Below are 57,671 nucleotides of genomic sequence, written 5' to 3'. Positions count from 1 at the left end.
TTGCTTATTGCTATAAGCTACCCAGCATCCATCCCACTGCCAATCCAAACGCTGCGGTTCCAGTCATCACGAGCATAGCAGCATTGAAACTATTTAAATATTTCCTTAACCTTCTCCCGGCTTTGTTGAGAGTCACTATTAAATTGCAATACCAAACTAGACGGATCATCGATTGCCAACCGATGATCATCCACAGCAAGATTATCAAAATTACTGTTAAAGCCGGAACTACAATTCCACGAGTGCTTGCTACATAAAGCAATAAAAAAGCGAAAAATAAAATATTTATCAAATACAGAATTATCGTTATACGTGAAACATTAGGTAAAGGTAAAATACATAAAGTAAAAGCTAAAATAGAACTTGAAATAACTAAAGTGAGTACCAATATCCAAGTCTTCTTGCAAAGACTATAAATAATAGAAGCTAAGGGAAAAAGAGCAAAATAAATGACTATAGGTACAGAAGCAGAAGAGACTTTTATCAACCAGCCGCTAAATATATTAATGCTTAAAAAAGCAATGAGCCAACCCCAATCTTTTAATAGCGTGTTTTGGAAAAGTTTGTGAGAGTTTTCACTGAAATTCATGTTTCCTCTCGCCCTTTTAAAAGGTAAAGTAGCTGTTTTCCTTGATTTGAATCCAATTTATTATCAGCCATTTCATCATAAGTATTGATAAACATATTACACATACCAATTCTAAGTCATTTGTGAAATAGGTATTTTTAATGAACTACCAAGGACACAAAGTAAAGAGTAACAGAGAATTTCACAAATCATTCAAAAATACTAAGTATAGCCATCCTATTTGATTTGTAAGAATATACTTACATTTGGTCTTGAGATGAAAAGTAAAATTTATTCAGCCTTGGCGATTAGAAATCGCGGCTATACAAACAAAACCTGCCTTCGCAGGTTATTTGAGAAAGTCCACGTAAGTGGTGAGTCCAGCGCTGCGGAGAGAAGTTGCCAGGAGGGTTTCCCTCCGCAGGCGACTGCGTTGGCGCAGCCTCTCCGGAGGAGACACCCGAAGGGACTTTGCTTGTGTAGTAGCGAATTTTATTCGCTTCATTTCTAAATTTTTCACTAAGTAGATAAGTAAAATAAACAGAACTACATCAAAAAATGTAAAAACTCCTGCAACCCTTGCCAATGACTAATGACTAATGACAGGCTGAATGAGTTAACTTTATTTGTGCCGACCTACTTATAGTCTTTTTGCTTATTATTTATGCATAAAAACCTTGTCAAGCAGATTATATTAGATTTCACAAAAAACAAAACATAAAAAAATCTGTTATTTAAAACAGATTTAATCAGTGTTTTTTATAGTTTTGGGATTTTACCATTTTGCCTTTAATTAAGATGAGGTAAAAATACCCAAATCCAACCATTCAATTATTTTTTGTTGGGTGGTTACTATAGCAAGCCCTAAATAATTGGTGAAAATAATATACGTTTTGTGGGCTATTGTCCATATTCCAAGGCGGATTAACGAAAACTTCACAAATTAAATAAGATTGCTCTATAGTTCAACCCAACATCCGCTGACTGCTGAAGGCAAGGTCATGTTTTTAGGTTTGGCGATCTATTCCTTGCACTTCCTCATCAGATAATTTCACATCGACAGCATGCACTGTGTCTTCAATGCTAGAAATCTTGCTAGCACCAGGAATAGGCAAGATACAAGGCGACTTAGAACGCAACCACGCCAAGACAATAGAATAAACGGATACGCCTTTTTCCTTTGCTAATTTGGCTATTGCTGGAAAATCTTGCAAGCCTTGATGGCGACGACTACCACCGAAGGGACTCCAAGGCAGAAACGTCAAACCGTTATTTTCACAATACTCCAGTACGCCATCGAACTCTGGCTGGCGATACCAAGGGTTGTACTGATTTTGCACCGAGACAATATCAACCACATCTCGCGCCCGCTTGATTTGTTCCACGGAAAAGTTGGAAACTCCTACAAAACGAATCAAACCCTCCTCGACTGCTTCTTTGGCTGGTGCGAGGGATTCTTCAATGGTGTAGTCAGGATCGGGGGCGTGATATTGCCAGACATCAATCGGTTTTTCGCCGCCCAAAGCCTCAAAGCTGATGCGGATGGTTTCGCGTAAATGCTGCGGGTTCCCATTGCGCGTCCAGTTCCCATTGGGACGCATCAAGCCGCCCTTTGTCGCAACAACAACATGACTGACATCGCCATTGTAAGTTTGCAAAGCTTTGTGAATCAGTCGCTCGCTGTGGTGCTTGTCGGATTCATCCTTACAGTAGGAGTCGGCGGTGTCAATGAATGTGATACCCAAATCCAAAGCACGATAGATGACATCAATTGACTGCGACTCTGGGGGGCGATCGCTTAAAGACATGGGCATAGCCCCTAAACCAATCGCACTTACACAGACACCTGTATTCCCTAGCTGTTTTGTTTCCATGTTTCTAGCTCAAGTTTCCAGCGTTATTAATTTGGATGATAACTAAACGTATGCGGGTATTTACCTTCTTTGAGCGAACGCCCAAGGGGCGGCTCCTAAAGGAGCATCGCCGTAAGGCGGGCGCTCCCGCGCCATCGCACCGTACTAACCCTGTACTTGAGGACTTGTCATTACCCACATTTTTTCACAAAAGGCAATCACCCTAAAAATTAGATTTTAAAACCCTAATTCTTCCGTTGCCATTCTCAATAAAAGCCAACAGACGCGAATTGAGGACTCAAGCTAAAATGCTTATTTCATAAGGATGTGAGGAGATGTGGGTAACGCTTAACACTCGTTGCAATTCTTACAACTTTGTCCCGAGTTTATCGCGAATTTGTCTCGATTAGTGAATTTTGTCCCGAGTTTGTCTCGATTCGTTGGTTATCTTAAAACTGGATGTAAAGAATTTTTACCAATTCTGAAACTGCTATACTGCCATGTTACAAACATATTTGAGCAAAAAGAATATGCTTTTGAGAAACATCCTTCAGCGAATTTTTACTGCTTGTCAACTATCCATTATAATCGCTGTATTTTGTTCGTTAGTGGCAGGGTTTACACTCTTAATATACGGCGCGCTCATGACTTTCACTACGGTCAGTCATGCTCTAACGGCAGGTCAAGTTTCTAGCAAGGAAGAAAAGATAATGGTTTTATCGTTTATCGAAATCATCGATATGTTTCTTCTTGCGACAGTTCTCTACATCACAGGATTGGGACTCTATGAACTGTTTATTGACAATCGCATCAAGGTGCCAGCCTGGCTAGAGATTCGTAGCATCGATGACCTCAAAGCTAAACTTGCCAGCGTCGTAGTAGTGATATTGGGCGTTGTGTTCCTTGGACAGGCAGTGAAGTGGGAAGGAGGAACAGACATCTTGGCTTTTGGAGTTGCTGTTGGCTTGGTGATTGCAACGTTAACCTATTTTCTGGGCGAACAACATAAAAATGACAAAAAAAAGTATTTTGCTGCTAATAACAGAAGAGGAGCAGAACTCGATTACTCACCCAAAGCCATGTCATTGATGAAACAAGACAAAGAGAGTAAGGAGACTATGCTAAGGTAATTGACTCCTATTAACAGTACTTGGAGATTCTAAGGGGAGATAAAATTTAATAATGAGATGACTGAATTCCTCTTTACAACAGAGTTCAGTCATTTTTTATTTGCGTCTCTACTAGAGCTGGCGTTGGGACCAGTATTCGGATCTATGGATGAAAAAGCATAAATGAGAAATGACAAAATCTCTCTCCCTTATCCGCTTATACCCTTATTACATCCTCTGTTTGCTCATTATTTGTACTAATTAAGACTAAATGATGATCCTCCAGAATGCCAAGATAGGTAGCAGAAGCGTATATAAACTCTTATGCCAGAACTACGCCAATCGATTGCTCAACACTACCACGAACGTACTAAGTACGACCCGCAACTCCTCGCCTCCAAGAATAAGGAGTTAGATTGGTCTAAGCAGCCTGTGCCTTTTAAAGAGTACAAAATTGGCTCTGCTTATGACCTCAAACCATACATCCAAGAAGAGTCAGAAGCATTTGCCAATAACCCAGAAGCTCTATGGTGGCAAAGGTTGTCGCGGCTGCTGTTTTGCAGCTATGGACTGACAGCAAAAATGCCTTCCATGGGAAGTGCAGTATATCTTAGAGCTGCACCGAGTGCGGGTGGTTTGTACCCTGCGGAGATGTATGTAGTTTCCCGTGGCACGCCGTTACTACCACCAGGGCTGTACAACTACCAGTGTCGAACTCATTCCCTAATGCACTATTGGGAAAGTGATGTTTGGCAGAAGCTGCAAGAAGCTTGTTTCTGGCATCCTGCTTTGGAAAGTACCCAGCTAGCAATTATCATCACTGCCGTTTTCTATCGTTCTGCATGGCGATATGAAGATAGAGCTTACCGACGAGTTTTTTTGGATGCGGGACACCTGTTGGGTAACATTGAGTTAGCTAGCGCTGTGAGTAACTATCGCCCTCACCTGATTGGTGGCTTTGTTGATGAGGCGGTGAACGAACTCCTGTACATTGATGTACAACAAGAAGGTGCGATCGCAGTTCTTCCCCTAGCAGACTTGCTGGATATTAAGCAAAACTTACCCACAGGACGAACAACCTTACCCTCTGCTAAGGAAACTAACTATCCTCAAATTCCCGATGGTGAACTACTCACGTATTTTCATCACTGCACCGAGATTCAATCAGGGACAACAGGTAAGCTCAATTTGCCTGAGGTGAAACAAGAAAAATCTTTAGAAGATAAATATAATTTTCCTTTCTGTGAAAAAATCCCTACTGCTACCCAGCCCATAGACTGGGCAGAAAAACTAGAAGGATTAGAAGTGACCATTCTCAAGCGGCGTTCTACCCGTGCCTACAGTGGTGATGATTTAACCTTTGATGAACTAAAAGCTTTACTCGATTTTACTTATCAACCTCAAAATTACGTTGACCAAGGTTTTGATAATTCAACCGATTACTTTGACCTAAATTTAATAGAAACATTTATTGCTGTTTCCGGGGTAACAGGTCTTGAGGCAGGCTGTTACTATTACGCACCCAAAGCACAAGAATTGCGACAAATTCGTTTTAAAAACTTCCGTAGAGAGTTACACTTCCTCTGTTTAGGACAAGAGTTAGGACGAGATGCAGCAGCAGTCGTTTTCCATACCGCAGATTTAAAATCAGCCGTAGCTCAGTACGGCGATCGCGTTTACCGTTATCTACACATGGATGCCGGTCATTTGGGACAAAAGCTAAATCTAGCTGCGATTCGCCTGAACTTAGGTGTTAGTGGTATCGGCGGCTTCTTTGATGACCAAGTCAATGAAGTTCTCGGGATTCCTGCAGATGAAGCAGCGTTATATATTACTACCCTGGGAAGACTAAGATAAAATGAACCGCAGAGGCATAGATAACACAGAGTCTCTTTGTGCTCTCTGTGTCTTTGTGATTCACTTGAGTTTTTGAACTGGTGTTTCAATTATCAAGCTTGGGCGTGCAATATAGCAGTTTTTGTTGACGCGGTATATCTCGACGCGATCGCCGTAAGGCGGGCGCTTTGCGCCATCGCCCCTTGGGCGGCTCCTAAAGGAGCATCGCCTAGGTTGGGGCGCAGCCCATCGCTTCTCTTCTCTACGAGAGGCTGCGCTAACGAGACGCTACTTTGAACCTTAAGCGGCGAAGAACGCTAATTTTCAGTTTCATTGAGATGTGCTTGTAACCAATTGAGCAAATCACTCATTGCTGTAAAATCTAGTAACGCTTCGCCAAGTGCTTCTAAATCTTCCTGTGAAAGAGCCTGTACTTGCTTTTTCACCTCTTGAGATAGCTCTCCTACTCGTCTTTGTAGTTGCCGTACAATGATAGTCTGTCCCCCTTCTTGTTTTCCACGCTCGTAGCCAATGCGCTCACCTGTGGTAATGTAACCCATAGTACGCTCCTGCTCAAACTCCTTAAAATCTTGCCAAAACAATCCGATCGCCGAAGGCTTAAGCTCCGCTTATCGCCTCGTTAAGCGGCGAAGAGCGCTAATTTTCAGCTTCATTAGGATGTGCTTGTAACCAATTGAGCAAGTCACCCATTGCTGTAAAATCTAGTAACGCTTCGCCAAGTGCTTCTAAATCTTCCTGTGAAAGAGCCTGTACTTGCTTTTTCACCTCTTGAGATAGCTCTCCTACTCGTCTTTGTAGTAGTCGTAGAATGATAATCTGTCCCCCTTCTTGTTTCCCACGCTCGTAGCCTATGCGCTCACCTGTGGTAATGTAACCCATAGTACGCTCCTGCTCAAACTCCTTAAAATCTTGCCAAAACTCTGCTTCTAATGCTTTTGGTAAAATCATAACCCAATCCACGAAGCGGTAAAGGTTACGAATATCTTTTTCTGGAAAACCTAATTCGTACAATCGGCGAATTAAGCTAAATTTCCAAGTTTTGCGTTCTCCTGGTTTTTTACTCGTCTGCTGTGTTTTCAAATGTGCCATCACAACCGTTGCAAAAGGATTATTGCTCTTCTCTAATTGAGTCCAACGGTTTTGATAATCGAGAAGTTTGATGGTTCCAAATTTAAAATGCAGACTCGTATCAGGATAATTATAACTGTATTGATTTGGTCGCCATTCCGGGTCTGTATCACACAAAATTGCTAAACTAATGGCTGGTTTGGCAAATCTGTCAAAAATTCGTAGGTTGTAGGAAAACATTCTTTGAGCAAAGTTATCTTCCGGTTTCGCCTGAATCTCGACATGGATTAACAGCCAAATTTCCTGTCCTTGAATTTGCCAAACTTTGACTAATTTATCTGCGTATCTTCTTCCTTGTTCAGCATTGCGGGCTATTTGTTGAAATTCCTTATCAAGAAATTCATGGGGACGTTCCCAATTAATTAATGCAGCTGTTTGAGGAAAGAAGAATTGCATTGCTTGGGGAAAGTAGGCTTCTAAGATTTCTTTCCACGGTGAATCATTATCGACCCTTTCGCGTTCGGAGGTCATGAATGAGGTTGGTAATATGGTATTGGTGTTTCAATTATCAAGCTTGGGCGTGCAATACCGCTCTTTTACGAATTTCTATAGGTGCAGCCACAGGAAACCTAACCTAGTTTGCTTATACCTGATATTATCAGCATCGTGACATATTTTTAGAGTGCGATCTTCGTAGCTTAACAAAGTTATCACCCATACCCAAATTGCTAAAATACAGACAACTGCCAATCATCTGCGATCGCCATGACTCGTCAAGAAATCGAACATCAACTTGTCAACCTATCGCTGGCTGACAAAGCAGAGATTATTCAAAGTCTAACCAAAAACCTTAGCACTGGTGGAAGGGGAATTACCAAAACTCCTGGTGTGTGTGGTGGGGAAGCTTGTATTGCGGGAACCCGAATTGCTATTTGGCTTTTAGTTGAAGCACGACAACTTGGTATTCATGAAGCTCAACTATTGCAGGACTATCCTTACATCACCGCAGCAGATCTCGTCAATGCTTGGGCTTATGCTGATGCTTATCCAGAAGAAATTGCCGCCGCAATTCGTGCTAATAATGAAGTTGTAGCCTAGCCAATGGCACGTCTGTATAACGAGCGATCGCATCTCAGGAATCCCTACAAGGTCAGTTGATTCGGGTTGTACGTCCAGCAATTTAGGCTTCCAAAAATTAGACTGCCTTTACTAAACTCCGTGTCTTCTGCGTTCTCTATGGTATACGTTAAGCGCATGCTACGCGAACGATTTTTCGTTACCTGTGCGTAAGTCCTGTTCAAGTCTGAATTTCAAGTCTGAATTCTGAATTGGTGTTCTAGGATTCATCAGAATCTTCATCTAAGTATGCTAAGTCTTTGCCCTCAAGGATTGTTCCTGCAAAGTTTGCCCCTTCACGCTTAGTCCATCTAAGGTCCGCCTCTCTAAGGTCCGCCCGACTAAGGACCGCCTCACTAAGGTCCGCCCGACTAAGGTCCGCCCCACTAAGGTCCGCCCCTCTAAGGACCGCCCCTCTAAGGACCGCCCGACTAAGGTCCGCCTCACTAAGGTCCGCCCGACTAAGGTTCGCCCCACTAAGGTTCGCCCGACTAAGGTACGCCCCACTAAGGTACGCCCGACTAAGGTCCGCCCCACTAAGGTCCGCCTCTCTAAGGTCCGCCTCGTAAAAATCTTTGCGGATGAGAATGCAGTTTTGCAAATTTAAAAAACTCAACCGTCTTAAGCAAAATACTTGATCATTATAATTAACTCTCTGCCCATACAGTCGCGAAATCCAAACACCAAAATCTTTAAAATATTCTGTCTTTTCTTCTCCTGGAGTTTTTATGATTGAATCATGCCATTTAATCTGAGAAATTTCTTTTGTGACTCTGGCGCAAGCATTCAAAACAGCTAACAACGCTTCTTCGGCATTACGTGCTTGTCGGGTTTCTTCTTTAAAATCCTTTAACTTTAATTCTTCCATGGGCATACCATCACGCAGCATAAAACTAATGAGATGGCATAGTATCTTCTGCCATTTGCCAACTTCACCTTTATCCTTCAACTGCATTTCACCCAGAACAAACTTAAAAATGTACTCATCCATAGCAGTTGAACCGCAAAGTTTAGCCCACGCTTTTAGAGCCTCTTTTTCATCCCATCCTTTATCAGAGTCATTTTTGCGGTCTTCCAAATTTTCGTAAATTGTTTTGACTCCCCGCACAATGCGTCTTGCAGTCAAATATTCACCAAAACTCTTGTGAGTAAATTCAAAAGTATTTTCATCATCTTTAACTTCACCTTTACGGAAATAAAAGGCAGTCAAAAGACGAGTTACCCCTTTTTCTGCAACTTGCTTATATACTTCAAAGAGTTGTTTTAGATGCCGATTGTTAGCGCATTTTTCTTCAATCTTTTTAACTGTTGTTGTTCTTCCATCCCCATGCCAGCAAGCTATAGCGATTTCTTCAAGAATGCGGGCAAAATCTTCCAGTTTTTCAATATCATGTTCCTCAACAGCCGCGTGTTGTGTGTTCTTCTCCCAGCCTCGTTGATAAACTCCTTCTAATAACTGCCCATAGATATAACTTAAATTGCTGCTTTGCTCAGATTCCAATTTACCTTCCACAAAAACAGATGCCACTAGGTAGCTTTGCAAAGGTTGGGAAGTAATTTCTGTAAAATCTTCTAACTCTAAGTCTGATGGTAATTTATCAAAATTTTTACCTATAGCTTTACCATATTTCTGCCACCAAAGGTTCCGCTGGTCTTGTTTTAACAACCCTTGCTTATCAATGTAATTCTTTCTGTGGTTTTCTGTGACAAAATAAGGCAGAATATGTAGAATTTGATGGCTTTGACGCAACACACTGCTATGAGCCTGCTGCACTACCAATTCACGACCACTGACTAAGACTTGCAAGTTGCAATTGTCAGAGTCATTAAACTTCTCTACTTGTCTCTGCACAACACTAACAAATTCTTGGGCAATGTCTTTGTCAATTTTGCCCCGCATTGATAACTCATCTAATCCATCAAAAATCATCAATAAGCGTGATACAGAATTATCTCGTTTTAAGGGATTTTGAGGTAAAGGAATACGATGTGTAGATTCAATAAAATTGCTGAGTCCTTCTACCAAATCAGCCTTTAAATTAAAAAGATGTAAAGGAATAAATAAGACTTGAATATTGTGTTTTCTCTTTTCTTTTACTAGCTCAGATGCAAACCATTTAGTAAAAGAAGATTTACCACTTCCTGGTCCTCCACTAATAACACGGATAGCATCATTAGGATCAGCCTTATTTAACCAAGCTGCCAATTCACTTTCTAGCTCAACAACGATTTGCTCATATCGTTTATCTTTTGTTATCTGGCGCTCAACCTCATCATCATTTTGCTCCTTAATCTCACGTTCATAGTATGCACGTAAGGGAACATAAACATCTCTCAGGGTAAAAACTTCATCAAAAATTCGTTGATTGACTTGGTTTTGCAGCCATGCTGAATACAACCGCCATGCTTGTTCCTTTTTTCCTTCTCGTTCAGCAGCTTGACTAAAAGGACTATTGAGTTTTTCTTGTAAATTAATATATTTATTACTATTATTATTCCACTCTTGATGTAAGGCATAAACAAACTGAGTGGGAAGCCTATCACTGATGACTTTTACCTGTGCTTTATTAAGACCAAAACTTTCTAACCATTCGGCAAAAGGAGTTTTGACTGCTTCAATAAAATAAGTTTCTTTATCTGGAGCAACAGGAGTTTCTTTTGATTTAATAATAAGCGATTCTATAGGAGCGTCAAAAAAGCCAGGATAAATAGTCAGTTCTTTACCTATTAGAAATATAGTTAAGCAATATTCAGAAAGCGCCACAATGATATTGTCGGTTACTTGCGTATCTATCTGTCGATAGTCTTTCACCAAGCTCTCTATTGCTTGCTTGAGAGAATGGAGAATTAGCAACCAAGCAAGTTCTTCTGGTTTATGTTTTAGCCCCAGTGATGCTCCAATGTCTACAAGATTTTCTGGTACGTTGCTTAAATTAACAGTCGCAAGATTTGCTATTGTTTTGGCTAATGCTGTCCAAAGTTCTCGCTGCTTAATCTCAGGTTTCCTTTTTAATTTATCGGGCTGAGTGACGCGAATTCCTGGTGTGCTGCTCATAGCCGTTGTATTATTTACGCTGGTAGAAATACTTGTTTTATTTATGAAAACAACGTTTCACATCGCTTTTCCTAAGGCTAACATAAGTCCGCGCAGGCAGACTTGGTTTGTATAGCCCTAGACTTCCAGTCTGAACGCGAGTGCGTGCGCCTTACAGCAATTTTCGGGTAAATAGACCACATTGTAGAGACGCGCCATGGCGCGTCTCTACAGGGATTGAAATGAGTGCAGATGTGGTTCATTGATTTGAAAACCGCTGTAAAAGGCGATGTGTTATACAGCAGAATTCAGAACTCAGAACTCAGAACTCAGAAGTAAAAAGGGCTTTCTGTCTGGCTTTTAGACGACAGCGTTGTACTTCATTTACTTGCAAGGTGCTGTATGTCCGGTAAATTGCTTATCATAAAACTTTTGTGTAGTAAGGACTTAAGTCCTTACTACAAACTTTCACACAATTATTCAACCGGACATGATATTAATTGCAATGCGATCGCTCTCAAAACAACACTTCGACCTCTGAACTCGGAACTTCGACCTCTGAACTCGGAACTTCGACCTCTGAACTCGGAACTCCGACCTCTGAACTCGGAACTCCGACCTCTGAACTCGGAACTTCGACCTCTGAACTCGGAACTTCGACCTCTGAAACTCCAAAATTAAAGCTTTGAACTCGGAATGCCGAGTTCCACACTCAAACATCCAAGCTCAAAGCTCAAAATTTCAATTTTTAACGTAGAATTACCGAGAAATTTTCTACACTTCCGACTTTTGAGGCTGCGCTTTGCGAGATTTACGGGCAAACCTGCGTCCCATTTCATCCACTACTGCATCTAAACCTGTCCCTTTTCCGCTTGCTTTTGCGTAGTTGTAAACTATCAACCCCGCCGCATAGGCTTGACTACCAGCTGCCATAACAGTATCATCCACTAGTTCTTGCAGTTGAGTCAACGACAGCAAAACCGGGTACAACGCTTCAAATAATTCCACATCCCGGCGCATATCATACAAATCAAACGACCGAGGTAGAAAGTCTGGATTCTGCGTCCCCACTTCTAACGCCCTAGTCACAAACGCCCGACTCTTGTCGCCTAACTTAGGTAAGGATTTACGCTCCTCAATTGTCAACCCTACCAAAAACGGTAACTTTTCACGAATGGTAGCAATAGCCTGCATGACGGCTTGGCGATCGCTTTGGGAAAAACTAGCACTGATCCGATTGTCTGCCATTTGTCATACTCCTTTGGGATATCTAGATACAGTGTTCCCAAAAAGAGAAAGGCGATCGCGCTTTAGGGCGCTGGGCTTTGCCCAATCGCCACTCCTTATATGTAGGGTGCGTGATAGCGCACCTACCAAGGTTTTATATTTATTTTATATTTAATTTTGAATGAACGGTGCGAACACGAGTGCGTGCCCGTAAGCGCAGCGTGTCCGTAAGGACTCAGGGCTTAAAAATACAACGTCCAAGTTTAAAACTCCATCCAAATAGGGTGGAGTCCCCTACACCCCTATACCCCTATTCCCCTGCACCCCTAGTTACAGTAGCGCTTCGCCTCGCCGATAAAGTTCACGAGCAAAATCTGTCCACATTCCTTGTCCCCAATATCGGAAACAACTTGTTTGCAATAACAAGTTGTACAGCAATGCTTCTTGATACTCAGAACTCTGTGTCACTGTAGGGTCTTGCTGCACTAAAGTGTCATACTTTTCGTGAAACAACACGCTGAGTTTCTTCATCGGATCTAATACATTTTCGTACCCTTGAACCCAACTTAAATTATTTGTCCAAGAAGCACCATCCATGTGGAATTGATGGTCTGTTTCTTTTAATTCTCCTATTGCCTTTTCTACTGCTTCTGATGTGGCATTTTCTGGATCTACTCGCTGCCAAATTTTGTGTTGCTGTACAGCTTGACAGGTCGGATAATCGTCAGGATGAGCACCTGCACTTTCAATCATTTCCAAATACTCAGTACCGTTGAGTGCAACTGTTCCTGAATGATTACCCCCTGAGTCGCGGATTTCATGATACACCCTCAACAAATCGCGGGGATATTCATTCATCATTACACCACCATTTTCCCCATCAGCAATTTGGGTGACTAAAGAGGGGACAGTTACATTTCCAAGCTGCTGCTTACCCCTTCCTTTTGCCTCAAAATAAGGCTGCATCTGAGCCACTAATTTTGTATCAGAACCTTGGGTTTTAATTAATGCTGTGATGCTGATAGTTTCACCCTGAGAATTGCGAGCAACCAAACGATTTGGGATATATTTATCGTCATGATGTAGTCCAGAACCATCCAGACGTTCTACCGAATGTTCTTGCACCATCAGCCAACGATAGCCGCATTCTTTCAAAGCTTTAATATATTCAAACAGCGTATCTGGGTGATTGGGCAAGTGCATTTCTGGAGGAGAAAAGCCCTTGACTCGCTTGAGGGCATCATAGCCAAAAATGGCTGCAAAATAATGTTGCCATGCTTGAATATGGAGTTTAATATCAGGAATTGGTGTGGAAGGAATAACTGCATGACTCCACATTGTTCCCAACCATTCAACGTAGGGCTGATATTGGGGATCACAGGTGATGCGTTTAAGATTGTTCAGGATATCCTCTCGTCCCATCTGTTGCAATCCCCACAACAAATTGCCCGAATAGTCAAGCATAATCCGAGGATTGCAACCTTCGCTCACAAGTTGGGGAATGAAATCTCCCATGCGGCTATAGCACCAGGCAAATGGTTCTGCGTTATGGTTATCTCCTTGATGGGGATGTTCAAACATATACTGAAGGTTGCTAATAAGTTCCCCATGAGCACCCGCAGGAATGGTGGGTTGATGCATATGGAGGGCGCAAGCAAACCCAGCTGTGATATCTTCTAAGGGTCGATTTGTGCTGTTGAGAAATACGGGGTTATCCTGTTGAACAACTGAACGAATTTCTGCTTCCCAACCGCAAATATTTGGCAATCCTGACTTTAATTCTTCCAAGACAGGTAGGTTGGCAGATGGTGCTGTTGCAGTCATAATAATTATTTTAATCCTTAAAACTTATTGCAAGAAAAAACCTGCAAGCAGAAGGGGCAATAGCAGAAGAACAGACGCAATAAAAACGAGAGTTCCCGGATCAATTTTAATTTGTGGATCGCGCATTCTACGCCCTTTCCGAAAGCAGGTACTATAAACGATTCATAGCGAGTTGATTAACAAACTTGCTCAAGGTCACTCTACCTCAATGTGCCTCTTGTCACCAATCCACAACCCCATCTATATTTCGTACCATAGATTTAAATTAATTGCTATACAGCTAATGATAGATAAAAAAGGTGTTAGTACAGCGAGCAATTACCCATACACCCCTACACCTACTTTCACCTGGTAACTTTATTTATGATCACCTATTTTGCTGTCACAAAAATAAGGGTATAAAAATTCTAGAGGAAGGCTAAGTTCTTCACGAAGGTTATCTCAGGTCATCCCCATAATTTTGTCAGCAGATCAACATATATATTCTATTTTCAAGCGAATTTTTATTTTCAATTAAGACCTAATGTCATTAGGATACAAACCTTTATTGAAGAGCAATTATAATTTAGATTCATTCAAATAAAATCATCACTAGAGAGATTTATCAGGAGATAAATTGTGACTCAAGATTATTCAGCAAAATGGTGGGCAGCATTTATATGTATTGCTTTTATCGAAGCAGTGTTGCTCATTCTGTTAATTTCCCGACAACCTAGTCCACTCCTTTTTGTAGCAATCATTGCTCTTGCATTCCTCCTGTTTCTCATTCCTCAGCTTGATGATGTTATTTCATTGACTTTTGACAGAGGAAAACTCGAAAGCAAGATAAATACAATTGGCAAGAAACTCGCTACAACTAAGTCAAGAACTGACAAGCTATTTTTGTTATCAATGTCAAAATCAATGTATGAGAACCTAAAGAAACTTGCTGCGGGTAGTTTTGGTTCTTATCAAATGAATGATGTTCTGGAAAGAGAACTTTATTACCTCAAGGATATAGGGTATATAGAGGTCGGTAGAATTCGTGACATTCCATATGAAGGGAGTAATCTTTCAGAATACGTGAAAGTAACGGATTCTGGTAAGCAATTTATCGAACTTCGTAAAAGCGCAGAAGAGGAAAGCAAAGGTTAATGTTACAGCAGAATTCAGAACTCAGAACTCAGAACTCAGAAGTAAAAAGGGCTTTCTGTCTGGCTTTTAGACGACAGCGTTGTACTTCATTTACTTGCAAGGTGCTGTAACTTGCTCGAATTAATCCAGGGTAATCTACACTTTTATATCAGCAACTTTCCAGGGGAACGCTTCGGTGGGAGTGGGAGTCAGAAATGCGTTACCTTAGAATATGTAGTGCTAGATATCACAAGTGTATAAAAGTAAAATCACTTACCTATTATTTACACTCACCTTGGTGATTATCCTTAGTTGGAGTTCCATCTCAAAGTTACCAGATGTACTCACTTGCCAGCAATCAAACGTTTTTCGAGCAACAGGTGAAAGATATTACACACATCCTCAGAAAGTCGTAGTTGAGCCTTGGCGGGGTGAGCATCATGTTTACGCAATTTTCATGATTCCCGGTGGACATCTCAATGATAAGCTGTACACAGTCACAATAGAAGGCGTTGGTACTTTCTGCGGAGAACTTGCTTTTGCTGGCACTACCGTTGCTTATGGCGTTTCCGCTAAACCAGGACATTACCTAATGAAGGCATTATTCAAGACTCGGGCTGCTGTTTGGCTCATTGCTCAAGGAAAGGGAGATGAGTTAAAGCAGCCACGTCACTGGAGAGTGGGTTATGCAAAGATAGCAGAATAAAGTTAAGGGATGAAAAATTAATCGTACTTAATGACTCCACACTTCATGATCTTTGTGAAATACGTTTGGCTTCTTCACAAGTTCTTGACCTTTTACATCTAACTTTTCAATTAAAATTCCCAAGGTAACAGTTATTTTCCTTAAGGATTTATGATTCGTAGTTTTCGACGATACCATCGCCAGATTGGTATTGTTTTATGTCTGCCCTTATTTCTCACCGTGCTTAGTGGCATGGGCTATACCATTGCAGATGAATTGTTGCACCAAGACAAGTTAGGCGAATTTTTCCTCCGACTCCACACCCTAGAAATCTTGCATCTAGGAGAAATTTATCCCCTTTTAAATGGTTTGGGATCAATAGGACTATTAATTACTGGTCTAAGTATGACAAGTTTATTTCGCAAACGCGGTGATACAAAAACGTTGGATGGGAGCTGAAAGGGATCATTTCACGCTCATTAGTAACGAATTTAGCAACAGATGATTTAACGAATGAGTCATCTATGGGACAGTCAGATAAATCATACATCAGCTACAACATCTGTTGCTAATTTTTGCGTGAGGTAAGTCCCTATGATAAACCCATCACTGCACGATAATGTGCTTCTATTTGAGCAACAGACTCAGACTTGCGCTTTGTATGCCACTGACTGTGGTTAAATAATTGTTGCCGCAACTCATCCACGTTGATATTGGTCACTTTACCATCAGCAACAATTTGCTTGCCATTTACCCATACACTTTCTACAACATTGGTGGGACGACCGAGAACTAATAAACCGATGGGGTCTGTACGTGGTAGCAGTGATAAGCTGGTGAGATCATACATAACTAAATCAGCTTTTTTGCCAACGTTGAGAGAACCGAGTTCTTCAGCCATGTTCAGTCCCTTTGCACCTCCCAAAGATGCCATTTCTACCGCTTGACGAGGTGTAATCCAGTGCTGATAATCTAAATCTGTGACGTTATGCAGCATAGAACCAATTTTGATGGCTTCTAGTAAGTCTTGCGAATCATTGCTCGATGCGCCATCACAACCAAAAGTGACGTTGACTCCAGCTTGACGATATTTTAAAATCGGGGCAATGCCACTGCCCAAACGCAAGTTACTTAAGGGATTATGGACAACTGTGGATTTGGTTTCAGCAAGGATGGCAATGTCGGTGTCGCTTAAGTGGACGCAATGGGCAAGGGTAGTGCGATCGCTCAAATAACCAATATGCTTCAGATGTTCAACCGCGCTACAACCGTATTTTTCTTGCGCTAATTTTTCTTGCGCTTTGGTTTCCAGTAAGTGGGAGTGACGGCAAAGATTGTACTTATTGCTTAACTCACTACACCCCTCAAACAAAGCATCAGAACACAACTGTATTCCCGTGGGCGCAACTAAAATACTCATACCCTCATCCGGGCGATGAAACTGTCTGGCTGCTTCTTCGATCAGATCCAGTGTAGCTTGTGTTGAGCGAAAATAAGGCTCGTGATTTTGCTCGGTTTCTCCTGATGGAATACCAGCGGTGAGGGATTCATCTTGAATGAGGGGAGAGACAAAGGCGCGAATGCCAACTTCTTTGTAGGCGCGAACAGCAGTAGCAATTGTTTCTAACTCTTGCCCTGGAATTAGCACCAGATGATCCACTACACTTGTACCACCGGAAAGCAGGGTTTCTACTGCCGTTCCCAAAGCACTCAGGTAAACTTTTTCTGTATCAAGAGGAACAAAGTCGTAGAGTTCCGCCAGCCATAATTCTAAAGGAAAAGGTGGAATAGCCCCCCGTTGCCACATTTCCGAGGAGTGGGTGTGGGCGTTGAAAAATCCTGGCAAAAGGAGTTTATTTTCACCGTTAATTGCCGTACCGATCACCTCCAAACTGGGTGCAATAGCGGCGATCGCGCCGTCTACAATCTGCACATCCACGGTTGCATAATCATCAACAGTCGCAATCAAAACATTTCGGATAGTAAAGTTCACGATTTAAACCTTGATTAAGTAATGAAACGTTTAGGAGATTTTCAAGCTACAAAATAAAGAATGGTGTTGGGTATTGGAATGTATGAATATGCCTCTTCGGAATTTAGGAATTGCACCAAACGCATGGGCAGTCAACCATACGTTTGCAGATATCACTCGTCCTCCCCAGACCCCACAACCCGTTATCTTATCAACAGAAACCAAAACCCTGCGCCTCGATTTGGCAAAAGCTGCCATTCTCGTCATTGATATGCAAAACGACTTTTGCCATCCCGATGGCTGGTTGGCACATATCGGTGTGGATGTGACGCCAGCGCGTAAACCCATAGAACCTTTACAAAACTTATTACCTGCACTTCGCCAGAAGCGCGTCCCCGTCATCTGGGTGAATTGGGGAAACCGTCCCGACTTACTCAATATTAGTGCTAGTGTGCTTCACGTCTACAACCCCACAGGTGAAGGCGTGGGATTGGGCGATCCACTGCCCAGTAACGGTGCTAAAGTACTTATGGCGGGTAGTTGGGCTGCGGCGGTGGTAGATGAACTCCAACAATTACCCCAAGATATTCGCGTGGATAAATACCGCATGAGTGGGTTCTGGGATACCCCCTTAGATAGTATCCTGCGGAACCTAGGAAGGACGACACTATTTTTTGCAGGTGTCAATGCTGACCAATGTGTAATGGCTTCCTTGCAAGATGCCAACTTCTTAGGATATGACTGCTTGTTAGTCAAAGACTGTACCGCCACAACTTCTCCTGACTATTGTTGGCTGGCTACACTCTACAACGTCAAGCAGTGCTTTGGTTTTGTCACTGACTCGCAAGCGATTGTAACAGCGATTAATGGCTCTTCGAGCGAAGTTATGAGTCATGAGTAAAAACTTATAACTTTCTTGTCTCGAAAAATTTCATAATTCTTAATGATTGCAACCTAAAGTTAAACTAACGGCTTCATACAAGTTGATAGGCATTTATGAGAGTTCGTCAAATTATATGTGGCTACATCTAAATAGTGCATAAGTTCTCATAAGTTCTAACTATTAAACCCTGAACAATCAAGGAGGATAAATAAATGCAGGCTAGTCGTTGTGTCATTCCCGTTATCAAATCTCCCAAAGATTATCAAGCATATCGCATTAGTCCCCATGACACAAATCGCTTGGCGATTATCTTCGATACGGCAAGTGCTAATACTTCTTTGACGTGTTGCGTAGAAATTTTTGATGTTGGTGGCAAAACACCGCCTAATCGTCATCAGTGGGCGGTAGAAATGTTTTTTGTCCTTAAAGGAGAAGGAATAGCAATTTGTGACGGGAAAAGTGTCCCAATTAAAGCAGGAGATAGTTTGTTAGTTCCTCCCACTGGCACTCATTTGATTAAAAATAGTGGTTCTAGTCGGTTATATACGCTGACTTTTATGGTTCCTAATGAAGATTTTTCGGAATTAATTCGTAGTGGTATACCAGTGGAGTTGGATGAGGAAGATATGGCGGTGTTGGGGAGAGTGGATAGGTTAATGCCGTATTGAAAAGATTAAAAACCACAGATGGACACAGATGGACACAGATGTTTTTCTTATCTTTGTGTATCTGGGTGTATCTGTGTTTTTATTTATTGTATAATCCGCTTAACTTCAACTTTAGGATTACCAAAATTCATAAGTAAACAAAGTTTGAGTCGAGTAGCTTTTAAGTAGCTTAGACACTGGGCAAAGTGGATTGACTCTAAAGTCTTCACTGCTTTAAGTTCTACCAGTACACAATCCTCTACTAGCAAATCGGCAAAATATTCTCCAACTATAACGCCATCATATAGTACTTCTATCCTGTACTGCTGCTTTACCCGTAAACCAGCTTTTCGCAACTCATAAGCAAATGCATTTTCATACACCTTTTCCAAAAATCCAGCACCCAAAACATTACTCACCTTATACGCACATCCAAGAATCTTCTGCGTAAGTCTATCAATATCATCTGTGTCCATCTGTGTCCATCTGTGGTTTAATTAATTCCTCCATCATAACCATGCTAAAAATCCATATACACATCCAAGAATTTTCTGCGTAAGTCTATCAATATCATCTGTGTCCATCTGTGGTTCAATTCTTAATTCCTCCATCTTAAGTCATGCTCAAAGTCCATCCCAAACAAACCGCATCGATGCTGACTCGTGATGGCGTGCGCTTGGATGCAGACATCTACCACCCTGATGGTGTTGGAGAATTTCCTGTATTATTAATGCGACAACCCTATGGTAGAGCGATCGCATCTACTGTCGTCTACGCCCATCCTAGCTGGTACGCTGCCCACGGCTACATCGTGGTTATTCAAGATGTCCGGGGACGCGGTACATCACAAGGAAAATTCAAACTCTTTGCCCACGAAATTGAAGATGGTGAAGATACGGTAAAATGGGCTGCAAATTTACCTGGTAGTACTGGCGCAGTAGGGATGTATGGCTTTTCCTACCAGGGAATGACTCAACTATATGCTGCTGCTGCTAAACCAAGCGCCCTAAAAACAATTTGCCCTGCTATGATTGCCTATGATTTATATGCAGATTGGGCTTATGAAGGAGGCGCATTTTGCTTACAAAGCAATCTTGCTTGGGCAATTCAATTAGCTACAGAAACCGCCCGTTTAAAAAAAGATAAAAAGGCTTATCAAGCGCTGTTTGCCGCTTCGCGCAATTTGCCTTTACATGACCCAATTCCCACTCATCCAGAAATCTTGAAGAATTTTGCCCCAGACTCTTTTTATCACGAGTGGTTGGCGCATTCTCAACCCGATGAATATTGGGAAAAACTTTCTCCCAAAACATACCTCAAAAATGTTGATTTGCCCATGTTCCATATTGGAGGATGGTTTGATACGTACCTGCGTGGCACTTTAAATTTATATAAAGATATGGCAGCAAGAAGTGCATACCGACAACAACTGTTAGTCGGACCTTGGGCGCATTTGCCTTGGAATCGCAAAGTCGGTGCGGTTGACTTTGGTGTCAACGCGGGAAGCCCTGTAGACAGGATGCAATTATGCTGGTTTGACCAATTCCTCAAAGGTATGGATACAGGATTACTGAATGAGTTGCCAGTTTGGTTATTTGAGATGGGGAGTAATTTTTGGCAAGCTTTTCCTAATTTATCTATATCAAACCAGCGATCATATTTTTTGTCAACCACTGGACTCGCCAGCATCAGGGAAGGCGAAGGCATTCTCACCACAACTTGTCCTGATTGCACTGATGACGTATTGGTTCACGACCCTTGGCGACCAGTTCCATCATTGGGTGGTCATGCTGCGATTCCTGCTGGTTGTTTTGAGAGAACGCATATTGATTGCCGTTCAGATGTCTTGACTTATACCACTGAACCGCTAGAGACAGACCTGTATTTGGCAGGTGATATTGTCGTTGAAGTCTGGTGTAAGTCTGACAAAGCCAGTTATGATTTGTGTGCAGTTCTGTCAGATGTGTATCCTGATGGGAGAGCGTACAATTTGGCTCAAGGTTATCTTCGTTGCCAAGACGGAACTCATTCCCTCAAAAGAACAATTCAATTACAGGCGACTTGTGCAAGAATTGCCAAAGGTAATGCCTTGCGACTAAGTTTGAGTGCGGCGTGTTTCCCAGCTTATGCGATGAATCCTGGCAATAGTTCAGAGTTGAGTATGGATGCTGAGATTATCACTTTGACGGTGAGTTGCACAGGTGAGAGTCAATCGCAAATCTTATTACCAGTGGTTGAACCATCTTGATTGATACTCATACCTCACACTGTAAGTAAAAGGCAAAAGGCAAAAGGTCAAAGGATTTACTTTTCCTTTTTCCTTTTTCCTTTTCCTTTCTCTACACCTGATGCTTATTTAATATTAGCTTTAGCATCCCTCACTGCAGCAACAAAAAATAATCCTGTCAGTGGAATGCTGAGTCCCAGGATAATTGCAGTTGTTTGAGTACCCAAATCCGGTTGTCCAGAACTGAGTTCAAAAATGGAACCTACCGCCGCTATTGCTGTAATACAAGAACAAGCCAGAAATAAACCACTTTTTGGAGTAACTGTATTCACTACTGTGATCACCCTATGCTACTGGTTTGACAGCCTGATGTGAAAAGCCGTGCTTAGATAGCTCTTGTGCCAAAGCCAAAGAGTTATCTACGCGATCTACAAATACCACACCATTGAGGTGATCCATCTCGTGCTGAATGCAGCGTCCGAGCAAATCTCCAGCCTTTAAAGTCCGGGGACGCCCATACTCGTCTTTGTAAGAGATTTCTACAACTTGCGGGCGCTTCACATCCAAGTAAACCCCTGGAATACTCAAACATCCTTCTTGCGCCACGCAGATCTCACGGCTCACCTGTTTTACAGTGGGGTTAATCAACACCAGTGGTGGGTTAGCTGGGTTATCTGGTTCGCAGTCAATGACAATGAGTTGTTTGTGAATTCCCACTTGGGGTGCAGCCAAACCAATGCCATCCTTGCTGTACATAGTTTGCAGCATTTCACGTACCACTTGGCGAATTTCTTCGTCTACTTTAGGCACGCGTTTAGCCCCTTGACGGAGGACGCGATCGCCCAAGTAATGAAGTTCCAATGGCGGATTTTGTAACTTTTTCTTCTCAACAGCGATTTCTATAGGCATGATCCTGTAACTCACTTATATGGGCTAGGTCTTATATCGTGTCAGTTCTTTAATCTTAACAATTCCAGCGCCCTAGCTGGACTAGGTAAAACCGACTACTTAGAGGTCATGGTATCCTCAAGTGCTCTGGCTATTTACCACCCGCCGCGAGTATAAAAGGTACTGTTATTTCCTACAAAAACATCGGGGTGTAAAGTGGTAAAGTTGTTCACTAAACTTGACTATCTGCTCAAAGAAACTTTCTTGGGTTTGCAACGCGGCGGATGGATGAACTGGGCGGCTGTGAGTACTGTCGCTGTCTTACTATTCTTATTTGGCATGAGTTTGCAAACTTCCTGGCAATTAGAAAAACTGCTCAACCAATTTGGTAGTCAGTTGGAAGTCTCAGTTTATCTCCAACCAGATGCGAGGGCGGAAGTGATTTCGCCACTTGTGGCAAAAATGCCAGAGGTAGAAGATCTCAAAACAATTACCAAAGAGCAAGCTTGGACAAAGTTAGTTCAGGAACTGGGAATTTCTGATATTGAGGAAGCCACCCAGCAACTAGGTCATAATCCTTTGGTAGATGAATTGAAAGTGAAAGCGCGAAACTCTTCTGCTGTACCAACCTTAGCAACGCAACTTGCAAAGTTAGAGGGAGTTGATAGCGTGCAGTATGTGGATGAAGCTGTCAAACGCATCGCCCAATTACATCAAGCTTTGAACTGGATATCACTAACCATTACCATCATCCTCTCCTTAACCGCAGTTGCTGTTACCTCAACCACCATTCGCCTGATTGTCATAGCGCGTCGTCGGGAAATTGAAGTCATGCAACTGCTGGGGGCAACTTCAGCGTGGATTTATCTACCGTTTATTTTACAAGGAATGACCTTTGGCTTTCTTGGGGGTGCTACTGCCTGGAGTTTCATCAGCTGCATTCAACAGTTCCTCAGCCAGTGGTTAGCCAATCAACCCGAATTTATTCGATTCCTTAACAACGGCTTGCAACTCACTGCGTCACAATCTTTACTCTTACCCCTGATTCTCCTGAGTTTTGGTGCAGCAATAGGACTATTTGGGAGTCTTTTTGCGGTGCAGCGATTTGCCAAAAGCTAGAACTTGTGAATTATAAATTATGAATGATAAAAAATTTCCTCTTCATAATTTATAATTCTTATTAATTTAAGAAATCATAAATATGCGCTCACAATGGGAAGCTTTGCTGAAAAATCTCGGTGAATGGCAAGGTTCATTTACCCGTTTGTCGCCTCAAGGTGAAATTCAAGAAGATATTCCCAGCATAGTTTCCTTAGACGGGTTGAACAACAACCAGACAATTCGCCAGACAATCTGCTTAGGCCCAAATGAAAAGGTTTTAGAATACTCTTCCTTAGGACGAAGTGTGCTGTTTTTTGAAAATGGGGCGTTTTCTCAAGGTTCCATCCAGCTAGGACCATTTTCCGAATTTGGGGCAGAATTTGGTTTAATTTACGAAAATCACCGCTTACGCCTCATTCAGTTATTTGACAAAAACCTCCAGCTAGACAAGCTTACTCTGATTCGAGAGCATCTGGCTGGAACTCAACCACGACAACGCCCAACCTTAAAAGTAGATGACCTTTTGGGAGAATGGCAGGGTGAAGCAGTGACAATATATCCAGACTTGCGTCCTCCCCAAAGTTATCCCACCAAAATGCAATTGCAACTTGATAACGCTGGGCGATTAATGCAAAGCTTAACCTTTGGGGAACGCACAATTACCTCAACAGCGACTGTCAAAGACTCCATCATCCACTTCAACCAAGATCCGCAAAAACAGGTGCAAGTATTACTTCTAAGCGATGGTGCTTCTGCAACTTCCCCACTCAAGCTGCAATTACGTCAACCACTTTTTCTTGAGGTAGGTTGGCTGATAGAACCCAATCTGCGTCAGCGGATGATTCGCAGCTACAGCGAAAAAGGCGAATGGGTTAGTTTGACGTTGGTCACAGAACGCCGGGTGGCTTGTGTTAACTAAATTTGTGATAATTTGGACGATGGGCTAATAAATTGGCTAAATTCCCCGTCTTTAAAAGACTCTTCCCAATTGGTGGGTAAGCGATAGGGATTAGGATTGTCTTTTGTGGGTACATACATGAAGATGTACTCGCACTTTACACCATCAAGTTTGGTTTCCTGTGTAATGCCCCAGTCGCCGATGTATGCGCCTGTAAGAGTTGCACCTCTAAAATCAGTTCTGTCTAATTGCGCCCTTGTCAGGTTGGTTCTGGAAAGATCAGCATCTTGCAAGTTAGATTCATTGAGTTTAGCGGCAATCAAGCTAGCATCTTTGATATTGGCTCCCTGCAAATTGATACCTTGCAAGTTCCAGCCATCAAAATTTTTGTTTTGTAAGTCTTTGGTAACTAACAATTGTCGTATGTTTTCATCCTCAAGATAGGTTGTCCTAACGTCAGCAAGATTCAGCTTCTGCACTTGAAACCAGCAGGTACGTGTCAGGATGGATTTGATGAAATTGCTATTCTTCAGTCTTGCCTGGGTAAAGTCAGTATCTGTCAAATCGCACCCTTGAAAACTGGTTCCGCGTCTTGTCACTAAGCCAAGAGCAACATTGCGAACCCAGCTTTGCTTTTCGTCTTCCAGTAAGGCAAGGCAAGCAACGTTAGCAGACAAAACTATTGTTGATACTGTAACTGTCACTGCCAGTGTTCCTGCTACGACACCACCAATCTTTGCCGCTGCAACGACCACCGCCCCAGCAACAGCCCCTGCCGCTGCCACGGTTACTGCGACTGCCAATAACCCAGCGACAGCCCCTGCGACGACTGCTGCCCCGGCTATGACCACGACCCCTGTTGCAGCCACGACCACTGATACAGCCCCTGTAACTATCACTGCCACGAGTGCTGCCAATTCCATTATCCCTGTCTCAGTAGCTGTCCTAACCCATGCCACTGCCACTATCCCAGCCCATGCCACTGCCGCAACCCCAGCCCATGTCACTGCCACTGCCAAAAATCCAGAGGCTGCTGTCACTCCTCGGCACAGAGTGATCAGAAAAAAGACTAACAAGACTATTAAGCTGATTGTGCCAACATAGATATTTTCACGGTTCCCATTCACTAGAATAAATCCCACCAGAGAACCACTGACACCAGATAGCAATCCTGATACTGCCGACAGCAGTAATGCAAATATAACTAAGGCAAAAGCCCAACGGCGTTGTAGTCCCGCTTTGGCATGGCTAAAGTTTGCTCTTCTAAGGATGGCATCTGTAAAGTCAGCACCCCGGATATCGCAATAGGAGAAGTCTGCACCTGTTAAGTCTTGCCCTTTGAAGGATTTGCCTCTGAGCCTAGCACGGCAGTAGTTTTGAGTCACGTTTAATGACAACAGAATAGGGACACTTTTAACTACAGGTTGTAGAATACCAGTTTTTCACTGGTTTAGATATCACTCAGGTGTCTCAATTTTGTGGTTAATATGCAAAAATTCCCTCCAACTATGACTTATGCTGTCCTTTTTCATGAGTGATTTGTTGTTACAAAGGACTCATCATAGTTGACTAAAGTAGGGAACAGGGACGTTGCAAAGCTTTGTTAAGCAATTCTTGATACTCTTTATCCCTCACCCGATAAGCACCAAATCTTTCCAAATGAGGATTCATCATTTGAGCGTCAAACAGCACAAATTGCCTCTCCCGTAGCCTTTGCACCAATTTCACCATCGCCACCTTTGAACCCTCGGGGATGCGGTAAAACATCGACTCCCCAATAAAAGCACCCCCAATCACAATTCCTAAAATTCCCCCAGCGAGTTCATCCCCTTGCCAAGTTTCAAAACTATACGCCCAACCAGCTTGGTAAAGTTCCCAGTAAATCTCTTTTAACTCTGGTGAAATCCAAGTTAGTTCTCGGTTAGCACACCCAGCCACGACAGCTTTGAAATCGCGGTTAATCGCAATAGTAAAACGCTCTTGATTGAGGACACGCTGCAGGGACTTGGGGTAGCGAAATCGTTCATCCAAGGGAATGAAAGTGCGATCGCGACTTGCATACCACCCCAAGGCATGATTCTCATCAGCCATGAGAAAATAGCCTTGAGCATAGCCTTGAATAATAGTGGCGATATCATATTGCATAAAAATAGGTGAAAAATACGGCTTGTAGTGGACGCTTGAGCACCTACTACAAACCCAATTTTCTAGCACGCTAATGTTTGTAATATGAAGATAAGATAAAGAACAATGACAGAACAAATTCCACCCATCACCCTGCCACCACCTCAAAACCCCATGCTTGAGGGAGAATGGTTGCGAAGAAGCTTGCATCAGTGGCTTGATGAAGAATTTATCCCGGAAGCAATCAATCAGACAATTGCCCAAAGAGCAGCACAGATTTTTGTGCGTCAACGGATGGAAGGAGAAAACGACTTAGGTTCTCTGGTCATTGCTATTGTCACAGAGATGCAGTCGTTTGATTTTTCCAAAAGTTTCTACGGAGAGTTTGCTATTGCCAACGCTGTCAGCGATTTACTCCTAGATAGTCTGGGAATTGATAGATGTTGCGGGCAGTAATTTTGTTAGTTGTTAGTTGTTAGTTGTCAACAAGAACCACTAACTACTAACGACTAACCACGCGCCTACCAACTAGATTTAACCACTCCGGGCAAAAGACCTTCGTGTGCCCATTCCCGCAGGACATTGCGAGACAGACCAAAGTCTCGATAAACTCCTCTGGAACGACCTGTTACCCAGCAGCGGTTGCGGCGGCGGCTGGGAGCGCTATTGCGGGGTAGCTGTTGAATTTCGCGGTGAATTTCCAGCTTATCAAGAGGAGATTCTGCTTGTTTGAATTCTTCTAGCAATGCTTCGCGCTTTTCAGCGTACTTTTCCACCATTTTGGCGCGTTTTTTCTCGCGCTCAATCATGCTCTTTTTTGCCATAATGTCAGTAATTTCTTTAAAGACAGCATTTACCATTCTATATAATGGCACATCTTTTGACATAAACTCAGTTTGCAATTAGCGCTCAGAGCGTTCGCCGTCAGGCGTGCCGCAGGCTAGACAGCGCTAACTACAAACCCTGCATTTCCTTGGCAGACCACTAAGGGGTTTCCTTAACTTTTGCCTTCACAGTGACCTGTGGCACGTTAAAAGCAGAAGGACAGAGTTCAGCCAGTTGACATGCTTCACACGCGGGCGATCGCGCTTTACAAATCGCCCGACCATGATAAATCAGCCGAATTGACCAATTTTCCCAGTCTGGTTGAGGCAATAGGAGCATCAAATCTCGTTCAATGCGGATGGGGTCTGTGTGTTCAGTTAAGCCCAAGCGCTGGCTTAAACGCTTCACATGAGTATCAACAGTTACCCCAGCATTGATTCCATAAGCATGAGCGAGGACGACATTTGCCGTTTTGCGCGCCACACCAGGAAGCTGCAACAGCTGTTCCATCCGCTTTGGCACATGACCGCCAAACTCATTGACAATCATCCGACAGGCTGCTTGAATATTCTTCGCCTTATTGCGGTAAAACCCGGTGGAACGAACCAAGTTTTCTAACTCTGTCAAATCAGCATTTGCCAGACTGGCTGCATCCGGAAACTTACTAAACAAGGCTGGTGTTACTTGATTCACTCGTTCATCCGTACACTGAGCCGAGAGAATGGTAGCTACCAGCAACTGCACTGGGGTTGAGTAGTTTAAAGAGCAAGTTGCATCTGGATAAAGACGGTTTAGGCGAACTAGGATTTCTAGCGCCCGTTGCTTCACAGATGACCGTTTGCGGCTACTAATCACTGGAATAATTTTTGCACCCACTCCAATTGGGTAGTTTCTTTGAGTATGAGAAAAATCCCTAGCCCTAAAAGTATCACCAAACCAGTTTGCATGACACCTTCTTGAACGCGATTAGGCAAGGGTTTACCGCGTAAACCTTCAATTAGCAGAAAAGCTAGTTGTCCCCCATCTAAAGCTGGTAAAGGCAAAATATTGATCACAGCCAAGTTAATGCTGATCAAAGCAGCAAAGAAGAACAAACTGCCTGTATCATTCTGGGCAATGTTGGCACCTATTTCCACAATTCTCACTGGACCAGCAACTTGGTTAGCTGTCTCGCCGAAGTTCGTGATTAATTGCCCAAAACCTTGGAATGTCATTGAGACAATCCGCTGGAATTCTTTAGCGCCAGTCTTGAAAGCTTCCACGGGGTTGCTCACGGGACGACGCTCAACTTTGACGTTGAGACCAAGTCCGATGCCGATACTACCCTCACCGTTTGAGTTTGCTTGAGGAACTACGGTCAAAGACAGCTTTTGGTCATTACGCGCAATTTCTAGTTGAATTGGCTTATCTGGATTAGTTTTAATTATTTCCCTTAAAGCCTCTAACTCTTGCTGCGATGCCCCAAATTGTCTTTGATTAGCTGCTAGGATGACATCTCCTTTCTGAATTCCTGCTTTGGCTGCGACAGAACTTACATTTGGTGCTAGCTGTTGGATCAAAACTCCTGGTTGGGGTTGGCTTGCTTGTGGTATGCCAACAAAACCAACCTGCGTGACTAAAAGGAAGTAGGCAAATATTAAATTCGCTATCACTCCCGCACTAATGACAATCGCCCGATCTAAAATGGGGCGGTTACGCAAAAGATTCGGGTCATTGGCTGGAATATTGGTATCTGGGTCATCGTCAGGAAAACCGACAAAACCACCGAGAGGAAAAGCTCGGATAGCGTATTCAGTCTGCGCTCCTTGATATTTCCAGATAACCGGACCAAAGCCTAGAGAAAAACGATTGACGTAAATCCCCTGGGATCTTGCCGCAATAAAATGTCCAAACTCGTGTACCAGGATCAGAACAGCCAAGACTGCGATCGCTGCTAAAGGCGCAAAAACTGACATAGAAAGAATCAGTGAACTTATTCAGCTATACTTTTTCATTTTAAAATGTGTCCCAGTCTACCACTGGTCTGGTGTGCTGATTTTCTAGCTTTTTCGGTAATTCTTAAGGGGGAGTTATAAATTGTTAGCCGAAGCGTGGTTCTTTGTCACAACGCTCCAAATGTACAGACGCGACGCCAGTCGCCTGACGCCGCTCCCCAAGGGCGGAGGGAACCTCCGCACGGGGGTGGCTCCGGAGGGAGACCCTCCAAAGGGCGCTGGCTCGCCATGGCGCGTCTCTACAGCTAATCAGCCTACATCACAGCACTTCACGTCCTATGTAAGGTTGCAGCGCTTCTGGTATGCGTACTGTCCCATCCTCTTGTTGATAATTTTCCAAAATTGCTGCCATTGTACGTCCCGCAGCTAACCCAGAACCATTAAGGGTATGCACGAACTGCGTTCCCTTCTTTCCGCTTTCTTTAAAGCGAATTTGACCCCGGCGCGCTTGGTAATCCATAAAATTGGAACAGCTGGAAATTTCCCGGTATTTGCCAGAAGACGGAAGCCAAACTTCTAAGTCATAGGTTTTGGCAGAATGAAATCCTATATCCCCAGTACATAACGCTACGACTCGGTAAGGCAGGTGCAACGCCTGTAAAATTGCTTCTGCATTGCCTACCAATTTTTCCAGTTCCTCACTAGAAGTGCTGGGATGGACAAATTTCACCAGTTCAACTTTGTTGAATTGATGCAGTCGAATCAGTCCCCGCATATCGCGCCCATAACTCCCAGCTTCCCGACGAAAACAGGGAGTATAAGCACAATGGTAGATCGGCAACTCTTCGGAATTGAGAGTTTCACCACGGTAAAGGTTGGTTACGGGAACTTCCGCCGTAGGCGCAAGCCATAAATCATCAGCCGCGCATTTAAAACTTTCTTCAGCAAATTTGGGCAGCTGACCCGTAGCTGTCATAGACTCGGTATTAATCAAAAATGGGGGAATGACTTCTACATACCCTGCTGCTATCTGGCGATCGAGCATAAATGCGATTAATGCTCTTTCCAGTCTTGCACCAGCGCCGATAAGGGTCACAAAGCGACTTTGTGCGACTTTCACAGCTCGCTCAACATTGAGAATACCCAACTTTTCGCCAATTTCCCAGTGGGGAAGAATGTTTGGGTTTTGAGGAATGTACTCATCACCCCAACGACGCACTTCTACGTTATCTTCCTCACTCTTACCAACAGGTGTAGAGTCGCTTGGCAAGTTGGGGAGTGTGAGTAAAAATTCTTCGATTTTGGCTGAGAGGTCTTTCTCCTGAGGTTCGAGTGTTCCAATCTCAGCTTTCACAGAACTGCCTTCATCGCGTAATGCTTGAATTTCTGGTCCTTTGGGGTTGCAACCAGTTTTTATCTTTTCAGGAATTAATTTAGCAATTTCGTTACTGCGTGCTTGGAGTTGATTTCGCTTCGCTTCCAATTCGCGTTGTTGTTTATCCAACTCTAAAAGCGGCTGAATGTCGTAGTTTCCACCACGAGTATTCAGCCGTTCCTGAACCAATTTTGGGTTTTCGCGTATTAGTCTAATATCCAGCACAGATTTGTTCCAGTCTCTAGCCTAATATTTTCTTTACAGTTAACACATCAGAATATGGTACTTCCGACTGGTGACAAGTGCAAAAGCCAAGTTCCTGGAAAATTTAGTCACCTTCAGGATAAAGTGAAGTTTTCACAAACTATATATAAGGGTTTGAACAAGCATATAAAGAGCTACAATGCTGTCTCAATTCATCAATTTGCTGGATCTAAATCCGTTTCTATAAAGTTTTCATGATAAATTCATGGCTTACCCTAGCCTTCTGCAAGCTGCCCTCCGGAGGTCATTTTCTCATCATTCATCTGTCTTAGTGACACGGACTGCCTGTTGAGTTGTTTCTGACTGTTCAAGGAAACCATTATTGCTCATTTGATTTAGGTTGTACTGACTCCTCTGTAAAAATTCTTGCTCTTCGTTTTTAGAATTTGAAGGTGATGGTAGCCAATAGCCAAGCACACCTGTTAAGCCACCCCAATAAATTGCCTGGTTTTGCTCTTTCTTATCAGCGACAAGCTGGAAAGTACACAACCCAAGTACGATAGTACTAAAAAAAACTTGTACGCCAAATGTCCATGCTTGTTGATGTTTCATAATACTAAGACCCTGAAAAAAACTTAAATTGAGTTTCTTTACAAGCTTTGACATCATCCAATAGCTGGATATTTGTCTAAGCTAGCCTATATTAAGATTCAGCTTAAGGGTGTCCATTTTCGTAAATTTACAGTGGAAATTTTTGATGAATTCTTCATAAACCTCTTGTACTGAAGAGAAAAGCACAGAATGACTTATTCGTCATGAAAGCAGCCATTACGAACGGCGAATTCTTAATTAAGAATTCCGCTAAGACTGTGGTTTAGAGATGCGATTGAGTAGCCAAATTGACGCAACAAGTCCGGCAAAATGTGCTGTAACTGTGTTAGTGTTTGCCTGCACAACGAAAATATCCAAGGATTGGATAATCCTACTAGGGTCAAGTTGAGTGTAAACTCCAGTACCTACTTGCGGTAGAGTTAATGACTTTGTGAGCAAAGTCCCGACAATCGCTTGCGCTCCTAACAAGGTCAACAGTATTCCCACCAAATGCACCAAAACCGCAAAGCGTAGGACTTGAACAGTTTCGGCTTTGCGCGGGCGGTTGTTAGCATTTGAGGACTCCAATTGATTACCAAGTCTGGTGCAACGAAAAGCTAAATAAATGCCCACTGCCAAGGCAATGAGTCCAGCAACTGCAAAAAAAGCACCGAAGCCAGTTCCTGGATTATTACTAGTGTTGCCAGCTCTCTGACTAAAGACTGCGAACAGCAAAATCACCCCAGAAACAACACCTAGCACTAACTGAATCCAGAAGCTAATCCAACCTGTCAGGCGAAATGCTTGGGCGATTGCCCGGAGTGTAGAGGAATCTGACATACTGATCACCAATGTGCTAGGGGTTTGATAAATTTACTATCACACTTAGCAAACAAGATAGGAGTATTTCTAGTAGAGAAATTCTGTACTAAACTCTTTTTTGAGAGTGGACACTCTTGAGTGAGCTTGAAATAAAACATGATTTTTTGCCTAATCTTTAAGCAAAAACCCTAAGGATAATTACTGCCCAACAAAGTTTTGATTAAGTTTTACATAAATACCGCATTTTCCATTTAAAATTGCTTAGACGGTATTTTATGCTTAAGCAGTCCTCACGCCCTTGGCATTACTTGACACTACTGCGGCATAGCCGTTGTCAGATCGCTCCTCAACACTATGTCAGAAGCTTGGGTAGGGGTACAAGTTTTTGTATCCCTATGGTTGGTGCATCCGTTCCACGGTTAGTAAGCGTGGAATGTGTCTCATGTCATTTTTGACCTTTGGTGATCCAGCCTAAGCAGCGCTATATACTTATCTCAAAAAGTAGTATTCTATACTGTTTACGGAGATTGTAAGCTCAACCCTTAGGCATTTTTTAGTCATTCACTAACCATGAAACTTGAGGATATATATCACTTCTTTGAAAATCCTCCGCCAACTTATCTTTGTCAGGAGCTCGCTGTTTGTTATATCTTGTATGTCTTATTACAAGGCGAATCCTATGGAACGGAGTTGATCCAACGACTGGAAACAGAATATCCAACCTATCGGCTTTCAGATACCGTACTTTACAGTGCGATTAAATTCCTTGAAGATCAGAAGGCAATCACTGGGTATTGGAAGAAACTGGAAGGACGCGGACGTCCCAGGCGCATGTACCAAGTGTCTCCAGAATGGCAATCTCAAGCACACGATCTGGCTCGTTTGTGGCAACAGTACATAAGCGGGAGGATAAATTAGCGAATAATTGATAATGAACAAGTCACCTCCTGTAAACCACTCTTAATTTAGTTTATGGACACTGCTACTTTGCCATCGACTTTGCTGCTCACTTTTTTATTATCGGTGGGGCTATTTTTCTTTATTCGTGCCTCTACCAAAGACCGCACAGAAACAGCACAACTGATTTGCGAGCAAGACGAAGCTACTTTAATGCCTCAATTGAAGGAGTATTTCCAAACACGGTCTTACCGAGTAGCAGCGGTAGACCCGAAACAAAACCAAGTAACTTTTGAAGGCTTTGTTAGACCTAGCTGGTTTTTAGCTGTGTTTTTAACACTCTTAGCTGCTGCTGGTATTCTTTGTTTATCACTGGTTTTGTCACTACTTTTTCCTAGCCTGAATACGGTTTTGCCTGGGATGCTTCTGCTCTCGCCTTTGAGTGGTGTTTTTTATTGGACAAAAGCTGGAAAACTCGAGAAGGTGTCGTTGAAGGTGGAAGCAACTCAAAGCAACCAGCACTCTCCAAGTAAAATCACTGTAACCGCCCATCGAGATGAACTCATTGAGCTACGAAGGGCGTTGGGATTAAAAAGTTGTGAATAGCTGTTATTTTTTGCTCATACAGCCAGTTTCAGCTAGCCTACTCCTAGTCTTACAATAGACCTCTAGAGCTTTAGTTCTCATTTAGTTCACGGTATTTCTGTTAGTAAGTAAAGACTGCGGAGCTTTCAAGTTTCCGCAATTTTTTCTAACTATACTTTAAATTTTTCAACCTATCTTTGAAAAGCTATTTATAGACAATAAGGTGAAGAAGAATTCAGTATTCAGTATTGAAAATGCAATTAGTGGAGGCTAACGCCAAGGGCGACGCTAGACGTTTGCGTAGCGTGCGCTTGCGCTTACAAACCCGCCACGCTCTTAAAGACCACCAAAATCTTTGATTTGGTGGGAGCGGTGAGTACCCTCAAGTCATCCGCCACATGGCTAACACCACGCTCCGCGTAAGCGCTTCGTTGTGTTACCTTCCCTAGTTCATTGTCAATCGTAATTTTAATTGTTTTTCCCGTAATCCACCGCCTCTTTGTCAAAGCGTATTGCTTAGCTGGAAACAGAAGAAGCCCCACATCTGACCTGAAAGGCAGTGTGGGATGAATTCTGGGCAATGATGAATTGACCAACGAGCGATAGTGAACGCAGTTTACTCAGCAATGTTGGTCGTTCGCGTTAGGGTGCCGTAGGCATTGAGGAATTGTCTATCTCCGGGATTTTTAACGAGTCAACATAATAATAGAGTCTTCCCGCAGAGTAGAGAGTGCCCTACGCATTTAACATTTACTTTATAGACAGCCTCTCATTTTCTAATTTTTTTTTCAAGCGCTAAAGAAATGGAATAGAGAGAGGAGGTAAAACGACTCCTGCTCTACTGCTCTTCTCCACAAGTTGTAGAAAAAAGCTATATCGCTAGAAAGAGCGTGCCGAACCCTTGCTTAGAACGAGATCGCTCTATCCCCACTCTCTTATACGTTCTTACACTCCTTACACTCACAATCAACTCATATAAACACAAGGTTTGATTGGAGTTGATAGTCTGAGTCAAAACTGCTAGCTTAACACTGACCAATAAACTGCATCCTTAAAAGAAAATGAAACTTTCAAAAAAACTAGCAATTTTGTCAGTTAATGGTTGTCATAAGTCAAACTCAAACTTTATGATAACCATTGTTAGTTCAATGACTAGCAACAGCTAGTTGCTCCTGAGCTGGAGAAGTTTCAAGCACTCTCAGGCTAGGGAATAAGAAGTGGTTCTCTTCAACGTATTGAGCACCAAATAGACCCTTTTCTGCCCAGAAATAACGGTCTGTTGTGTGTTCATTTCGCTTTACAAGTAGCAACGCGGGTGGCAAGATCCCTTCAGCTTGAATGAATTTTCTAGCTGCTGTCACAGGTTTATCTTCGCCGCTTTCGATGCTAAATTGAGGTACGTGCTCTAAAATTCGCCGTCCTTCTTGGCGACGACGGCTCTTCCTCTTGCGTCTCCTTGCCAACCTTCTGTCCTCCTCTTACAAGCAACCGATTGTAGTGATAGCTACAAAATCCGTCGTCATTATAAAAGTTCTAGTTCAAAAATTCAAGAGTTGTTAACCTTTTGATACAAGAGCAATAATTTATTTTTTCGTAGAAAAAATAAAAGCAGCAAACAATATAATTCCTGGGAACGAACCGTTAGTTGCAGGATTCAGTTAAGCTTTGTTAAATGGAAAAAGCTAACTCCTGTTCCTTTTCGTCCCTCTAGTCTGTTACCTTAAGCAAGGGCTCTTGAAATGTTCATGTTTGCCAGTTCTGAGTTTGTTGCTCTATGCCGAGAGCAATTGGCACTATTAGCCCAAGGGCTGGAAGCATCTTTGAGCGTTGTCTATTTAACGCAAGAATTGATAGAGGCTTCGACAAATGAAGCGAAGTTTATTCCTGTGCTGGTTTACCCAGAAACGGCAGTGGAACAGCAAGGAGCCAATGCTTTGGTATTGTCCATATCAATACCTATTTCAAGCTCTAACTGGGATTTACCTAGCTCAACCTCCGCTACCTTGGAGAGAACACAGCATTCTCGTCACGGGGATGTACTTGAGCTGAAAGACAACCGCTCTAATCGGAGGTTATTGAAAGCAGCAGAGGAATTTCCAGCCCCATCACAAGAACCTGTGACAGGAGATGCAGCACCACCCGATTCAACAGAGGAATCTTTACTCAGAGGTGACCAAATTGTTTTACCTCTTGTCCATGAAGATGTGATGATGGGGTTGCTAGTCACAGTCAAGGAAGACCGAGCATGGAATGAACAAGAAAGGAGTGAAATAGAACGGATCGCCCAAACGTTATCGCTTGCTTGTGTTTTGGATCAGCGTCGAGCATGGTTGCACCAGCAGTTGCAGCAACAACAAATTCTGCAAGAGAAGCAGCAAGATTTACTGGATAATTTATTGCACCAGCTTCGCAATCCATTAACAGCATTGCGAACCTTTGGCAAGCTGTTACTGAAGCGACTGCGACCAGGAGATGCTAACCGGGAGGTAGCGGCTAGTATTGTACGGGAAAGCGATCGCCTCAAAGAATTGTTGCAACACTTTGATGAAGTTATTGACCTGACAGCAGAAGATTTAGGACCAGTAGCGCTACCACAAAAAGAAGTCCTTGTAGAAGCAAACGTGCAGAAAGACCCAAAAGCGCCACTGTTATTACCTGGTACAGGAGACAAAGAAGTGAATTGTTCTGTACTGTCTATATTAGAACCATTGTTAGTGTCAGCCAGAGCGATCGCTCAAGAGAGAAATTTGCAACTCATATCTGAAATTCCTCCTAACTTACCTCTAGTACGCACTAACCCCAAAGCATTACAAGAGGTATTAAGCAATATCATTGACAATGCTTTAAAATATACTCCCACTGGCGGCAAGATTTTAATCCAAACGGGGCAAGAAAAACCATTATTTCAGGGAATTGTCATCAGTGATACTGGTCCTGGCATTCCACCACAAGATTTAGAGCATCTTGGAGAGCGTCATTACCGAGGTGTTCAAGCTCAGACGGAAATTCCTGGCACGGGGTTGGGATTATCAATTGCCAAACAGCTCATAGAGCAAATGCAGGGCGAAATACAAGTTTTCAGCCCTGCTCTTACCTCGCTTATTACATCACCTGATGCGCCGGGAACAACCTTTATTATTTGGTTACCTGTTGTGAGTGGTTAGTTGTTAGTTGTTAGTCGGTAGTTGTAATGAGTAACTATTAACTACTTACTCATAACTATCTCAGTGAAACCTGAAAGTTTTGACCGATGGTCATTTGCAGGTCAGTATCTGGGTCAATGGCGATTAAGTCAACACTCTTTTTACCAAAGAATAGACCAATCAATCCACCAATCGCAGCACCACCCAAAACTTCTTCTGTAGCAATAGCCTTATCACCAGTCACAACCGAAACTGCTGCTGCTGCACCTGCGCCTAGTGCGGCATTCTTAACAATACCTCCAGTATTGGTTCCCCGTTTGATAGTTTCGGTCTTGGTAATGACTTCAGAAGTCGCGTTGATTTGATACTCCTGATTGTTAGTTAGGATGAGTTTTTGGGCAACGAATTGAGAGCCGCCCTTGTTTTTAACGGGTCGCAGTTCACCAACAACCTGACTGCCAGCTGGAATGACCACAGTTCCTTTATCGGTGACGACGTTTTGCGCCACGGTGAGGGTTAGAGGCGCTGTTTCATCCTTAGTGACAAGAATTTTTTCTGCTTTTTCGTAGCGTACAGGAAGAACAGTCCCTTCAGGAATTGTCACCGCTACTGGTTTTGGTGGAGTCGGTTCGCCAATAGCCACAATGTAGGGCGAGTTAATCGCTGCGGCTTGACCTGAGCTCACCAGTGCTTGGTAGATAAAAGCTGCTACTTGTGCGCGAGTTGCAGTTACTTTCGGATTTAAAAACTTAACATTAGGATAGTTCACGACAATTTGTTTCTCAGTAGCCGCAGCAATTGGACTACGGGCATAGCCAGAAATGTTATCAGCGTCGTTGTAATATTGCAGGGTGCTTTCCTTACCACCGCTAACGCCGTAATTTAAACCGCTAGCGAGGGAAACTAAAACCTGTTCGCGGGGAATATTTTGGTTAGGCTCGAAACGATTGCCAGGATATCCAGATAAGAAACCAGTGGTATATGCCGCCTGAATCGCACTCTCTGCCCAATAGCTGCTTGGTACATCGTAAAATCTGACTGCCTGCCGTTCTGCTGCTTTTTGGAAAGCTTTACCAATCATGGCAGCAAATTGAGCGCGTGTTACTGGTTCTTCTGGGCGGAAGCTGCCATCTGGAAATCCGGCAATAACGCCCCGTTGTGACAGTTCTTGAATAAACTCTGCTGCCCAATAATTAGATTGAACGTCAGTAAAACTTGTTTGGGCGAAAGAAGCTGTAGGTGTTATTAGAGGTGCGAGCGTACCAGCTGTTATGCCCAAAGCCATGAATGCAGCACATCCAGATTGCCAACGAAAGTGACCAAACATTGTGTTCTTGCTCCCCAAAAAATCTGCTATTTTCTGTTAGTTAATTAGACTTTATTTGAGTTAGGAAGTTCCTAAAATCTTCTGATTTCAGTTAATAGTTGCATTTGGCTATGAAAGGCGATATTTTCCTTATGCCTTTTGCCAAGTTAAAGACTATTTCCTGCCAGTTAATTAAGCAAGACGTGCCATTGACAAAATAGTTGCAAAAAAAATGAAAATATTTTACATGGCTGCTACCTAGAAGGAGAAAAAAGTGCCGTGTTCACAACCGTGCAGAGGATAGCTGTCATTGCATTTCTATCTTGAGTCTAGAAAGGAATATTAAGACGGGGAAAGCGATGTCGTATGGGTACAAGTACGGAATTCTAACTGAAAAATCAGGCATGGCACTCTCTCGTTAGAGGTGGCGTTCGCCCCTTTGGGGCGGGCGCTTTGCGCCATCGCCCGCCATCGCCTTCAACGCTGTGGTTCACGCTCGCGCGAAGCGCGTTATACTTGCCCTGTCTCTGAAACAGACAGAGGAGGGGTTGCTATAAGAGCAACCCCTTGGGTGAACGCAGTGTAAATTATTGATGAAAGTCACGATCTAAATTGGGATCAGCCTAGTAGCCACGGGATACTAACAAATTAGAGCGCAGAGTGAGATTTAAATCTCCTCTTTGGGGTTCAACAACGACAACTTCAGCTTTGTTGCGCCGTAGTAGAACACTTGCTGCAGCACCAGCACCAGCACCGAGTACAGGTTCTAAAGCTTCAATTCTTTGGTTACCTGTTAGCAATGCAATGACACTAGCAGCGCCCGCGCCAATAGCGGCATCTTGTATGATTTTACCAGTGCTGCCTCCTTTGCTAATTGTTTCCTTTCTAGTAATGATTTGAGAATTTGCGTTAATAGACTGCCGATTACCATTGGGAAACACTAACTCTTGCGCTACAAAATAAGTCCCTTTTACACCATTTCTGGTTATTGGTTGCATTTGTCCAACAATTTCAGTTCCTTGAGGAATTAATACATTTCCACCCCTGTTTACAATGTTTCTTGCCACTTTTAAAGTTATAGGTGCAGTTTCATCAGGAGTGACAACAATTTTATCTTTGTCATAAGTCACTGGAAGTGTAACTCCAGCAGGAATTGAAACTGTTCCTGTTTGTGTTTGTGTTTGTGTTCGTCCACGAAAGATTGTTTGTGCAGAAGCAGGAGCAAAGAAAAACATGGGTGCAATAGCACCTGTTGTCATTGCCATTGCCATAAGTGCAGCGGTTCCAGTTTTCCAACGATGAAAGAGAATCATAGCAGAGCCTTTTTGTTTCTTTACTTGTGTATTATGACGTGCAGTTACTGAGATTGTTTCTAGCTTTTTTTAAACCTGTTGGTACGCATATTCCGACTGTCATGTTATTTGAATGACGGTAAGAATATGCAATTGTTCTTCTTTAATTTTTATACTGTTCATCTGTGTCAATGAATAGTAACGAAGGATATAGATGACGCAATTTTTGTGAAATGGTTCCTGAGGCTTTTTACATTATCTATGTCTGCCGATGTATGCCCAGGAATAGAGGAGAATGAGTTGACTGCCATCTCTTATTTATATTGTAGTGTCAATTTCTTTCGATGATAGAGTTTAAGACTAATACACCTCTTATTTATGCAAAGCTCACCAATGAAGCTGATTGATTTCCTATAAAATTGCTACAGAAAATCATGCAGTTTGTAAGATTTACCTGGTTCCTTACCGCCAATGCTGAACTTGCGATAAACTTCACTCATGCGAGTGCGGAAGGCATTATCAGATATATGCATCTGTGCGATTGCCTGTTCGCTAAAGCCGTCCTCAATTCCTGGATTTAACAAAATTTGCTGTAGGTACATATCTTGGACTTTTGATACCCCGTTCTAGGTCAAACGAGAGTGAACGAAATTAGTACTTATCATCAAATAAGCGCTCATTTATTTATGGGTATCCCCAGCTGTGTTCTGCCTTCTTCTTAATTCCCTTGTCCCCATCTCTTCTTTTTTTACCTCATCTATAAAGCGTTTAAAGACTCAACCAAACTTGCTGTTGATGAGAGCTAAACAGGAAAGAACCTAACGAAAAATGAAATTTTCCATGATACTAGGAAAAAGTGTTTGCCTAACAAGAAAAACTCGCTCATTATATTGTTAACATTCTTTAACTTGAAGTGTTCAACACTAGAAACATGATATTTATCCAGCTAAACTAGCAAAAAGAGCATATGTACTGTTATTTCTTAAAAAAGGTCTAGCGCCTAATTCTCGATGATCCCAATTCAACTGACCCTCAAAAACTTCCTCAGTTACCGCGATGCTACTTTAGATTTTCGCGGGTTACACACGGCTTGTATTTGTGGTTCCAATGGCGCTGGAAAATCTTCTCTCCTCGAAGCTATCACTTGGGCTATTTGGGGTGAAAGCAGAGCCTCTAGCGAAGATGATGTTATCCAAACAGGTGCAAAAGAAGTTAGAGTTGATTTCATCTTTGAAGCAAACCAGCAAACATATAGAGTGATTCGCACCCGAGTACGGGGTGGGAGTGGTGCTCTGGAATTTCAAATACAAATACCTACTGGGTTTCGCGCACTTACCGGCAAAGGGTTAAGGGCAACACAAGATTTAATTCTAGAACACATTAAGCTTGATTACGACACTTTCATCAATTCGGCATATCTACGTCAAGGTCGTGCAGATGAATTCATGCTCAAGCGACCTAACGAACGTAAGGAAATATTAGCAGAGTTATTAAAACTCAATCAGTATGATGAATTAGAAGAACGGGCAAAAGAACTCTCACGTCAGTTTAAAGCCAGAACGGAAGAACTAGAGCGTTGCTTGGATTCGCTGAAATCTCAACTGCAACAGCGTGAAGCAACTGCCCAAAAACAAGCCGACTTGGAATCCGAAATTAACCAGCTACAACAAGTACAAGCCTTTGATAATATTCAAATACAAAGTTTGCAAGTTGTCCAGCACCAGCGACAAAACTGGGAGCAACAGCTTAATTTTGTCAGACAGCAATATCAGAATCTTACTCAAGACTGCGATCGCCTTCAACAAGAGCACTCAGCCATTGACACCCAGTTCTGTTCTTTAGAAGAACTCTTAAGTCAAGAAGCTGAGATTTCAGCTGGGTACACTCAGTACCAAACTTTGCAATCTCAAGAAGAAGCGATGGGCGCTCAATTTGAAGAATATACTCGTGCCCAACATACACGGCAACAAAAGCAACAGCAGCTCACTAAACAAATTAACGAAATTGAGCGGCAATTACAACACGCCGAGGCACAACTTGCAGCCTTGCAGCAACAAGAGCAAGAACTTCAGCAAACTCTGAGTAAGTCAGATGAAGTAGAAGCTGCTTTAGCACAACTTGCTGCAGCACGCAACCGTGTTGCTCAAATGGATCAGTTACAACTGCAAGTTGCTCCCTTGTTGCAACAACGGGCGACATTACAAAGCCAACTAGATCGTGCTCATGCTGGTTTAGTTGCTCGGCTCGAACAACTCGAAGCAACAGCCAACCAACTGCAACGTCAACACAGACGCCTACCGCAACTCCAACAAGCCGTGATGGAAGTGGCAATGCAAATTGAGGAACTGGAGAAGAAGCGGGTTTATCTGCAACGAGTGCAGGAAAAAGGACAGGAAAGGCGTCACCTCATCGAACGCTTACAGGTTCATCAAAGGGATTTTGAAAAACTGCTAGGAGAACTACAGCAAAAGCTGCAAATGCTCCAGAACCCCAATGCTATCTGTCCTTTGTGTGAGCGTCCACTAGACGAACATCACTGGGATCGTGTCGTGGACAAAACCAAAATAGAGTACAAAGATGCCGAGGATGAATTGTGGATAGTCCGGGAGCGCATGGCGGTTTCAGACAGAGAGATTCAGGTACTTAGGCAGGAATATCGGGAAATATGCCAACAATTGTCTCCTTACGATACCTTACGCGAACAAAGGGGGCAGTTGGCAGCACAATTGCAGGCGACAAGTGATGTCCAACAACAGCTACAACATATTGTCGCCGAAAAGCAGCAATTAGAGCGATCGCTGCAAATGGGTGACTACGCTCATGACACATACGCCGAACTCCAGCAACTAGAGCAATATCTGCAACAACTCAACTACAATGAACAAGACCATGCCCTTGCCCGTAACGAAGTGGAGCGGTGGCGATGGGCAGAAATTAGACTCAGCCAAATTAAAGATGCAGTTAAGCGTCAAGCGCAAATAGAAGCACGAAAACCAGAAATTCAGGCACAAATTACCCAACTACACACGAGAATTCAGCAAGAGGTAACTGAATCTGAATGTGCCAGACAAATTGCTGCCCTTGAGCGTTACATTACTGAAATAGGTTACGTGTCAGAAGAGCATAACAATCTTCGCATGGCTGCACGCAAAGCTCAATCTTGGCAGTTACGCTATCAACAACTTGTAGGGGCGCAGCAGCAGTATCCCCAACTCAAAACAAGATTGCAAGAGTTAGAGGAATCTTTGCAAGGGAGATTGACAGAACGGCAAAAACTTGCTAAACAAATCGAAAACATTGTCCAGCAGCTAGAAGAATCAGCCAACCCATCCGTTCAAATTCAAACATTAGAACAGCAGTTGGCATCGCGTAGACGACAACTCGACGAACAAATTGCCCAGTTGGGACGCTTGCAGCAGTTAGCTCACCAACTGGAAACATTGCAACTTCAGTACGAGCAACAGCAGCAACAACTGCAAGAAACAAGGCGACAACATCGCATATATCAGGAATTATCGCAAGCCTTTGGTAAAAATGGTATCCAAGCATTGATGATTGAGAATGTCTTGCCCCAATTGGAAGTTGAGACAAATCAACTGCTTTCACGCCTGAGTGCAAATCAGTTACACGTTCAATTTGTTACACAAAGAGCCGGAAAGAGTGGTAAGGCAAGCAAGAAAAATACCAAGCTGATAGATACATTGGACATTTTAATTGCTGATGCAAGAGGAACGCGGGCTTATGAGACTTACTCTGGTGGGGAAGCGTTTAGAATTAACTTTGCGATCCGTTTAGCTTTGGCGAAATTATTAGCGCAGCGGGCGGGGGCGGCGTTGCAATTGTTGATTGTGGATGAAGGGTTTGGGACACAAGATGCAGAAGGATGCGATCGCCTGATTGCAGCGATTAATGCGATCGCATCTGATTTTGCCTGCATCCTCACGGTAACTCATATGCCCCACCTTAAAGAAGCCTTTCAAGCCCGGATTGAAGTGAGTAAAACACAGAATGGTTCGCAGTTGCGATTGTCGATTTAACTACTTCCAGTCCGTAGGTAATATGAAAAAAGGTAAACTTTTTTGTTGTCTGATAAAGCACCTGAATAAAGATTGCTCTAGCGGCTAGTCACAGGTGAAACAATCAGACCATCTTTAACATGAATCACTCTCTGGGTTTGGGCGGCGATTTCAGCCTCATGGGTCACAATCACAATCGTGATACCCTGGCTGTTCAAGTCACTCAGTAAATCCATCACTTCCTGAGAAGTCTGGCTATCCAAAGCTCCCGTTGGTTCATCCGCCAGCACCAAAGCGGGACGATTAACCAAAGCGCGAGCAATTGCAACCCGTTGCTGTTGACCACCAGAAAGTTGATTAGGGCGGTTATGCAGTCGTTCTGCCAATCCGACTCTGGTTAGAACTTCTATTGCTCGCTTACGTCGTTTGTGTTTAGGAACGCCAGCATAGACCATCGGTAGCATAACATTTTCCACGGCAGTAGCGCGAGCCAGTAAGTTGAATTGCTGAAAGACAAAGCCAATACGCCGATTGCGGATGTATGCTAGTTCGTCATTATCTAGGGTCGTAAGATTCCGACCTTCCAAGACGTAGTTTCCACCAGTTGGTCGATCCAGACAGCCTATGATATTCATCAAGGTTGACTTGCCAGAACCGGATACTCCCATAATGGCAACATATTCTCCCTCCTCAATTGTCAAGTCAATACCCTTAAGAACTGGTACCGTTGTATCTCCCAAGCGGTAGGTTTTGGTCAGATTTTCCATCCAAATCATGGTAGCCATCTTAGTCACTCCGTAAAGCAGCGGGTTCTGCATCTCAACCAAAAATAAAGGAAACCCCCAATCCTTTATTTTGAAGGAACTGGGGGAGCTGGAGCATGATATGCCAATTGATATTCGTAACTCTTATCAACAACTCAATAACGAATATCAATCGCGCCTAGACTGGCGAATCTTTTTTCATTGCTGTAGTGTCAGAACAGCCTGCATCGGTTCCCAATAAATTTCATAGCAACTCCACCCCTAACTCAACTCCCATTGCCGCTGATTGCGACATCCCTATGGTAGGTGCTTACCCTCACAGACCACATGAAACAAAAGTCCTAAACATATTGGGACAAAAGTAACTATAAATTTGTGACTTTTGTCATAGTCTTAATTGGAGTAAAATAGGACAGCAAGCGCTGGTATCTAACCCCTACATACAAATACGGTAAAAAGCAGCTTAAATGTTCCACCATTTTTGTTTTTTGTGAACAGTCAGATGTCTCGTTCTCTTCCTTCTCTGCGCTTGTTACTTTACCTGGAATGGCTTTTGCTGGGCATGAGTCTCCTAACAGGATTCCTCATTCCCCCTATCTACCCATTCCACGGTACTCCTTGGTTGGCTGTCCTAAGTATTGTTATGTTTGGGGTCATGGGTTTAAGGTTGCCAACCAGATCTTTGAGTCACAAAGTTATTTATACAGCAATAGAACTAGGGCTTGTTTTGCTGCCAGCTTTTACAAACAGTCATCTTCGGTATGCTCCCCTGCTGGGTTTAATTGCAGTTATTCGCAGTTGCCAAATGTTCAAGTTACAGGGTCGCTTGATTGTTGCAAGTCTAGTATACGTGTCATACCTCTACATAATGTTTTTGCGAACCCGAACAAGTGTGTTCATGAGAATGTATGTTGGACAGGGAAGACCGTTTGCAGAACAAATGCCTCTGGGAAAACCGATTGCAGAACAAATTGCTACTATTACAGCTAATTTGATACTGAACAACGCGATTTCTTTTGCTTTGACCTTGGCTTTTGTATTGCTGTTGGTTAATGCGGTGCTATCTGAACGCAGAAGTCGGCAAGAACTAGCAATTGCCCATGATCAACTACGCCAGTATGCCTTGCGGATTGAAAACCAGGCAACTCTACAAGAGCGTAACCGCATTGCCCGTGAAATTCATGACTCCCTAGGACACGCTCTAACCGCCCAGAGTATTCAGCTAGAGAATGCTTTGCTATTGTTGCCGTCAAATGTTAATAAAGCTATAGACTTTTTGAAAGAAGCAAAACATTTAGCCTATCAAGCATTGCAGGAAGTTTCTCGTTCTGTGGCAACACTCCGAGCCGATCCTTTGTGTGGAAAGTCACTAGAAAAGGCAATTAGCAACCTTATCCGAGACTTTAGCAGCGCCACAACCCTTACTCCAGACTGCAAAATTAGCCTTGCATCTCCTCTAACACCTGAGGTGAGTACTGCTATCTATCGCATTCTGCAAGAAGCATTAACGAATATATCTAAACACAGCACAGCTACTCAGGTTAAGATTCAGTTGCAGTCCCAAGCGGGAAAGCTACACCTGCTAGTCGAAGACAACGGCAGAGGCTTTTATCCACAACAAAACACCACAGGGTTCGGACTTCAAGGAATGCGAGAACGAGCGACTGCACTAGGAGGAAACTTTCATATCATTAGCGAACCAGGAAAGGGATGCAAAATTGGGGTAAATATACCTATACTAGACTCTAGTATTGGGAACTTTGAACCTGGAACAAACATCCAAAATCACGCCACTTGCTTCAACGGGACGGCAGTTGCACTCAACGAGGGAACATCCCCAACGCATTGCCTCAGGAACCCCAACGCCAGAGCCGGCACGAGGGAAACCCTCCTCCGAGCTGCTCGCTGGCTCCGCAAGGCAGTGACTCCAAAATCCAAAATCTTATGATTCGTCTGTTGCTAGTAGACGACCAAATCATTATTCGTCAGGGACTCAAAAACCTGCTGGAATCAAAATCTGATTTGCAAGTGGTTGGAGACGCCGAGAATGGTCAACTCGCAATTGAAGCCGTGGAGGCGCTTTATGGAACGCCATTGCAACCAGACGTCGTGTTGATGGATGTTAGAATGCCTATCATGGATGGCGTTGCAGCAACTCGGCTTCTGTGCCAGCGTTTCCCAGAGATACAAGTTCTGGTACTAACAACTTTTGATGATGATGAATACGTTTCACAGGCAATGCGTCACGGAGCAAAAGGGTATCTCTTGAAGCATACGCCTTTAGAGGAATTAGCCATTGCCATTCGCTCCGTGCATCAAGGCTACACCCATATGGGACCAGGACTTTTTGAAAAAGCTCTAACGACCCCTCACATATCAAATCCAATACACTCAGCCATCCCATCAGAACTAGCGGAACTGTCTCCGAGGGAAAAAGAGGTTCTACGCTTAATTGCAATGGGCTTAAGTAACCGCGAGATTGCCCATACGCTTTACATTTCAGAACGAACAGTTAGAAATCACGTAACAAGTATTTTAGGCCAGTTGCAGCTGCGCGATCGCACTCAAGCAGCCCTCCTCGCTAGTACTTTTCTCTCATATTTGGAAATATAAAATCCTTTGTAAAAACTTGTAAGCTTTTGCTAGCTAGAATGAATACCAAAAGACTACAAGCGATACAGACCAGATAAGCTTGCAATTGACACTCTCACCTTCAAGGCTTCGCCTGTGAAGGGAGATTCTTGCTTCAACAGGTTTTTCTAGCCCACTGTGGTATAACGAGTTAAAAACTCTCCCACAGGCACTGACCCCGACAGATTCCCCTCCACAAGCATCTGTTTTACTACCACGGGCTGCCCGACCGCAGTCACAAAATACTTATTCTGATGTATCGTTTGTCTGATTCACAACATTCGACCCCCCTGTTAATCAGGTATTTCTTTTTGGTGATGCGAGTTGTCTGGTGGAGAAACACCAATCTTGCCTAACCCTAACTTTTTTGGTGGCAAGTATATTCTACTACAGCAAGGTATTGCGAAGCCATGTTTTTTATTGGTCGCAATTCATCTCACCGTTAAGGCGAAGCCTGTAACGGGAGATGAATTGCGACATCCAAGATAGAAAAATCAAATATCAAGAAACCGTAAAATTGTAAGTGTCGCCGTGGCTAAGGTATTGGACTTTATGTTCTAACCCCGCTTGTGCGATCGCACTCTTAAAATCGTCAAGCGCTGATTTAAAAACAGTGTAATCATTAAAATGGATTGGTATTGCTGTGCGTGGAGCAATAATTTGAATTGCTTGTACTCCTTGTTCAGCATCCATCGTTAGCAAAATGCCAAAGGCCTTTGTTCCACCTAAATGTAGCAAAGCGAGGTCTATATTGGGATACCGATGGGGAATTTCTTTGAGATGTTCGTGGATCAGGGTATCGCCTGTAATATAGAGGCGAAACTTTGTTTCTTTATCAGGTGTCTGGAACTCCAACATACTGCCCATCACAGGCGGAAGCAGGGCACCCAGAACGCTAGGACCGTGTATTCCGGGCATTGCAGTAATACAAAGACGCACGTCACCCTTGGTAACTGTTAATGTTTCCCAAGTTTTCAGGGCTTTTGGGGAATGAAAGCCCATCTTGTTGAGCTTACGAGCTGCATGGTACGTGGTCACGAAAGGTAAGTTTTTATCCAGCTTTTGAGCTGCCACACGGTCAAAGTGATCCTCGTGCATATGAGACAGCACAACAAAATCCAGAGGAGGCAATTGCTCAATATTAAGCGCTGGATCGGTTAGGCGAGTTGAGCGTATGCCATAACCTAAATGTACATGATCACCCCGATGGAGAAAATTCGGGTCAGTTAAAATTGTAAATCCCGCATAGCGCAAAAGTACAGTTGCAGTACCAATAAAAAAGATTGAGCCATTCTCAAAGTTGGCTGTTTTACTATCTACGGGTAGGACAAGTGTTTTTTGTTCAGTCATTTATTCTTCTGGAGTACTAAACTTGCAAGCGGTGTGGGGGTATAGGTGAATGATTTTCCCCTTTGCCCCCTGACACCCAGCGAAGCCTTAATATCTAGTAGACCCAGAACGGGTTGCCTCATTAGGATCGCGATATGCTTGGGGTTCAGAGCGTTTGGGAACAAGACCTGCAAGACCTAAAAGACCAAGTAAGCCAAGCCAGCCCCAATCAAAACCGCGATTTCCCCTCACATCGCTAGTTCCTTCAGACGTGGTCGGGGCTGTAGTAGTAGTAGTGGTGGTGCTGGTTCCCGTGGTGGTGTCAGTACCCGTAGTGGTGCCAGTCCCTGGAGTCGTGTATACACCAGTGGTACCAGTCCCTGTAGTGCCTGTACCTGTGCCTGTCGTACCAGTACCAGTCCCTGTAGTGCCTGTACCTGTGTCAATACCCGTAGTACCAGTCCCTGTAGTGCCTGTACCTGTGCCTGTCGTACCAGTACCAGTCCCTGTAGTGCCTGTACCTGTGCCTGTCGTACCAGTACCAGTCCCTGTAGTGCCTGTACTTGTGCCTGTCGTACCAGTACCAGTCCCTGTAGTGCCTGTACCTGTGCCTGTCGTACCAGTACCAGTCCCTGTAGTGCCTGTACCTGTGTCAATACCCGTAGTACCAGTCCCTGTAGTGCCTGTACCCGTAGTACCAGTCCCTGTAGTGCCTGTACCAGTGCTACCAGTGCCTGTTGTCGTACCAGTGCCTGTGGTGCTTGTACCAGATGTCGTTCCTGTACCAGAAGAATTGGATTGGGCAGAAACAGGTACAGCAAGAGACATAGCTAAACTAACAGCAAAGGTACTAACCCAAACATTTTTTGATAAATCAGAAAGCTTCATAGTTGTAATTCCTTTGAGTTTCCAAGTTTTGGCACTTTTTTAATTTCTAAAAACGCTCTTTCTTTCTACTTAATCAGCTTGTCTATTAAGTTAGAAAGACTCCGAAAAAATGCTAATCTAGTTAATGAATTCACAACTCAAAACGGCTAACTAAAGTAACTTTTGTCAATCTTCATTTAAGAATTAATTAAGTGTTGTCCAAAACAAAATTGATGAATTTTAGTAAGAATTGTTAGCGCCAATAAACAGAATAGCTGCTATTTTTTTAGACAGCTTCTACCAGAGGCATAAACTGCTTAAACCTAGAGGAATAGGCTTGATTTCAAGCCAGCTTGTGAGCATGGATACACTTAATAGCCGTCAACCTTATGGAAGCGGCTACAGTTGCTGTGGGGTGTAGTAAATTCTTTCATCCCTACACCCCTATTCACCTATCTCCTCTCAATCTGCTGTTAGCAACTGCAAAATCTGTTGCAGAGGAATATCTACCCAATTCAGGCGATTGTTAAGTTCGTAGCCTAGTGCGGCGATCGCTTTCTCGAAAACAAAGGCATCCAAAAGCACTTGGAGTTCTGCGGTGGTCTTTGGCAAGAAGCTGTCTTTGCTAGCAGTTTCTAGATAACTCTTCAAGAAAGCGACACTTACCCAGGTAGACCAGAACTTACTCCAAGCTTCTATGAGGGGGAGTTCTCCGGGACGAACCATCCCACTTTCTATTTCACTGCGAAGCCCTTGACTAGCAGCGTAGTGAAACGATAGCAGCATTCCCGCCACATCTCGAATGGGAGAACGCTTCATGCGCCGTTCGCTCAAACTGCGGCCTTCTTTGCCTTCAAAGTCAAGAATGATGAAATCCTTGCCTGTATACAAGACTCGCCCCAGATGGTAATCTCCGTGATAACGAGTACGCATGGCAGTAATTTTTTGGTTCACCATTAACTGATAACGTCCAAGAATTTCTTGTTGGCGGTCAAGGACAGCCCTTGCCAGTTCTTGGGTGTTCGAGGGTAGCTTATTGAGTTTATCTCCCAGTACAAGGAAGACTTGCCCAGTGAGGTTGCGGGAGTATTGGTAAATAGAGCGCTGGTAAAATGATGAAAACGGCTCAGGGGCAAAGTCGGGATTGTGTGGATCGCAAGCTAAGGCAACGTGTAGTTCTGCTGTACTTTGACCCAATAGTTGAGCGCTCACCAAATAAGAACCTATGGTTTGGTTAGCTAATTCAGGAATATCAAGTCCCAGCAAATTTAGCAGAGAACCTGAGGGAACGGATACCTCGCTAACATCTGCCTGCTGGGTTGTCACAAGCTCAAAGTAGTCCTGCAAGCTATCGAGAGTGTAGTCCCAGCCACTGCGGGTATCTTGGATATACTCTTGCAGTATTCCCACAGTCATGGGTAGGGTGGACTGAACTCCTGCTCTAGTTAAGCTGCGGTACTCCAGCGCCCCAGCAACAGGGGCAAAATGTTTTAAGAGTTTTTTCTCACTCAAAAAGCGCCGGAGTTCTAAATCAGGGTGCATCCCCTCCTCAACTTTACGGAGTATTTTCAAAAACAAACGCTCACCATAAATTACAGAAGTATTTCTGTGTTCTCCCTTAAGAAGAGTCGGTTCTAATTCTAGGTAGGAGCCATCTCCACTCAACTGTGGGAGTAAATCAGTTGCAGTGGCAATCAATTCCCCTGTCATACCCTTGTAGGAGCGCGTGTGGGCAATTGCATCCACCAGCAGGTTAAGAAAGTTCTTGTCTGCGGCGGCATCGAATAAAATCCCCACTTCTTCTCTGCCTTGAACTTCAAGGCGAGCCACCACAGCTTGTGGGCTTTCTGCTAAAATTTGCCTTGCTTGTTCACCTTCTGCATAAGCTAACAGCAGGAGGTAAGTTTCTGGGTCTCCCTGGATGTACTCTACCCGCAACCAAAGCATGTTAGCCTCTGTGTCCTTGTAGGACATTAAGACTGTTTCTGTGATTTGTGCAGATTGAACGCTAAGAGATTTGCCAGCAAACCAGCTACAGGTATACAGGTAATCCTGCAAAATAGACTCTAGAGCCGCTTTCACTTCTCGTTGGTGAAAAACATTGTGCCATTGACCGCTCACAACCAGCGTTGTCAACTCAGATTGAGGCTTAGGCGGCTGGGTTAAGCTGGGTTTAGGTGATAGCGCAAACCAGTAGAATCCGTAGGGACTGAGGCTGAGGAAGTAGGACGAATCCCCAACAGGTGGAAACTCTGTTTGACCAAAAATTTCCACTGGCACCAGTCCCTTAAAGGCTGATAAGTCTAATTCGACAGTCTGCACAAACCGGGACAAATTCGCCACTACTAAAATTGTTTCATCGTGGTATGTGCGAGTGAAGACAAGAACTTTGCGGTTCTTGGGGTGCAGTAATTCAAAACTGCCCAAACCGATTGCTGGGAAACGCCTCCTAGTCGCAATTAGGCGTTTCATCCAATACCAAAGGGAATTGGGGTTAGCCCGTTGTGCTTCAACGTTGACTGCCTCATAGTGGTATTCTGATTCCACAATGACGGGTAAATACAACCTTTGGGGGTTGACACGACTAAAACCAGCGTTACGGTCGGAACTCCACTGCATAGGTGTGCGGACACCGTTGCGATCGCCTACATAAACGTTGTCGCCCATGCCAATTTCATCTCCGTAGTAAAGCACGGGCGTTCCAGGTAGAGACAACAGCAAACTGTTGAGCAATTCTATCTGACGGCGGTCATTGCCCAAAAGCGGTGCTAGCCTGCGGCGAATACCTAAGTTTAGTCTCATCACAGGGTCTTGTGCGTAGACCCGATACATATAGTCCCGGTCTTCATCCGTGACCATTTCCAAAGTCAGTTCATCGTGGTTACGCAAAAACAATCCCCACTGACAATTATCGGGAATGGCAGGAGTTTGGTTGAGAATATCAATGATGGGAAAGTTATCTTCCATCCGCAATGACATAAATAAGCGCGGCATTAGGGGAAAATGATAGTTCATGTGACACTCATCCCCATTCCCGTAATATTGTGCCGCATCTTCGGGCCATTGATTTGCCTCGGCTAGCAGCATCCGGTTCGGGAATTTTGCATCAATGTGCGATCGCAGTTGCTTGAGGAAATCATGGGTTTCCGGCAAGTTTTCGCAGTTCGTTCCCTCCCGTTCGTACAAATAAGGGACTGCATCTAGGCGAAACGCATCTACCCCCATTTCTAACCAAAAATCCAGGACATCGAACACCGCCTGCTGCACTGCGGGATTATCATAGTTCAAATCTGGCTGATGGGAGTAGAAGCGATGCCAATAATATGCTTTGGCAATTGGGTCCCAAGCCCAGTTTGAGGTTTCAAAATCTTTGAAAATAATCCGCGCCTCTTGGTATTTTTCTGGACTATCACTCCAGACATAAAAATCTCGTTCTTTACTGCCCTTTGGTGCGCGACGTGCCCGTTGAAACCAAGGATGCTGGTCAGATGTATGGTTGACAATTAACTCAATAATGACACGAATACCCCGCTGATGGGCAGCTTCCAAGAACTCTTTAAAATCTTCTATAGTGCCGTAGATTGGGTTGACACTGGTGTAATCGGCAATATCGTAACCGTCATCCTTTAGTGGCGAGGGAAAAAACGGCAGCAACCAGACGGCCGTCACACCTAAGTCTTGCAGGTAATCCAGTTTTTCTGTCAGTCCTCGAAAGTCACCAATTCCATCACCATTGCTGTCTGCAAAGGCGCGAACAGGCGCTTCGTAAATAATGGCGTTTTTAAACCAAAGGGGGTCATTTTTCAAAATTGAGTTTGGCATTTTACTTTCAACGCTTCCTGGTTTGACCTGTCAAAGTGAATTGGCAGTATTTAGGTTAGTCTAAGGGGTAAAAGTCTTAGGTCAACCTACACTACTGTTGTCCGAGTGTAAATATGTGTCAAAAAATTAACTTAAATTTTAATGAGTCAAGCTAATGTGAGAGTTTTTTCGGTTACTAAAGTACCTGAAATGATAAACTTGCCCATCTAACGTAAGTAAGAGCAATACTTATTTAAGAATCTTTACATAAACTTCGTTTCTAAGTGAGATGGAGCATAAAGTAACTATTTCGCAAGTATTTGTTGAGTGACAAGGTAGCACTTCATCAATTAATCAAGGTTGTAGATAGCAATTCTTAATCAATAAACAATATCTGACTCTTGAGATAGAGAAGTGGTGAGGTGTTAGCACATAATTTGTCAATCATCAGAATGATGAATCTTTTAACTTAAATTACAAAAATAGTAATGCGAATTCCAAAAAATTTTGCATTTGTATATTTTTCCCTTGCATTGCAAGTATGAGGAAGATATGGTTGTAAGCAATCAAAAACATGCTGTAGGAGTATTTGCCAGCCGTAAAGCTGCGGAGCAAGCACTCAATGAATTGAAAGACTCAGGCTTTCCCATGGAAAAAGTGTCCATCATTGCTAAGGATGTAGACCAGGGCGAACAGCTTGCTAATGCTGAAATGACCTCGCGTGTTGGTGATGAAAATGTAAATACTGCCACAGGAGTCGTTGCAGACACTCTCACCGCAAGTACTTGGGGCAGCGTATTAGTAGGTCTTTCAAGTCTGGCACTTCCTGGCTTAGGAGTTGTGTTAGCAGCAGGTTCCCTCGGTGTGGCATTAGCCACTAGCATCGGGGGTGTGGCTGTGGGAGCCGCAGCAACTCATAATGTGGTAAAGGCGCTGGCTGATTTAGGTATTCCCGAAGAACGAGCAAGACATTATAGCGATCGCCTTCATCAAGGTAATTTTATGGTGATAGTAGATGGTTCTGATGAAGAAATTCAGCGTGCAGAAGCAGTATTGAGGGAAAATAACATTGAATATTGGGGCATTTATGATTCCCCAACGGCTTAAAATCTCAACTTAGGCACTAAGCCAGCGTTGTAAACGCAGTTCATGGGCAAAGAAACAGCAAAAGTCGATTTTTGAAAATCAAACCACAGATGGACACAGATGCACACAGATAATTAACTAGTGTTAATGTGTGTGCATTTGTGATTGTAAATATCGATTAATCATACTTTTCTTTTGCAACAAGTTTATTATTGCTTTTGTTCGTTGAGTCCTGATAAATCGGCAATGACACGTTGTTACTTGTTGAAGAAAATTAAGCTTATAAAAGAAGAGGTTTTAGTATGAGAACGCGTTACTTTGCTCTAATCGTGGGAATCTTCATTCTGCTCCTCGGTCTATCAGGATTTGTACCAAATTTGCTGACACTACCTAACAACGCACCAGCAATCAAAGTTGATGCTGGATATGGCTACCAATTGGGTCTTTTTCCAACCAATGTCATATTTAACGTCGTAAAAATAGTAGTTGGGGCGTTGGGTATGGCTGCCTTTTGGAGCTTTAGCTTTGCACGGTCATATGCACAGATTGTGGCAATTTCGTATGGATTGCTAGCAGTTTTGGGTTTGATTCCAGGCGCTAACACGATGTTCGGTTTAATCCCAATTTTTGGGAATAATGTCTGGTTTCATGCAGTAACGGCAGCGATCGCAGCCTATTTTGGGTTCGTGGAACCAGTGTCACCACAGGAAGTGAACGAAGCTGGCAGGAGAATGGTGTAGAGGGATTTGCCAGGGTGAGAGTGGGGATATCGTAGACGCCCTCCGGAACGCTTCTTAGAGGGCGTCTACCCACCTAATCAAAAAGGGTTCCAATTAGGTTAGCCCCTCTTAAGTCTGCCTGCGTCAGATTCGCATCTCTTAAGTCTGCTTCACTTAAATTGGCATCATTGAAGCAACAATGACTTAAATTTGCCCCTCTTAAATCTGCACCCGACAAATTTGCTGATACCAAGTTAGCCCTAATCAGGTGTGTCTCACTTAAGTTGGTATTACTCAGGTTAGCTTCCCTCATACTAAGACTCGCCCATATTCGCTCTTTTTTGTAATACCTTTTGAATCAAGAATGTGGCTCCAGTTACCACCAATCCCACAGCTAATATTGGCACAAAGATAGCCAGTAACGATAAGATAAACGAAATGCCTGCTTCAATTGTTGAAACGACAGGATTACCAATTCCACCTGTTAGTGCTGTTGAAGACACGCGAAGCATTCCCGTCAAAGTTTGGAAAATACCCGCAGCACCACCACCAGCAATGACTGCTACTGTCCATTCCAGCAAAGGGTCAGTTGTGCCGTGAACTAAGGCTTTGGTGATGAAAGTGCCGATGGCGATCGCTGTCGGTGTGGAAACTACATCTAAGGCATGATCGACCCAGGGAATGTAATAAGCAGCAATCTCAATACAAGTCGCTACAGCAAACGCAAAAAGCGCTGGATAAGTTCCAATCCATTCAAATTCTGGTGCAAGTTGCAAATGCCCATAAAGTGCGGCAATACTCATGACAAGCGGTGGTACAAAGACTCTAAAGCCACAAGCGGCGCTCAAAGCGATGCCAATTCCAAACTGGGAATTGCTGCAGCTGTTAGTAGCGCGGAATCTCAAGGTGCGTTACCGAGGCTCGTTTTTGGGGGTGTATTGGTCGCTACTCAATCCGCTACTGATCACAGGAGTTTATACAGCAATTTTTAGGACGGCGTTTGCGTCTTATTATGGCAACAGGACTTACTAATAAAGCTTTCTGGGAGAACTATTTGGAAATTAATAAATACTCTCAATTAGAACAGTAGTTCTAATAGGGATCACTGTACGGTGACCCCTATAACGTTCCAACGCCTAGTACTAAGTTAGCGCAAAACTTCCGAACGAGGAGGAAGCGAAAGCTTCGTATTAAGCGCTTTTAGAGCTGTTTTTGCTAATATTTGATGCGCTGCAGTTGTTGGATGAATGCCGTCCCAAAACAAAAACTTGTTTGGATTGCTACAGCTAGCAGCATTGTTTAAACAAGCGCTAGTCACATTCGTGAGACCAAATTTTGCTGGATCTGTAATGGCTTGTTGATACAAGGAGTAGACATCTAGTTCGATAATCTGAGTGTCAGAACCTAACTCCTGTTTCAGCACATTCAAGGACTTAGCCAAGCTGAGATTATGGGCGGCAGTCAAAGAACTGAGGGCACTGGAATAAGAACTATTGTTTGTGCTTGGAAGTTTTCCCAAATCCGGTAAGTTAGCAACCAAGATTTTTTTAGCGCCTGCTTTCGAGAGGGATTGAATCGCTGTCGATAAACTGTCGCTCAACACTTTAGGATTAGTGGTAGCGCCATGAAGATAATCATTGGCACCAGCCCAAAGCACATAAAGCGCATTCGGATTTACCTGCCGATGAGTTTTGGTAAAACTATTGACTTGTGCCAATAAATTTGGTATTCCATTTATCCCACCATTTCCAATAGTCGCACCACCATAGGCAAAGTTGGTGTTTTGCTCAGGGGTTAACGCCAGTTCAGAGGCAAGGTATTCTACCCAAACTGGACCATTGGAATAACGCCCCTGAAAATAGGGTGGGTTAGGCGGATAAGCTCTCCCCGTAGCATGAAATACATTGCCAACATCTGAGAGGCTATCGCCAAAGACGTAAAGTTGATTGACTTGATGAGAAATCTGTATTGTATTAGAGCTATTAGAGCTTTGCATTGGAGCTACGAGTGCAACCATCATGGCAGACAAAAGAGCAAATCCTGCTGCAAGAAAGTGTTTTTTCACGCTAACTAAATGACCTATAACTGAAAAACCCTCCTCTCCCTTTTAGGGAGCAGGGCTTCTAGTTCAAATCCGACTATCAGGGGTAAACTATAATTTTCGTTACGGAGTTTCTTTACTTTTGAAAGAATATGAAACTCACCATTGATTTCCGGTTTGCTGTCAAAACATTACGTTAAATTTTTTGCTTCGCTTAACACTTCTCTAACGTAACTTGATAACATTCACCTTGTGGAGGTGTAAACCCTACTTTTGTAGGGGGTAGTTGCACGACTTGCCCTGACCCTAATCCACTCTAGTGGGCAGTCATAGTGATTCTATCGTGCGATAGACACCAAAAAAGCTTTTTAGTCAATAGTCGATAGTCAGTCTAACCCTTTTTCATTACTTTTTTTCATTACTTTACTTTGGACAGATGAAAAATATAGCAGTCGCCAAAGCCGTTAGGACAAGTCGGCGGTAGACACCTTCAACAGCGTACATTGTGAATTGATTGTTGTCCTAAGCTTCTTGTCCGTTGCTATAGAATAGAAATTTTTCTTTTCTTTCAAGTTTTTATAAGCGTTTGTTATAACAAAAGCCTCTTTCTGGGTTGGAGAAAGAGGCTTTTTGCTTAAAAATAAACCTGGCACCGAGCTATTGTAGCAGGCAGCAACCCGCCAACTATCGTCGCCACAGCAGCGTTTCACAACTGAGTTCGGGATGGGGTCAGAGTGGTTCCACTGCGCCATAGGCACCAGGAAAGACAGTGGTCAGTGATCAGTTATCGGGCATCCTGTTAACTGCTCACTGATTCAAAACCCTAAAGACTGCATAGAACTGAAGCGATAGAAATGAGGTCAAGCCCTCGGTCTATTAGGACGGCTCGGCTGCATACATCACTGCACGTACACCTACCGCCTATCAACAGGTGTTCTACCTGTGACCTTACTGGCTTATGCCATCAGAGCACTCATCTTGAGGTGGGCTTCCCACTTAGATGCTTTCAGCGGTTATCCACTCCGCACTTGGCTACCCAGCGTTTACCGTTGGCACGATAACTGGTACACCAGCGGTGCGTTCCTCCCGGTCCTCTCGTACTAAGGAGGACTCCTCTCAATGCTCTTGCGCCTGCACCGGATATGGACCGAACTGTCTCACGACGTTCTGAACCCAGCTCACGTACCGCTTTAATGGGCGAACAGCCCAACCCTTGGGACGTACTTCCGCCCCAGGTTGCGATGAGCCG

Annotated in this window: 51 protein-coding genes, 1 rRNA gene and 2 pseudogenes; 21 read left to right on the top strand and 33 right to left on the bottom strand. The window is 43.4% G+C overall.

The features are described 5' to 3' along the window. Window positions 1-10: 10 nt before the first annotated feature. From MAS10914_RS0124640 to MAS10914_RS0124630, 3 genes are all read right to left on the bottom strand, one after another. Complete coding sequence (locus tag MAS10914_RS0124640) at window positions 11-589, bottom strand: hypothetical protein (RefSeq protein ID WP_017318613.1); 579 nt, start codon at window positions 587-589, stop codon at window positions 11-13. Window positions 590-917: 328 nt separating this feature from the next. Continuing rightward, the gene (locus MAS10914_RS34620) at window positions 918-1,073 is read right to left on the bottom strand and encodes a hypothetical protein (RefSeq protein ID WP_156818234.1); all 156 of its coding nucleotides are present in this window, start codon (window positions 1,071-1,073) and stop codon (window positions 918-920) included. A gap of 502 nt (window positions 1,074-1,575) precedes the next feature. Further along, entirely contained in the window at window positions 1,576-2,442 is an 867-nt protein-coding gene (locus MAS10914_RS0124630; RefSeq protein ID WP_017318611.1) for an aldo/keto reductase, read from the bottom strand. 479 nt (window positions 2,443-2,921) lie between these two features. Between MAS10914_RS0124630 and MAS10914_RS31000 the strand changes: the two genes are divergently transcribed. After that, window positions 2,922-3,551, top strand: a complete 630-nt coding sequence (locus MAS10914_RS31000) for a YqhA family protein (RefSeq protein ID WP_198015003.1) — start codon at window positions 2,922-2,924, stop codon at window positions 3,549-3,551. Window positions 3,552-3,854: 303 nt separating this feature from the next. Next, window positions 3,855-5,387 carry a SagB/ThcOx family dehydrogenase gene (locus MAS10914_RS0124620; protein WP_017318609.1) on the top strand — a complete coding sequence of 511 codons (1,533 nt, stop codon included), beginning with the start codon at window positions 3,855-3,857 and terminating at the stop codon, window positions 5,385-5,387. 296 nt (window positions 5,388-5,683) lie between these two features. Here MAS10914_RS0124620 and MAS10914_RS0124615 read toward each other — a convergent pair. Then, window positions 5,684-5,965 (bottom strand): annotated as a pseudogene (locus MAS10914_RS0124615) (DUF4351 domain-containing protein); the annotation flags it as partial. Between the two features lie 58 nt (window positions 5,966-6,023). Further along, the gene (locus tag MAS10914_RS0124610) at window positions 6,024-6,986 is read right to left on the bottom strand and encodes a DUF4351 domain-containing protein (RefSeq protein ID WP_017318607.1); all 963 of its coding nucleotides are present in this window, start codon (window positions 6,984-6,986) and stop codon (window positions 6,024-6,026) included. 234 nt (window positions 6,987-7,220) lie between these two features. Between MAS10914_RS0124610 and MAS10914_RS0124605 the strand changes: the two genes are divergently transcribed. Continuing rightward, window positions 7,221-7,553, top strand: coding sequence for a DUF433 domain-containing protein (locus tag MAS10914_RS0124605; protein ID WP_017318606.1), 333 nt, complete (start codon window positions 7,221-7,223; stop codon window positions 7,551-7,553). A 238-nt stretch (window positions 7,554-7,791) separates the two neighbouring features. Here MAS10914_RS0124605 and MAS10914_RS30995 read toward each other — a convergent pair whose 3' ends face one another. From MAS10914_RS30995 to MAS10914_RS0124590, 3 genes are all read right to left on the bottom strand, one after another. Continuing rightward, complete coding sequence (locus MAS10914_RS30995; RefSeq protein ID WP_017318605.1) at window positions 7,792-10,626, bottom strand: pentapeptide repeat-containing protein; 2,835 nt, start codon at window positions 10,624-10,626, stop codon at window positions 7,792-7,794. Window positions 10,627-11,379: 753 nt separating this feature from the next. Next, entirely contained in the window at window positions 11,380-11,853 is a 474-nt protein-coding gene (locus MAS10914_RS0124595; RefSeq protein WP_017318604.1) for a hypothetical protein, read from the bottom strand. A 309-nt stretch (window positions 11,854-12,162) separates the two neighbouring features. Further along, the gene (locus MAS10914_RS0124590) at window positions 12,163-13,656 is read right to left on the bottom strand and encodes a hypothetical protein (RefSeq protein WP_017318603.1); all 1,494 of its coding nucleotides are present in this window, start codon (window positions 13,654-13,656) and stop codon (window positions 12,163-12,165) included. Window positions 13,657-14,274: 618 nt separating this feature from the next. On the opposite strand from MAS10914_RS0124590, the gene MAS10914_RS0124585 reads away from it, so the two are divergent. The 3 genes from MAS10914_RS0124585 to MAS10914_RS0124575 all read left to right on the top strand — a co-directional run bounded on the left by MAS10914_RS0124585 (window position 14,275) and on the right by MAS10914_RS0124575 (window position 15,913). Further along, complete coding sequence (locus MAS10914_RS0124585) at window positions 14,275-14,790, top strand: hypothetical protein (RefSeq protein WP_017318602.1); 516 nt, start codon at window positions 14,275-14,277, stop codon at window positions 14,788-14,790. A 232-nt stretch (window positions 14,791-15,022) separates the two neighbouring features. Further along, window positions 15,023-15,475, top strand: coding sequence for a hypothetical protein (locus tag MAS10914_RS0124580; protein WP_017318601.1), 453 nt, complete (start codon window positions 15,023-15,025; stop codon window positions 15,473-15,475). 150 nt (window positions 15,476-15,625) lie between these two features. After that, window positions 15,626-15,913 carry a hypothetical protein gene (locus MAS10914_RS0124575; RefSeq protein ID WP_017318600.1) on the top strand — a complete coding sequence of 96 codons (288 nt, stop codon included), beginning with the start codon at window positions 15,626-15,628 and terminating at the stop codon, window positions 15,911-15,913. A gap of 133 nt (window positions 15,914-16,046) precedes the next feature. Here MAS10914_RS0124575 and MAS10914_RS0124570 read toward each other — a convergent pair whose 3' ends face one another. Further along, on the bottom strand, window positions 16,047-17,447 hold the full coding sequence (locus tag MAS10914_RS0124570) for an amidohydrolase (protein WP_017318599.1): 1,401 nt from the start codon (window positions 17,445-17,447) through the stop codon (window positions 16,047-16,049). An 82-nt stretch (window positions 17,448-17,529) separates the two neighbouring features. Here MAS10914_RS0124570 and MAS10914_RS0124565 point away from each other — a divergent pair, with 82 nt between their 5' ends. Continuing rightward, entirely contained in the window at window positions 17,530-18,327 is a 798-nt protein-coding gene (locus MAS10914_RS0124565; RefSeq protein WP_026082789.1) for a cysteine hydrolase family protein, read from the top strand. 194 nt (window positions 18,328-18,521) lie between these two features. Next, window positions 18,522-18,977: a cupin domain-containing protein gene (locus MAS10914_RS0124560; RefSeq protein WP_017318597.1), complete on the top strand. Its 456-nt coding sequence runs from the start codon at window positions 18,522-18,524 to the stop codon at window positions 18,975-18,977. Window positions 18,978-19,060: 83 nt separating this feature from the next. On the opposite strand, the gene MAS10914_RS0124555 is transcribed toward MAS10914_RS0124560, so the two are convergent. After that, window positions 19,061-19,432, bottom strand: a complete 372-nt coding sequence (locus MAS10914_RS0124555; protein ID WP_017318596.1) for a GxxExxY protein — start codon at window positions 19,430-19,432, stop codon at window positions 19,061-19,063. 176 nt (window positions 19,433-19,608) lie between these two features. Here MAS10914_RS0124555 and MAS10914_RS0124550 point away from each other — a divergent pair, with 176 nt between their 5' ends. Beyond that, window positions 19,609-21,204 (top strand): CocE/NonD family hydrolase, encoded by a 1,596-nt coding sequence (locus MAS10914_RS0124550; RefSeq protein WP_017318595.1) that lies wholly within the window; start codon window positions 19,609-19,611, stop codon window positions 21,202-21,204. A gap of 104 nt (window positions 21,205-21,308) precedes the next feature. Here MAS10914_RS0124550 and MAS10914_RS0124545 read toward each other — a convergent pair whose 3' ends face one another. Further along, a complete protein-coding gene (locus MAS10914_RS0124545) occupies window positions 21,309-21,515 on the bottom strand; it encodes a hypothetical protein (protein ID WP_017318594.1) in 207 nt (68 codons plus the stop codon). 13 nt (window positions 21,516-21,528) lie between these two features. Beyond that, window positions 21,529-22,092 (bottom strand): peptide deformylase, encoded by a 564-nt coding sequence (def, locus tag MAS10914_RS0124540; RefSeq protein WP_017318593.1) that lies wholly within the window; start codon window positions 22,090-22,092, stop codon window positions 21,529-21,531. A 195-nt stretch (window positions 22,093-22,287) separates the two neighbouring features. Here def and MAS10914_RS0124535 point away from each other — a divergent pair, with 195 nt between their 5' ends. Both MAS10914_RS0124535 and MAS10914_RS0124530 read left to right on the top strand, forming a co-directional pair. Beyond that, a complete protein-coding gene (locus tag MAS10914_RS0124535) occupies window positions 22,288-23,190 on the top strand; it encodes a cell division protein FtsX (RefSeq protein ID WP_017318592.1) in 903 nt (300 codons plus the stop codon). 82 nt (window positions 23,191-23,272) lie between these two features. Further along, window positions 23,273-24,091 carry a DUF3598 family protein gene (locus tag MAS10914_RS0124530; protein ID WP_017318591.1) on the top strand — a complete coding sequence of 273 codons (819 nt, stop codon included), beginning with the start codon at window positions 23,273-23,275 and terminating at the stop codon, window positions 24,089-24,091. Here MAS10914_RS0124530 and MAS10914_RS0124525 read toward each other — a convergent pair. Beyond that, window positions 24,088-25,455, bottom strand: coding sequence for a pentapeptide repeat-containing protein (locus tag MAS10914_RS0124525; protein ID WP_017318590.1), 1,368 nt, complete (start codon window positions 25,453-25,455; stop codon window positions 24,088-24,090). The two genes, MAS10914_RS0124530 and MAS10914_RS0124525, sit on opposite strands and share 4 nt — an antisense overlap. Before the next feature lie 184 nt (window positions 25,456-25,639). Next, window positions 25,640-26,215 carry a leucyl/phenylalanyl-tRNA--protein transferase gene (aat, locus tag MAS10914_RS0124520; protein WP_017318589.1) on the bottom strand — a complete coding sequence of 192 codons (576 nt, stop codon included), beginning with the start codon at window positions 26,213-26,215 and terminating at the stop codon, window positions 25,640-25,642. 105 nt (window positions 26,216-26,320) lie between these two features. On the opposite strand from aat, the gene MAS10914_RS0124515 reads away from it, so the two are divergent. After that, the gene (locus MAS10914_RS0124515) at window positions 26,321-26,650 is read left to right on the top strand and encodes a hypothetical protein (RefSeq protein ID WP_017318588.1); all 330 of its coding nucleotides are present in this window, start codon (window positions 26,321-26,323) and stop codon (window positions 26,648-26,650) included. 65 nt (window positions 26,651-26,715) lie between these two features. Here the strand turns inward: MAS10914_RS0124515 and rpsN are convergent, their stop codons facing one another. The 6 genes from rpsN to MAS10914_RS0124485 all read right to left on the bottom strand — a co-directional run bounded on the left by rpsN (window position 26,716) and on the right by MAS10914_RS0124485 (window position 31,963). Further along, a complete protein-coding gene (rpsN, locus tag MAS10914_RS0124510; RefSeq protein WP_026082788.1) occupies window positions 26,716-27,018 on the bottom strand; it encodes a 30S ribosomal protein S14 in 303 nt (100 codons plus the stop codon). Window positions 27,019-27,178: 160 nt separating this feature from the next. Further along, the gene (gene nth, locus MAS10914_RS0124505; protein WP_017318586.1) at window positions 27,179-27,895 is read right to left on the bottom strand and encodes an endonuclease III; all 717 of its coding nucleotides are present in this window, start codon (window positions 27,893-27,895) and stop codon (window positions 27,179-27,181) included. Continuing rightward, window positions 27,871-28,974 (bottom strand): RIP metalloprotease RseP, encoded by a 1,104-nt coding sequence (rseP, locus tag MAS10914_RS0124500; protein ID WP_017318585.1) that lies wholly within the window; start codon window positions 28,972-28,974, stop codon window positions 27,871-27,873. The genes nth and rseP overlap by 25 nt, the downstream gene beginning before the upstream one ends. A gap of 298 nt (window positions 28,975-29,272) precedes the next feature. After that, window positions 29,273-30,553, bottom strand: a complete 1,281-nt coding sequence (gene serS, locus MAS10914_RS0124495) for a serine--tRNA ligase (RefSeq protein WP_017318584.1) — start codon at window positions 30,551-30,553, stop codon at window positions 29,273-29,275. Window positions 30,554-30,847: 294 nt separating this feature from the next. After that, window positions 30,848-31,144 carry a hypothetical protein gene (locus tag MAS10914_RS0124490; protein WP_026082787.1) on the bottom strand — a complete coding sequence of 99 codons (297 nt, stop codon included), beginning with the start codon at window positions 31,142-31,144 and terminating at the stop codon, window positions 30,848-30,850. A 249-nt stretch (window positions 31,145-31,393) separates the two neighbouring features. Beyond that, window positions 31,394-31,963 (bottom strand): DUF3611 family protein, encoded by a 570-nt coding sequence (locus MAS10914_RS0124485; RefSeq protein ID WP_017318582.1) that lies wholly within the window; start codon window positions 31,961-31,963, stop codon window positions 31,394-31,396. A gap of 552 nt (window positions 31,964-32,515) precedes the next feature. Here MAS10914_RS0124485 and MAS10914_RS0124480 point away from each other — a divergent pair. Both MAS10914_RS0124480 and MAS10914_RS0124475 read left to right on the top strand, forming a co-directional pair. Beyond that, on the top strand, window positions 32,516-32,863 hold the full coding sequence (locus tag MAS10914_RS0124480; protein WP_017318581.1) for a PadR family transcriptional regulator: 348 nt from the start codon (window positions 32,516-32,518) through the stop codon (window positions 32,861-32,863). A 54-nt stretch (window positions 32,864-32,917) separates the two neighbouring features. Continuing rightward, a complete protein-coding gene (locus MAS10914_RS0124475) occupies window positions 32,918-33,448 on the top strand; it encodes a cofactor assembly of complex C subunit B (RefSeq protein WP_017318580.1) in 531 nt (176 codons plus the stop codon). Between the two features lie 1,124 nt (window positions 33,449-34,572). On the opposite strand, the gene MAS10914_RS0124465 is transcribed toward MAS10914_RS0124475, so the two are convergent. Next, entirely contained in the window at window positions 34,573-34,890 is a 318-nt protein-coding gene (locus tag MAS10914_RS0124465) for a DUF3155 domain-containing protein (RefSeq protein WP_017318578.1), read from the bottom strand. A 276-nt stretch (window positions 34,891-35,166) separates the two neighbouring features. Between MAS10914_RS0124465 and MAS10914_RS0124460 the strand changes: the two genes are divergently transcribed. Beyond that, entirely contained in the window at window positions 35,167-36,591 is a 1,425-nt protein-coding gene (locus tag MAS10914_RS0124460; protein ID WP_026082786.1) for a sensor histidine kinase, read from the top strand. Between the two features lie 55 nt (window positions 36,592-36,646). Here the strand turns inward: MAS10914_RS0124460 and MAS10914_RS0124455 are convergent, their stop codons facing one another. From MAS10914_RS0124455 to MAS10914_RS0124445, 3 genes are all read right to left on the bottom strand, one after another. Then, on the bottom strand, window positions 36,647-37,897 hold the full coding sequence (locus tag MAS10914_RS0124455) for an S-layer homology domain-containing protein (RefSeq protein WP_017318576.1): 1,251 nt from the start codon (window positions 37,895-37,897) through the stop codon (window positions 36,647-36,649). Between the two features lie 602 nt (window positions 37,898-38,499). Then, a complete protein-coding gene (locus MAS10914_RS0124450; RefSeq protein ID WP_017318575.1) occupies window positions 38,500-39,189 on the bottom strand; it encodes a hypothetical protein in 690 nt (229 codons plus the stop codon). A 401-nt stretch (window positions 39,190-39,590) separates the two neighbouring features. Beyond that, window positions 39,591-39,770 (bottom strand): hypothetical protein, encoded by a 180-nt coding sequence (locus MAS10914_RS0124445; protein WP_017318574.1) that lies wholly within the window; start codon window positions 39,768-39,770, stop codon window positions 39,591-39,593. Window positions 39,771-40,178: 408 nt separating this feature from the next. On the opposite strand from MAS10914_RS0124445, the gene sbcC reads away from it, so the two are divergent. After that, window positions 40,179-43,205, top strand: a complete 3,027-nt coding sequence (gene sbcC, locus MAS10914_RS0124440) for an exonuclease subunit SbcC (protein WP_017318573.1) — start codon at window positions 40,179-40,181, stop codon at window positions 43,203-43,205. Window positions 43,206-43,282: 77 nt separating this feature from the next. Here sbcC and MAS10914_RS0124435 read toward each other — a convergent pair whose 3' ends face one another. Continuing rightward, entirely contained in the window at window positions 43,283-43,969 is a 687-nt protein-coding gene (locus tag MAS10914_RS0124435) for an ABC transporter ATP-binding protein (RefSeq protein ID WP_017318572.1), read from the bottom strand. A 481-nt stretch (window positions 43,970-44,450) separates the two neighbouring features. Between MAS10914_RS0124435 and MAS10914_RS0124430 the strand changes: the two genes are divergently transcribed. Further along, window positions 44,451-45,896, top strand: a complete 1,446-nt coding sequence (locus MAS10914_RS0124430) for a sensor histidine kinase (RefSeq protein ID WP_017318571.1) — start codon at window positions 44,451-44,453, stop codon at window positions 45,894-45,896. Then, window positions 45,893-46,561: a response regulator transcription factor gene (locus tag MAS10914_RS0124425; protein ID WP_017318570.1), complete on the top strand. Its 669-nt coding sequence runs from the start codon at window positions 45,893-45,895 to the stop codon at window positions 46,559-46,561. The genes MAS10914_RS0124430 and MAS10914_RS0124425 overlap by 4 nt, the downstream gene beginning before the upstream one ends. Window positions 46,562-47,080: 519 nt before the next feature. Here the strand turns inward: MAS10914_RS0124425 and MAS10914_RS0124420 are convergent. The 3 genes from MAS10914_RS0124420 to treS all read right to left on the bottom strand — a co-directional run bounded on the left by MAS10914_RS0124420 (window position 47,081) and on the right by treS (window position 52,597). Beyond that, entirely contained in the window at window positions 47,081-47,929 is an 849-nt protein-coding gene (locus MAS10914_RS0124420) for an MBL fold metallo-hydrolase (protein WP_017318569.1), read from the bottom strand. 87 nt (window positions 47,930-48,016) lie between these two features. Next, window positions 48,017-48,796, bottom strand: a complete 780-nt coding sequence (locus tag MAS10914_RS36700; RefSeq protein ID WP_017318568.1) for a WGxxGxxG-CTERM domain-containing protein — start codon at window positions 48,794-48,796, stop codon at window positions 48,017-48,019. Window positions 48,797-49,237: 441 nt separating this feature from the next. Beyond that, entirely contained in the window at window positions 49,238-52,597 is a 3,360-nt protein-coding gene (treS, locus tag MAS10914_RS0124410) for a maltose alpha-D-glucosyltransferase (RefSeq protein WP_017318567.1), read from the bottom strand. A gap of 531 nt (window positions 52,598-53,128) precedes the next feature. On the opposite strand from treS, the gene MAS10914_RS0124405 reads away from it, so the two are divergent. Continuing rightward, a complete protein-coding gene (locus MAS10914_RS0124405; RefSeq protein ID WP_017318566.1) occupies window positions 53,129-53,683 on the top strand; it encodes a general stress protein in 555 nt (184 codons plus the stop codon). 281 nt (window positions 53,684-53,964) lie between these two features. Next, window positions 53,965-54,402, top strand: coding sequence for a DUF4383 domain-containing protein (locus MAS10914_RS0124400; RefSeq protein WP_017318565.1), 438 nt, complete (start codon window positions 53,965-53,967; stop codon window positions 54,400-54,402). A 73-nt stretch (window positions 54,403-54,475) separates the two neighbouring features. Here MAS10914_RS0124400 and MAS10914_RS30990 read toward each other — a convergent pair whose 3' ends face one another. Next, window positions 54,476-54,694: a pentapeptide repeat-containing protein gene (locus MAS10914_RS30990; RefSeq protein ID WP_017318564.1), complete on the bottom strand. Its 219-nt coding sequence runs from the start codon at window positions 54,692-54,694 to the stop codon at window positions 54,476-54,478. A 1-nt stretch (window position 54,695) separates the two neighbouring features. Beyond that, on the bottom strand, window positions 54,696-55,184 hold the full coding sequence (locus MAS10914_RS30985; protein WP_017318563.1) for a DUF4126 domain-containing protein: 489 nt from the start codon (window positions 55,182-55,184) through the stop codon (window positions 54,696-54,698). A gap of 49 nt (window positions 55,185-55,233) precedes the next feature. Between MAS10914_RS30985 and MAS10914_RS33170 the strand changes: the two are divergent. Next, window positions 55,234-55,401 (top strand): annotated as a pseudogene (locus MAS10914_RS33170) (ABC transporter permease); the annotation flags it as partial. Window positions 55,402-55,528: 127 nt separating this feature from the next. On the opposite strand, the gene MAS10914_RS0124385 reads toward MAS10914_RS33170, so the two are convergent. The 3 genes from MAS10914_RS0124385 to MAS10914_RS35055 all read right to left on the bottom strand — a co-directional run. Next, the gene (locus MAS10914_RS0124385; RefSeq protein ID WP_017318561.1) at window positions 55,529-56,446 is read right to left on the bottom strand and encodes an SGNH/GDSL hydrolase family protein; all 918 of its coding nucleotides are present in this window, start codon (window positions 56,444-56,446) and stop codon (window positions 55,529-55,531) included. A gap of 620 nt (window positions 56,447-57,066) precedes the next feature. Continuing rightward, window positions 57,067-57,184: ribosomal RNA gene (gene rrf, locus MAS10914_RS0124380) — 5S ribosomal RNA — on the bottom strand. A gap of 244 nt (window positions 57,185-57,428) precedes the next feature. After that, window positions 57,429-57,671: hypothetical protein (locus MAS10914_RS35055; RefSeq protein ID WP_198015002.1), on the bottom strand; the 243-nt coding region annotated here is incomplete at its 5' end.

Source organism: Mastigocladopsis repens PCC 10914 (genome assembly GCF_000315565.1).
In the GTDB taxonomy this organism is placed as follows: Bacteria; Cyanobacteriota; Cyanobacteriia; order Cyanobacteriales; family Nostocaceae; genus Mastigocladopsis; species Mastigocladopsis repens.
Note: the sequence above shows the minus strand (reverse complement) of the source record. Positions and strands in the feature narration are given on the sequence as shown.

What these genes read in the sequence shown, in the direction of transcription:
- MAS10914_RS0124640 (WP_017318613.1), bottom strand. Translation starts at nt 589, where the DNA reads ATGAATTTCAGTGAAAACTCTCACAAACTTTTCCAAAACACGCTATTA.
- MAS10914_RS34620 (WP_156818234.1), bottom strand. Translation starts at nt 1,073, where the DNA reads ATGAAGCGAATAAAATTCGCTACTACACAAGCAAAGTCCCTTCGGGTG.
- MAS10914_RS0124630 (WP_017318611.1), bottom strand. Translation starts at nt 2,442, where the DNA reads ATGGAAACAAAACAGCTAGGGAATACAGGTGTCTGTGTAAGTGCGATT.
- MAS10914_RS31000 (WP_198015003.1), top strand. Translation starts at nt 2,922, where the DNA reads ATGTTACAAACATATTTGAGCAAAAAGAATATGCTTTTGAGAAACATC.
- MAS10914_RS0124620 (WP_017318609.1), top strand. Translation starts at nt 3,855, where the DNA reads ATGCCAGAACTACGCCAATCGATTGCTCAACACTACCACGAACGTACT.
- MAS10914_RS0124610 (WP_017318607.1), bottom strand. Translation starts at nt 6,986, where the DNA reads ATGACCTCCGAACGCGAAAGGGTCGATAATGATTCACCGTGGAAAGAA.
- MAS10914_RS0124605 (WP_017318606.1), top strand. Translation starts at nt 7,221, where the DNA reads ATGACTCGTCAAGAAATCGAACATCAACTTGTCAACCTATCGCTGGCT.
- MAS10914_RS30995 (WP_017318605.1), bottom strand. Translation starts at nt 10,626, where the DNA reads ATGAGCAGCACACCAGGAATTCGCGTCACTCAGCCCGATAAATTAAAA.
- MAS10914_RS0124595 (WP_017318604.1), bottom strand. Translation starts at nt 11,853, where the DNA reads ATGGCAGACAATCGGATCAGTGCTAGTTTTTCCCAAAGCGATCGCCAA.
- MAS10914_RS0124590 (WP_017318603.1), bottom strand. Translation starts at nt 13,656, where the DNA reads ATGACTGCAACAGCACCATCTGCCAACCTACCTGTCTTGGAAGAATTA.
- MAS10914_RS0124575 (WP_017318600.1), top strand. Translation starts at nt 15,626, where the DNA reads ATGATTCGTAGTTTTCGACGATACCATCGCCAGATTGGTATTGTTTTA.
- MAS10914_RS0124565 (WP_026082789.1), top strand. Translation starts at nt 17,530, where the DNA reads ATGAATATGCCTCTTCGGAATTTAGGAATTGCACCAAACGCATGGGCA.
- MAS10914_RS0124560 (WP_017318597.1), top strand. Translation starts at nt 18,522, where the DNA reads ATGCAGGCTAGTCGTTGTGTCATTCCCGTTATCAAATCTCCCAAAGAT.
- MAS10914_RS0124555 (WP_017318596.1), bottom strand. Translation starts at nt 19,432, where the DNA reads ATGGACACAGATGATATTGATAGACTTACGCAGAAGATTCTTGGATGT.
- MAS10914_RS0124550 (WP_017318595.1), top strand. Translation starts at nt 19,609, where the DNA reads ATGCTGACTCGTGATGGCGTGCGCTTGGATGCAGACATCTACCACCCT.
- def (WP_017318593.1), bottom strand. Translation starts at nt 22,092, where the DNA reads ATGCCTATAGAAATCGCTGTTGAGAAGAAAAAGTTACAAAATCCGCCA.
- MAS10914_RS0124530 (WP_017318591.1), top strand. Translation starts at nt 23,273, where the DNA reads ATGCGCTCACAATGGGAAGCTTTGCTGAAAAATCTCGGTGAATGGCAA.
- aat (WP_017318589.1), bottom strand. Translation starts at nt 26,215, where the DNA reads ATGCAATATGATATCGCCACTATTATTCAAGGCTATGCTCAAGGCTAT.
- MAS10914_RS0124515 (WP_017318588.1), top strand. Translation starts at nt 26,321, where the DNA reads ATGACAGAACAAATTCCACCCATCACCCTGCCACCACCTCAAAACCCC.
- rpsN (WP_026082788.1), bottom strand. Translation starts at nt 27,018, where the DNA reads ATGGCAAAAAAGAGCATGATTGAGCGCGAGAAAAAACGCGCCAAAATG.
- rseP (WP_017318585.1), bottom strand. Translation starts at nt 28,974, where the DNA reads ATGTCAGTTTTTGCGCCTTTAGCAGCGATCGCAGTCTTGGCTGTTCTG.
- MAS10914_RS0124490 (WP_026082787.1), bottom strand. Translation starts at nt 31,144, where the DNA reads ATGAAACATCAACAAGCATGGACATTTGGCGTACAAGTTTTTTTTAGT.
- MAS10914_RS0124485 (WP_017318582.1), bottom strand. Translation starts at nt 31,963, where the DNA reads ATGTCAGATTCCTCTACACTCCGGGCAATCGCCCAAGCATTTCGCCTG.
- MAS10914_RS0124480 (WP_017318581.1), top strand. Translation starts at nt 32,516, where the DNA reads ATGAAACTTGAGGATATATATCACTTCTTTGAAAATCCTCCGCCAACT.
- MAS10914_RS0124475 (WP_017318580.1), top strand. Translation starts at nt 32,918, where the DNA reads ATGGACACTGCTACTTTGCCATCGACTTTGCTGCTCACTTTTTTATTA.
- MAS10914_RS0124460 (WP_026082786.1), top strand. Translation starts at nt 35,167, where the DNA reads ATGTTCATGTTTGCCAGTTCTGAGTTTGTTGCTCTATGCCGAGAGCAA.
- MAS10914_RS0124455 (WP_017318576.1), bottom strand. Translation starts at nt 37,897, where the DNA reads ATGTTTGGTCACTTTCGTTGGCAATCTGGATGTGCTGCATTCATGGCT.
- MAS10914_RS0124450 (WP_017318575.1), bottom strand. Translation starts at nt 39,189, where the DNA reads ATGATTCTCTTTCATCGTTGGAAAACTGGAACCGCTGCACTTATGGCA.
- MAS10914_RS0124445 (WP_017318574.1), bottom strand. Translation starts at nt 39,770, where the DNA reads ATGTACCTACAGCAAATTTTGTTAAATCCAGGAATTGAGGACGGCTTT.
- sbcC (WP_017318573.1), top strand. Translation starts at nt 40,179, where the DNA reads ATGATCCCAATTCAACTGACCCTCAAAAACTTCCTCAGTTACCGCGAT.
- MAS10914_RS0124435 (WP_017318572.1), bottom strand. Translation starts at nt 43,969, where the DNA reads ATGGCTACCATGATTTGGATGGAAAATCTGACCAAAACCTACCGCTTG.
- MAS10914_RS0124430 (WP_017318571.1), top strand. Translation starts at nt 44,451, where the DNA reads ATGTCTCGTTCTCTTCCTTCTCTGCGCTTGTTACTTTACCTGGAATGG.
- MAS10914_RS0124425 (WP_017318570.1), top strand. Translation starts at nt 45,893, where the DNA reads ATGATTCGTCTGTTGCTAGTAGACGACCAAATCATTATTCGTCAGGGA.
- MAS10914_RS0124420 (WP_017318569.1), bottom strand. Translation starts at nt 47,929, where the DNA reads ATGACTGAACAAAAAACACTTGTCCTACCCGTAGATAGTAAAACAGCC.
- MAS10914_RS36700 (WP_017318568.1), bottom strand. Translation starts at nt 48,796, where the DNA reads ATGAAGCTTTCTGATTTATCAAAAAATGTTTGGGTTAGTACCTTTGCT.
- treS (WP_017318567.1), bottom strand. Translation starts at nt 52,597, where the DNA reads ATGCCAAACTCAATTTTGAAAAATGACCCCCTTTGGTTTAAAAACGCC.
- MAS10914_RS0124405 (WP_017318566.1), top strand. Translation starts at nt 53,129, where the DNA reads ATGGTTGTAAGCAATCAAAAACATGCTGTAGGAGTATTTGCCAGCCGT.
- MAS10914_RS0124400 (WP_017318565.1), top strand. Translation starts at nt 53,965, where the DNA reads ATGAGAACGCGTTACTTTGCTCTAATCGTGGGAATCTTCATTCTGCTC.
- MAS10914_RS30990 (WP_017318564.1), bottom strand. Translation starts at nt 54,694, where the DNA reads ATGAGGGAAGCTAACCTGAGTAATACCAACTTAAGTGAGACACACCTG.
- MAS10914_RS30985 (WP_017318563.1), bottom strand. Translation starts at nt 55,184, where the DNA reads ATGAGTATTGCCGCACTTTATGGGCATTTGCAACTTGCACCAGAATTT.